The organism is Desulfitobacterium sp. THU1, from assembly GCF_038181555.1.
Classification (GTDB): Bacteria; Bacillota; Desulfitobacteriia; order Desulfitobacteriales; family Desulfitobacteriaceae; genus Desulfitobacterium.
This window is the reverse complement of the sequence record NZ_JBBWUA010000007.1, coordinates 57672-114547: the sequence shown is the minus strand read 5'-3', so window position 1 is coordinate 114547 and position 56876 is coordinate 57672. Positions and strand designations below refer to the sequence as shown.

Annotated in this window: 69 protein-coding genes (2 of these 69 cut by a window edge); 1 reads left to right on the top strand and 68 read right to left on the bottom strand. The window is 45.2% G+C overall.

Annotated elements, in window-relative coordinates; translation table 11 throughout:
- From AAC978_RS08395 to AAC978_RS08180, 44 genes are all read right to left on the bottom strand, one after another.
- Positions 1 to 32: the 5' portion of a divergent PAP2 family protein gene (locus AAC978_RS08395; RefSeq protein ID WP_341547596.1), read on the bottom strand. 412 nt of this gene lie to the left of the window's left edge; only the first 32 of its 444 coding nucleotides appear in the window; the start codon lies at positions 30 to 32; its stop codon lies off the left edge, out of view.
- 8 nt (positions 33 to 40) lie between these two features.
- Positions 41 to 910, bottom strand: coding sequence for a polyprenyl synthetase family protein (locus AAC978_RS08390; RefSeq protein WP_341547595.1), 870 nt, complete (start codon positions 908 to 910; stop codon positions 41 to 43).
- Positions 911 to 917: 7 nt separating this feature from the next.
- Positions 918 to 1163, bottom strand: a complete 246-nt coding sequence (gene xseB / locus AAC978_RS08385; RefSeq protein ID WP_341547594.1) for an exodeoxyribonuclease VII small subunit — start codon at positions 1161 to 1163, stop codon at positions 918 to 920.
- Between the two features lie 26 nt (positions 1164 to 1189).
- Positions 1190 to 2401, bottom strand: coding sequence for an exodeoxyribonuclease VII large subunit (xseA, locus tag AAC978_RS08380; protein ID WP_341547593.1), 1212 nt, complete (start codon positions 2399 to 2401; stop codon positions 1190 to 1192).
- Between the two features lie 81 nt (positions 2402 to 2482).
- Positions 2483 to 3433: a magnesium transporter CorA family protein gene (locus AAC978_RS08375; RefSeq protein ID WP_341547592.1), complete on the bottom strand. Its 951-nt coding sequence runs from the start codon at positions 3431 to 3433 to the stop codon at positions 2483 to 2485.
- Positions 3434 to 3761: 328 nt separating this feature from the next.
- A complete protein-coding gene (locus AAC978_RS08370; RefSeq protein ID WP_341547591.1) occupies positions 3762 to 4397 on the bottom strand; it encodes a cyclodeaminase/cyclohydrolase family protein in 636 nt (211 codons plus the stop codon).
- Positions 4397 to 5251, bottom strand: coding sequence for a bifunctional 5,10-methylenetetrahydrofolate dehydrogenase/5,10-methenyltetrahydrofolate cyclohydrolase (locus tag AAC978_RS08365; protein ID WP_341547590.1), 855 nt, complete (start codon positions 5249 to 5251; stop codon positions 4397 to 4399). The genes AAC978_RS08370 and AAC978_RS08365 overlap by 1 nt, the downstream gene beginning before the upstream one ends.
- Positions 5252 to 5473: 222 nt before the next feature.
- The gene (gene gltA, locus AAC978_RS08360) at positions 5474 to 6865 is read right to left on the bottom strand and encodes an NADPH-dependent glutamate synthase (protein ID WP_341547589.1); all 1392 of its coding nucleotides are present in this window, start codon (positions 6863 to 6865) and stop codon (positions 5474 to 5476) included.
- Positions 6865 to 7716, bottom strand: a complete 852-nt coding sequence (locus tag AAC978_RS08355) for a sulfide/dihydroorotate dehydrogenase-like FAD/NAD-binding protein (RefSeq protein WP_341547588.1) — start codon at positions 7714 to 7716, stop codon at positions 6865 to 6867. Before AAC978_RS08355 ends, gltA begins: the two co-directional genes overlap by 1 nt.
- Positions 7717 to 7777: 61 nt before the next feature.
- Complete coding sequence (locus AAC978_RS08350) at positions 7778 to 8773, bottom strand: Kae1-like domain-containing protein (protein ID WP_341547587.1); 996 nt, start codon at positions 8771 to 8773, stop codon at positions 7778 to 7780.
- Positions 8739 to 9185, bottom strand: coding sequence for a transcription antitermination factor NusB (gene nusB, locus AAC978_RS08345; protein ID WP_341547586.1), 447 nt, complete (start codon positions 9183 to 9185; stop codon positions 8739 to 8741). Before nusB ends, AAC978_RS08350 begins: the two co-directional genes overlap by 35 nt.
- Positions 9186 to 9250: 65 nt before the next feature.
- Entirely contained in the window at positions 9251 to 9496 is a 246-nt protein-coding gene (locus AAC978_RS08340) for a DUF2273 domain-containing protein (protein WP_341547585.1), read from the bottom strand.
- Positions 9493 to 10020, bottom strand: a complete 528-nt coding sequence (amaP, locus tag AAC978_RS08335; protein WP_341547584.1) for an alkaline shock response membrane anchor protein AmaP — start codon at positions 10018 to 10020, stop codon at positions 9493 to 9495. Before amaP ends, AAC978_RS08340 begins: the two co-directional genes overlap by 4 nt.
- A gap of 61 nt (positions 10021 to 10081) precedes the next feature.
- The gene (locus tag AAC978_RS08330) at positions 10082 to 10480 is read right to left on the bottom strand and encodes an Asp23/Gls24 family envelope stress response protein (RefSeq protein ID WP_341547583.1); all 399 of its coding nucleotides are present in this window, start codon (positions 10478 to 10480) and stop codon (positions 10082 to 10084) included.
- A gap of 109 nt (positions 10481 to 10589) precedes the next feature.
- Positions 10590 to 11936, bottom strand: a complete 1347-nt coding sequence (gene accC / locus AAC978_RS08325; protein WP_341547582.1) for an acetyl-CoA carboxylase biotin carboxylase subunit — start codon at positions 11934 to 11936, stop codon at positions 10590 to 10592.
- Positions 11937 to 11946: 10 nt separating this feature from the next.
- Positions 11947 to 13818, bottom strand: coding sequence for an acetyl-CoA carboxylase biotin carboxyl carrier protein (gene accB, locus AAC978_RS08320; protein ID WP_341547581.1), 1872 nt, complete (start codon positions 13816 to 13818; stop codon positions 11947 to 11949).
- A 211-nt stretch (positions 13819 to 14029) separates the two neighbouring features.
- Positions 14030 to 14599, bottom strand: coding sequence for a SpoIIIAH-like family protein (locus tag AAC978_RS08315; protein ID WP_341547580.1), 570 nt, complete (start codon positions 14597 to 14599; stop codon positions 14030 to 14032).
- The gene (locus AAC978_RS08310; protein WP_341547579.1) at positions 14600 to 15151 is read right to left on the bottom strand and encodes a stage III sporulation protein AH; all 552 of its coding nucleotides are present in this window, start codon (positions 15149 to 15151) and stop codon (positions 14600 to 14602) included.
- 40 nt (positions 15152 to 15191) lie between these two features.
- Positions 15192 to 15791, bottom strand: a complete 600-nt coding sequence (locus AAC978_RS08305) for a stage III sporulation protein AF (RefSeq protein WP_341547578.1) — start codon at positions 15789 to 15791, stop codon at positions 15192 to 15194.
- A gap of 4 nt (positions 15792 to 15795) precedes the next feature.
- Positions 15796 to 17046 (bottom strand): stage III sporulation protein AE, encoded by a 1251-nt coding sequence (spoIIIAE, locus tag AAC978_RS08300; RefSeq protein WP_445900293.1) that lies wholly within the window; start codon positions 17044 to 17046, stop codon positions 15796 to 15798.
- Positions 17047 to 17064: 18 nt separating this feature from the next.
- Entirely contained in the window at positions 17065 to 17451 is a 387-nt protein-coding gene (gene spoIIIAD, locus AAC978_RS08295; RefSeq protein WP_341547576.1) for a stage III sporulation protein AD, read from the bottom strand.
- A 12-nt stretch (positions 17452 to 17463) separates the two neighbouring features.
- Positions 17464 to 17661, bottom strand: coding sequence for a stage III sporulation protein AC (gene spoIIIAC / locus AAC978_RS08290; RefSeq protein WP_014794732.1), 198 nt, complete (start codon positions 17659 to 17661; stop codon positions 17464 to 17466).
- An 18-nt stretch (positions 17662 to 17679) separates the two neighbouring features.
- Positions 17680 to 18189 carry a stage III sporulation protein AB gene (locus AAC978_RS08285; RefSeq protein ID WP_341547575.1) on the bottom strand — a complete coding sequence of 170 codons (510 nt, stop codon included), beginning with the start codon at positions 18187 to 18189 and terminating at the stop codon, positions 17680 to 17682.
- Positions 18190 to 18192: 3 nt separating this feature from the next.
- A complete protein-coding gene (gene spoIIIAA, locus AAC978_RS08280) occupies positions 18193 to 19242 on the bottom strand; it encodes a stage III sporulation protein AA (RefSeq protein ID WP_341547574.1) in 1050 nt (349 codons plus the stop codon).
- A gap of 158 nt (positions 19243 to 19400) precedes the next feature.
- The gene (locus tag AAC978_RS08275; protein WP_341547573.1) at positions 19401 to 21059 is read right to left on the bottom strand and encodes a ribonuclease J; all 1659 of its coding nucleotides are present in this window, start codon (positions 21057 to 21059) and stop codon (positions 19401 to 19403) included.
- 78 nt (positions 21060 to 21137) lie between these two features.
- Complete coding sequence (gene efp / locus AAC978_RS08270) at positions 21138 to 21695, bottom strand: elongation factor P (protein WP_015262838.1); 558 nt, start codon at positions 21693 to 21695, stop codon at positions 21138 to 21140.
- Positions 21696 to 21869: 174 nt separating this feature from the next.
- The gene (aroQ, locus tag AAC978_RS08265) at positions 21870 to 22310 is read right to left on the bottom strand and encodes a type II 3-dehydroquinate dehydratase (RefSeq protein ID WP_341547572.1); all 441 of its coding nucleotides are present in this window, start codon (positions 22308 to 22310) and stop codon (positions 21870 to 21872) included.
- Between the two features lie 279 nt (positions 22311 to 22589).
- Entirely contained in the window at positions 22590 to 23153 is a 564-nt protein-coding gene (locus tag AAC978_RS08260; protein ID WP_341547571.1) for a LysM peptidoglycan-binding domain-containing protein, read from the bottom strand.
- Positions 23154 to 23176: 23 nt separating this feature from the next.
- On the bottom strand, positions 23177 to 23689 hold the full coding sequence (locus tag AAC978_RS08255; RefSeq protein ID WP_341547570.1) for a hypothetical protein: 513 nt from the start codon (positions 23687 to 23689) through the stop codon (positions 23177 to 23179).
- Entirely contained in the window at positions 23682 to 25145 is a 1464-nt protein-coding gene (locus AAC978_RS08250; RefSeq protein WP_341547569.1) for a hypothetical protein, read from the bottom strand. The genes AAC978_RS08255 and AAC978_RS08250 overlap by 8 nt, the downstream gene beginning before the upstream one ends.
- Positions 25146 to 25171: 26 nt before the next feature.
- Complete coding sequence (locus AAC978_RS08245) at positions 25172 to 25936, bottom strand: prepilin peptidase (RefSeq protein ID WP_341547621.1); 765 nt, start codon at positions 25934 to 25936, stop codon at positions 25172 to 25174.
- Between the two features lie 27 nt (positions 25937 to 25963).
- Positions 25964 to 26455, bottom strand: coding sequence for a type II secretion system protein (locus AAC978_RS08240; protein WP_341547568.1), 492 nt, complete (start codon positions 26453 to 26455; stop codon positions 25964 to 25966).
- 35 nt (positions 26456 to 26490) lie between these two features.
- Positions 26491 to 27717, bottom strand: a complete 1227-nt coding sequence (locus AAC978_RS08235) for a type II secretion system F family protein (RefSeq protein ID WP_341547567.1) — start codon at positions 27715 to 27717, stop codon at positions 26491 to 26493.
- Positions 27718 to 27752: 35 nt separating this feature from the next.
- Positions 27753 to 29516, bottom strand: a complete 1764-nt coding sequence (locus AAC978_RS08230; RefSeq protein WP_341547566.1) for a GspE/PulE family protein — start codon at positions 29514 to 29516, stop codon at positions 27753 to 27755.
- Entirely contained in the window at positions 29509 to 29919 is a 411-nt protein-coding gene (locus AAC978_RS08225) for a hypothetical protein (protein WP_341547565.1), read from the bottom strand. The genes AAC978_RS08230 and AAC978_RS08225 overlap by 8 nt, the downstream gene beginning before the upstream one ends.
- Entirely contained in the window at positions 29880 to 30371 is a 492-nt protein-coding gene (locus AAC978_RS08220) for a type II secretion system protein (protein WP_341547564.1), read from the bottom strand. Before AAC978_RS08220 ends, AAC978_RS08225 begins: the two co-directional genes overlap by 40 nt.
- Positions 30372 to 30394: 23 nt before the next feature.
- A complete protein-coding gene (locus tag AAC978_RS08215; protein WP_341547563.1) occupies positions 30395 to 30778 on the bottom strand; it encodes a hypothetical protein in 384 nt (127 codons plus the stop codon).
- On the bottom strand, positions 30775 to 31110 hold the full coding sequence (locus AAC978_RS08210; protein WP_341547562.1) for a prepilin-type N-terminal cleavage/methylation domain-containing protein: 336 nt from the start codon (positions 31108 to 31110) through the stop codon (positions 30775 to 30777). Before AAC978_RS08210 ends, AAC978_RS08215 begins: the two co-directional genes overlap by 4 nt.
- Positions 31111 to 31388: 278 nt before the next feature.
- Complete coding sequence (gene aroB / locus AAC978_RS08205) at positions 31389 to 32471, bottom strand: 3-dehydroquinate synthase (RefSeq protein ID WP_341547561.1); 1083 nt, start codon at positions 32469 to 32471, stop codon at positions 31389 to 31391.
- On the bottom strand, positions 32452 to 33027 hold the full coding sequence (locus AAC978_RS08200; RefSeq protein ID WP_341547620.1) for a shikimate kinase: 576 nt from the start codon (positions 33025 to 33027) through the stop codon (positions 32452 to 32454). Before AAC978_RS08200 ends, aroB begins: the two co-directional genes overlap by 20 nt.
- 13 nt (positions 33028 to 33040) lie before the next feature.
- Positions 33041 to 34189, bottom strand: coding sequence for a chorismate synthase (gene aroC, locus AAC978_RS08195; protein ID WP_341547560.1), 1149 nt, complete (start codon positions 34187 to 34189; stop codon positions 33041 to 33043).
- A 12-nt stretch (positions 34190 to 34201) separates the two neighbouring features.
- Positions 34202 to 34666, bottom strand: a complete 465-nt coding sequence (locus AAC978_RS08190; RefSeq protein ID WP_341547559.1) for a GspH/FimT family pseudopilin — start codon at positions 34664 to 34666, stop codon at positions 34202 to 34204.
- Positions 34667 to 34694: 28 nt separating this feature from the next.
- Positions 34695 to 35522, bottom strand: a complete 828-nt coding sequence (locus AAC978_RS08185) for a shikimate dehydrogenase (protein ID WP_341547558.1) — start codon at positions 35520 to 35522, stop codon at positions 34695 to 34697.
- Positions 35523 to 35642: 120 nt separating this feature from the next.
- Complete coding sequence (locus AAC978_RS08180; protein ID WP_341547557.1) at positions 35643 to 36173, bottom strand: YqeG family HAD IIIA-type phosphatase; 531 nt, start codon at positions 36171 to 36173, stop codon at positions 35643 to 35645.
- Positions 36174 to 36353: 180 nt separating this feature from the next.
- On the opposite strand from AAC978_RS08180, the gene AAC978_RS08175 reads away from it, so the two are divergent.
- Positions 36354 to 37265, top strand: a complete 912-nt coding sequence (locus tag AAC978_RS08175) for a phosphatidylserine decarboxylase (RefSeq protein ID WP_341547555.1) — start codon at positions 36354 to 36356, stop codon at positions 37263 to 37265.
- Here the strand turns inward: AAC978_RS08175 and AAC978_RS08170 are convergent.
- The 24 genes from AAC978_RS08170 to alaS all read right to left on the bottom strand — a co-directional run.
- Positions 37232 to 37567, bottom strand: a complete 336-nt coding sequence (locus AAC978_RS08170; RefSeq protein WP_341547553.1) for a branched-chain amino acid transporter permease — start codon at positions 37565 to 37567, stop codon at positions 37232 to 37234. The genes AAC978_RS08175 and AAC978_RS08170 overlap by 34 nt on opposite strands.
- A gap of 27 nt (positions 37568 to 37594) precedes the next feature.
- A complete protein-coding gene (locus AAC978_RS08165) occupies positions 37595 to 38323 on the bottom strand; it encodes an AzlC family ABC transporter permease (RefSeq protein ID WP_341547552.1) in 729 nt (242 codons plus the stop codon).
- A gap of 46 nt (positions 38324 to 38369) precedes the next feature.
- Positions 38370 to 38852, bottom strand: a complete 483-nt coding sequence (locus AAC978_RS08160) for an Lrp/AsnC family transcriptional regulator (RefSeq protein ID WP_341547551.1) — start codon at positions 38850 to 38852, stop codon at positions 38370 to 38372.
- Positions 38853 to 39036: 184 nt separating this feature from the next.
- The gene (gene sigK, locus AAC978_RS08155) at positions 39037 to 39789 is read right to left on the bottom strand and encodes an RNA polymerase sporulation sigma factor SigK (protein ID WP_341547550.1); all 753 of its coding nucleotides are present in this window, start codon (positions 39787 to 39789) and stop codon (positions 39037 to 39039) included.
- A 138-nt stretch (positions 39790 to 39927) separates the two neighbouring features.
- Entirely contained in the window at positions 39928 to 40494 is a 567-nt protein-coding gene (locus tag AAC978_RS08150; protein WP_341547549.1) for a hypothetical protein, read from the bottom strand.
- Positions 40495 to 40534: 40 nt separating this feature from the next.
- Positions 40535 to 41080, bottom strand: coding sequence for a fimbrial assembly protein (locus AAC978_RS08145; protein ID WP_341547548.1), 546 nt, complete (start codon positions 41078 to 41080; stop codon positions 40535 to 40537).
- On the bottom strand, positions 41081 to 42229 hold the full coding sequence (gene pilM / locus AAC978_RS08140; RefSeq protein ID WP_341547547.1) for a pilus assembly protein PilM: 1149 nt from the start codon (positions 42227 to 42229) through the stop codon (positions 41081 to 41083).
- Positions 42230 to 42250: 21 nt separating this feature from the next.
- Positions 42251 to 43312 carry an Ig-like domain-containing protein gene (locus AAC978_RS08135; RefSeq protein ID WP_341547546.1) on the bottom strand — a complete coding sequence of 354 codons (1062 nt, stop codon included), beginning with the start codon at positions 43310 to 43312 and terminating at the stop codon, positions 42251 to 42253.
- Between the two features lie 22 nt (positions 43313 to 43334).
- Complete coding sequence (locus tag AAC978_RS08130; protein WP_341547545.1) at positions 43335 to 44207, bottom strand: carbohydrate-binding protein; 873 nt, start codon at positions 44205 to 44207, stop codon at positions 43335 to 43337.
- Between the two features lie 13 nt (positions 44208 to 44220).
- Positions 44221 to 44757 carry a PilW family protein gene (locus AAC978_RS08125; RefSeq protein ID WP_341547544.1) on the bottom strand — a complete coding sequence of 179 codons (537 nt, stop codon included), beginning with the start codon at positions 44755 to 44757 and terminating at the stop codon, positions 44221 to 44223.
- Positions 44747 to 45133 carry a type IV pilus modification PilV family protein gene (locus AAC978_RS08120; RefSeq protein ID WP_341547543.1) on the bottom strand — a complete coding sequence of 129 codons (387 nt, stop codon included), beginning with the start codon at positions 45131 to 45133 and terminating at the stop codon, positions 44747 to 44749. The genes AAC978_RS08125 and AAC978_RS08120 overlap by 11 nt, the downstream gene beginning before the upstream one ends.
- A 17-nt stretch (positions 45134 to 45150) precedes the next feature.
- Positions 45151 to 45672, bottom strand: coding sequence for a pilus assembly FimT family protein (locus AAC978_RS08115; protein ID WP_341547542.1), 522 nt, complete (start codon positions 45670 to 45672; stop codon positions 45151 to 45153).
- Between the two features lie 17 nt (positions 45673 to 45689).
- Entirely contained in the window at positions 45690 to 46895 is a 1206-nt protein-coding gene (locus tag AAC978_RS08110) for a type II secretion system F family protein (protein ID WP_341547541.1), read from the bottom strand.
- Positions 46896 to 46983: 88 nt separating this feature from the next.
- Positions 46984 to 48705 (bottom strand): GspE/PulE family protein, encoded by a 1722-nt coding sequence (locus tag AAC978_RS08105; RefSeq protein ID WP_341547540.1) that lies wholly within the window; start codon positions 48703 to 48705, stop codon positions 46984 to 46986.
- 162 nt (positions 48706 to 48867) lie between these two features.
- Positions 48868 to 49296 carry a type II secretion system protein gene (locus AAC978_RS08100; protein ID WP_341547539.1) on the bottom strand — a complete coding sequence of 143 codons (429 nt, stop codon included), beginning with the start codon at positions 49294 to 49296 and terminating at the stop codon, positions 48868 to 48870.
- 279 nt (positions 49297 to 49575) lie between these two features.
- The gene (locus tag AAC978_RS08095; RefSeq protein ID WP_341547618.1) at positions 49576 to 49806 is read right to left on the bottom strand and encodes a DUF4911 domain-containing protein; all 231 of its coding nucleotides are present in this window, start codon (positions 49804 to 49806) and stop codon (positions 49576 to 49578) included.
- 108 nt (positions 49807 to 49914) lie between these two features.
- Positions 49915 to 51204 carry a peptidase U32 family protein gene (locus AAC978_RS08090; protein ID WP_341547538.1) on the bottom strand — a complete coding sequence of 430 codons (1290 nt, stop codon included), beginning with the start codon at positions 51202 to 51204 and terminating at the stop codon, positions 49915 to 49917.
- 104 nt (positions 51205 to 51308) lie between these two features.
- Positions 51309 to 52334, bottom strand: a complete 1026-nt coding sequence (mltG, locus tag AAC978_RS08085; RefSeq protein ID WP_341547537.1) for an endolytic transglycosylase MltG — start codon at positions 52332 to 52334, stop codon at positions 51309 to 51311.
- Positions 52335 to 52366: 32 nt separating this feature from the next.
- On the bottom strand, positions 52367 to 53674 hold the full coding sequence (locus tag AAC978_RS08080; protein ID WP_341547536.1) for a VanW family protein: 1308 nt from the start codon (positions 53672 to 53674) through the stop codon (positions 52367 to 52369).
- Positions 53675 to 53814: 140 nt separating this feature from the next.
- Positions 53815 to 54123 (bottom strand): DUF1292 domain-containing protein, encoded by a 309-nt coding sequence (locus tag AAC978_RS08075; protein ID WP_341547535.1) that lies wholly within the window; start codon positions 54121 to 54123, stop codon positions 53815 to 53817.
- A gap of 105 nt (positions 54124 to 54228) precedes the next feature.
- Positions 54229 to 54657 carry a Holliday junction resolvase RuvX gene (ruvX, locus tag AAC978_RS08070; protein WP_341547534.1) on the bottom strand — a complete coding sequence of 143 codons (429 nt, stop codon included), beginning with the start codon at positions 54655 to 54657 and terminating at the stop codon, positions 54229 to 54231.
- A gap of 23 nt (positions 54658 to 54680) precedes the next feature.
- A complete protein-coding gene (locus AAC978_RS08065) occupies positions 54681 to 55667 on the bottom strand; it encodes an aldo/keto reductase (RefSeq protein ID WP_341547617.1) in 987 nt (328 codons plus the stop codon).
- 109 nt (positions 55668 to 55776) lie between these two features.
- Positions 55777 to 56040 (bottom strand): IreB family regulatory phosphoprotein, encoded by a 264-nt coding sequence (locus AAC978_RS08060; RefSeq protein ID WP_341547533.1) that lies wholly within the window; start codon positions 56038 to 56040, stop codon positions 55777 to 55779.
- A gap of 115 nt (positions 56041 to 56155) precedes the next feature.
- On the bottom strand, positions 56156 to 56876 hold the end of the coding sequence (gene alaS, locus AAC978_RS08055) for an alanine--tRNA ligase (RefSeq protein ID WP_341547532.1). The gene runs 1919 nt beyond the window's last position; only the last 721 of its 2640 coding nucleotides appear in the window; its start codon lies off the right edge, out of view — the gene reads right to left on this strand; the stop codon is at positions 56156 to 56158.

The window sequence follows — 56876 nt, the reverse complement described above, 5'->3', positions numbered from 1 at the left end:
GCGTTATCAAGGATTCCAGAAAAAATGCTCATGCTTCACCTCAAAACTTACGTTGAGCAATAAAATCTGCTAAATCATGCAAGAAGCTCGATCGCTCCCCTAAGGTCTCCAAAGCAGCATGAGCTTCATCTATCTTATTCATAAGCTCAGATTTAGCACCCTCTATGCCCATTAGCGATGGATAGGTAGCTTTATGTTGGCGAATATCGCTTTGTGCCGGCTTCCCAAGACTCTCACTATCACCTTCTATATCGAGGATATCGTCTCTGATCTGGAAGGCAAGTCCGATCGCTTGTGCATAACTAGTCAAAGCCTCAATCTTTTCTTCTGTTCCCCCGGCAAGTATTGCGCCTAAGCGAGCAGCGACCACGAGCATGGCCCCCGTTTTTAAACGATGTATCCGTTCAAGCTCAGCTAGTGCTAGTACTTTTTCTTCAGCCTCCAAATCCAATACCTGTCCACCCACCATGCCTTGCGGTCCAGCGGCCTGAGCAACTTCCCTGATGACCCGAAGCTGGCGTTCCGGCGTCACGCTGTTAATGGATTGGGCTAGCAGCTCAAAGGCATAGGTCAATAGAGCATCCCCGGCAAGAATCGCTTGTCCGACTCCAAAAACCTTATGGTTAGACAAACGACCTCGGCGATAATCATCATCATCCATGGCTGGAAGATCATCATGGATTAAAGAATAGGTATGTATCAATTCTAATGCACAGGCTGCAGGAAGAATGGATTCCTCGTCTCCCCCCACTGCTTTGGCAGCTGCCAGAGCTAAAACGGGTCGGATTCTTTTGCCTCCTGCTGCAAGAGAATAATTCATGCTTTCGCTGAGAATCCCATTTCCACTGAAGAGTTGTAACAAATGTGAATCCACCTGTCGTACATGCGCTTCTAAATCCTTTTGAAACATCAACGAATCATCCTTCCACAGGAAAATCTGCTGGCCGAATCTCCAACTCTCCGTTGGGATTCTCTAAGAGAATCTGCATTTGTTTTTCCGCGTGATCAAGTAGACTATTGGAATTTTGAACAAGCTCAATGCCTTGTCTAAAGAGATTCAAGGCCTGTTCTAAAGGGACTTCCTTTTGTTCCAGCTCTCGAACAATGCGCTCTAATTGTTCGATTCCCTCTTCAAAAGTTAACTCCTTATTCTCAACTTCCATCTTATATTCCCCTTTAATTTCTATACTTATTTGGGATCAGAGCTCTTGGCCAGTACAGCGCAAGTTAATGCACCTTGCTGTAGCCGTACTTGAACCTGCTGCCCCACATTGATTTCATCAGAATGGCGAAGAACGTTTCCTTTTGGGCCATAGGTCAGGGAATAGCCTCTCCCGAGAATGGCTAAGGGACTCAACAAATCTAACTTGGCAGCCAATAGCCTTAGTATACCATTTTTGTCAGAAACAAATCTAGTCATCCCCTGCTCTAGGCGCTCACTCAGGGCATCAAGGCGCTGGCGGTTCTGATCCACTCTCCAGAAAGGATTGGAAAGCGGTCCAATACTTTTTAAACTGTCTACTCTCTGCCGCTTTTGATGAATTTGTAAGGCCATGCTATTACGCAGCCGTGATTCCAATTGCGCTATATTGGCTTTCAATTCCATCCAAAGCGGAACAGCCAATTCCGCAGCTGCAGAAGGGGTCGGCGCACGCAAATCGGCAACCATATCTGCAATCGTGACATCCGTCTCATGTCCTACCGCCGAAATCACTGGAATGCCTGAGGCGGCAATAGCTCGAGCGACTTCGACCGTATTGAACGCCCAAAGCTCTTCCAGTGATCCACCCCCACGACCCACGATAATTACATCCACTTGAGCCTGGCGATTGAGCCGAGCAATAGCTTGTGCCACTTCACCGGGGGCGAGTTCCCCCTGAACTGCGGCAGGGGCAAGGATCCAAGAGATTTGTGGATTACGTCGTTCCATAACTTTGATGATGTCCCTAAGAGCAGCCCCGGTCGGGCTTGTGACAATTCCGATGCGGCGGGGAAATCTTGGAATGGGCTTTTTGCGTTCCGGGTCAAATAGTCCTTCTTGGGCTAAACGCTCCTTAAGCTGCTCAAAAGCCAAATAAAGTGCGCCCACACCGCTGGGCTGCATTTCTTCCGCATAAAGCTGGATATTTCCATCCCGCTCATAGATCCGTATACTTCCCTGAATGAGCACCTTCATACCATCCTGAGGAGTGAAACGTACCCGTTCAGCACGACTACGAAACATAACTCCCTTGATACTCGAGGATTCATCCTTTAAGGTAAAGTACCAATGTCCAGAAGGGCGATGATTTTTATAATTAGATATTTCTCCACTAACCCAGCACTTAATAAAATCTGGATTTTCACTTAGAGTCTGACTTATTTCACGAGTTAGTTCGGTAACCGTCCAAATCTTCGGCACATATTTCACCTCTTCCCCATAATACAAAGTAGCGTGAGTATTTTCAAGGATGTATAGCAAAAAGGGAGGTTTCCCTCCCTACTAGAACATTTTCTTTTTCCATAAGATAATGGCACTAACCATAGCAATCACAAAGGCTATACCGAGCACGAAGCTAAATCCGTAAGGATTATCGCGGAAAGGTACCACAACATTCATTCCCCAAAAGCTGGCCAACATCGTCGGTACAGCCAGAATAATGGTCATCGAAGCAAGAAATTTCATCACCATATTCAAATTGTTCGAAATAATCGAAGCGAAGGCATCGGTCAAGCTTCCCAAAATATTGGTGTACATCTCAACCATTTGGATAGCCTGATTATTTTCGATGATAACATCTTCTAACAAATCTTCATCTTCTTCATACATTTTGATCAAATGCTGGCTTTGGCTATTGGAGCGTAAACGCAACAAGCGGTCCATAACCACACCGTTAGAACGAAGAGAGACCGTAAAGAACGTCAAGCCTTTTTGCAAGTCCATCAGCTGAAAAATCTCTTGATTCTTCATGGAGGTGCGCAGGTCAAGCTCAATTTGATCGGTGCGCTTATTGATTTGGCGCAAGTATTTAAGGTAATAAGAAGCAGATTTATAGAGAATCTGGAATAAGAAACGTGTGCGCTTCCCTGTGTTAAAGCTTCGGCAGCTATCGGCATTGAATTCGTTAAACACTGGATTATCCTCTAAAGACACCGTAATAATGTGATCTTCAGTAATAATCATACCCAGTGGCAACGTATCATAATTCGTTTCATTGATCATTAATGGGATATTGGTAATAATCAAGATACAATGATCTTCCAACTCAATCCGTGAACGTTCTTCTTCGTCCAGTGCCGCTTTGAGCAAATCCAGTGGCACTTCAGTGGCTTCTGCCACTGCATTGAGCTCCCTTGGGGTTGGATTCACCATCTGAATCCAGGATCCTTTCACCAAGGTATCTAAAGTTAGTTCTTGATAATTACCAGCATCATTTTTGCAAATTTTGAGCATCCGGCTCCCCCCTTTAGGTGGCCGGCTGAATCAACAATTCCCCTTCTAAACCGGACACACCCCAATTTTCGAATAAAATATTCAATTTTGGTCGACTAGGCCCTCCTGCGTCCAGTTTACTCACCATCCCGCCATTTTTTTAATGATTACATTAGAACTATACTCCTTCAGTCCAGAGGTGTCAATTCTACGACTCGAAAATTTAAAATAAAATTGATACTAACCTACACAAAACCAAAGACCAACTGTCAATAAAAAATCCGCACTCAGCAAAGGATGCGGATTTTTACGGTGGGTCCTTAATATGGCGTTATATGTCAATAATATCTTATAATCTGCTTTGAACGACTGCCACAATCTCATTTTTAAGCTTTTCTGCTTGAGCAAAGAGTCGTTGACGTTCAGCTTTAACTTTGTCTTGATAGTCAATATCTTTAACTTGAGGCAAATTGATATCCACACTAAACATAGCGGCCTTAAGAGCACTTTCGGCTAAATAGGCGGCTACACCCACATCACTAATCGCCCCTTTATTGCCGATGGGAGCAAGCTCTTGGGCCAGCTCAAGGACCAGATAACAGTTTTGGGCAATTCCTAAGGGAGTATCTGTCGCAGAGACCAACACTTCCTGCATCTTAGTCGAACGGGCTTGTTTTTGCTCTTCGGTATCTTTAGGAAACTTCAATACAGCCATGAAATTCGAAAATTCCTCAATATCTTGGGTTAAGCCAGTTTTTAAGTCAGCCAACGCCTTTTGGCCTTTATCCAAAATAGCTTGAGCTTGAGGCTCAACATCCTTATATTTTTCTTTACCTATCGTCAAATTCGCGACCATACATACCATAGAAGCAGCCAGCGCCCCCACATAAGCAGATACGCTTCCTCCACCAGGGGTAGGAGCGGAGCTGGCGGATTGGGCTAAAAATTCCGCAGTAGTCCACTGCCATACAGTGTTGTCAGTCATTATTTTGCCTCCTTACCCTGAAGAGCAATCCCCTTCAAGACATTTCTCATGACTAATGCTGTGGTTAAGGAGCCGACCCCGCCCGGTACCGGTGAAATAAGGGATGCAACCTCTTTAACCTCGTCGAAATCCACGTCCCCGCAGATCCCACCGGGAATCTCGTTTATTCCAGCATCCACTACCACAGCACCGGGTTTTACCATATCTTTTTTCAGGAGCTTCGCTTTACCTACAGCAGCAATAACAATATCCGCTTGACGGGTAAACGCCCCTAGATCCGGAGTTTTCGAGTGGCAGATGGTTACTGTGGCGTTATGCTTAAGAATGAGAAAAACCAAGGGCTTGCCTACTGTTTCTCCTCGGCCAAGGATAACGACATGCTTACCGGCGATCTCAACTCCTGAACGAAGCAGTATTTCAATACAGCTTTGGGGCGTTGCGGGGAAGAGGCCCTCTTCGCCACTGAGTATATAACCCCGATTGATGGGATGAACTCCGTCCACATCTTTATCGGGACGGACTGCTGCCATAACACGTTCTTTTGAGATGTGTTTTGGTAGAGGTAGCTCGATCATAATGCCATGTACTGCGGTGTTGGTGTTAAGGGAATCAATTAGACTCAAAATCTCTTCTTCCGCACTGTCAGCAGCAAGAACGAAGAGTTCGAAATCAATCCCTAAGCCTTCACTTACTTTCTGTTTAGACTTAGCATACACAACAGATGCAGGGTCATCCCCTACAAGCACCACTGCCAGCTTGGGATTAATCCCTTGTTCCTTCCACCCTTTTACTTCTTCCTTGATTTCTTCCTTTAAGACTTTGGAAATCTCTTTTCCGTCTAATAATTGAGCCAAAAAACACACTCCTCTCATTTACACCTCTGAAACTTCCGGAGATTGCTTAGCTTGTCCTATATAGTTCTCCATACAGATTGCGATTTCCTTTCTTTGGGAGCAATTTTTCCTCCTAAAATAGTGGTGCAGATTCAGCTTCACAAAAATCTATACTACAAGAAAACAAGCCAAGGAGTGTTGACTCACAAGGCTTGCTATAAACATAGGAAATCCTAGATTTAGTTAGTTCTTCTTTTTAAGATACTCGTTGATTCCAGCAGCTGCTTTCTTACCGGCTCCCATCGCCAGGATAACGGTAGCGGCACCGGTAACAATATCTCCACCGGCGAATACGCCTGGGATAGAAGTTTCCAAGGTCTCTTCGTTAACCACAATATTGCCCCACTTATTGAGGTCTAACCCTTCAGTGGATTTTGTTACCAATGGATTCGACCCCTGACCAATCGCTACAACGACGGTATCTACGGGGATTTCGAATTCAGAACCAGGAATAGCGACCGGTGAGCGACGACCGGATGCATCTGGTTCACCTAACTCATAACGGAGACAAGTAAGGGATTTGACAGCGCCCTTTTCATCTCCTTGGATCGATACGGGGTTAGTCAAAAGTTGGAACTTGACGCCTTCTTCTTCAGCATGCTCCAGCTCTTCATGTCGAGCAGGCATTTCCGCCCGTGAACGACGGTAGACAATGCTGACTTCCTCTGCCCCTAAGCGAAGGGCAGTACGTGCAGCATCCATAGCTACGTTACCGGCGCCAAATACGGCGACTTTCTTGCCAATCTTAACTGGGGTCTTGTATTCGGGGAAACGGTAGCCCTTCATAAGGTTGGTACGTGTTAAGAATTCATTCGCTGAGTATACGCCATTTAAATTCTCGCCGGGGATGCCTAAGAAGTTAGGAAGCCCTGCACCCGTCCCGATAAATACTGCGTCATAACCCTGACTTAGAAGCTCATGAACAGAGGTTACTTTGCCAACAACTTGGTTCACGAGAATCTCTACGCCCAGAGGTTCTAAATTACAAATCTCCATTTGCACAACATCTTTAGGAAGACGGAACTCAGGGATACCGTACATAAGCACCCCGCCAGCAACATGAAGCGCCTCAAAAACGGTTACTTTATGGCCGGCCTTCGCTAAATCTCCTGCACAAGCCAGTCCTGCAGGACCAGCACCGATTACCGCAACTTTCTTACCCGTGGGAGCCGGAATCTCAGGAACCTTACAGCCTTGGCTGATTTCATAGTCAGCGACAAAACGCTCTAAACGACCAATGGCAACTGGTTCACCTTTGATTCCTAAGATACATTTCGCTTCACATTGAGACTCTTGGGGGCAGACCCGTCCGCATACTGCGGGTAAACTGCTGCTCTTCTTGATGATTTCAGCAGCTGCCATGTAATCTTCTTCAGTGATTTTTTGGATAAATTCGGGTATGGAAATGTTAACAGGGCAACCCTGGACACACTTGGGGTTTTTACATTGTAAACAGCGTTGCGCCTCTTCAATTGCGGTTTCTGAGGCATATCCTAAAGCAACTTCATTAAAATTATGTGCACGCTCATGTGGATCTTGACAAGGCATTTCATGGCGGGGTACTTTTAAAGCCATTAGTGTTGCCCCCCCTTTCCGCAATCACAGTCTTTGGAAATTTTAGCACGCTCTTCTTCATCTTTATAGAAACTCAGACGTTTCATGGCCAAATCAAAATCCACTAAATGACCATCAAACTCAGGACCATCAACGCAAGCAAACTTGGTCTCATTGCCCACACTTAAACGGCATGCTCCGCACATTCCTGTGCCATCGACCATGATCGGGTTCATGCTTACGATGGTTTTGATGCCCAAAGGACGAGTAAAGTTCGCAACCGAGCGCATCATAACGACTGGTCCAATCGCCCAGATAGCGTCAATTTTTGTTCCTTGGGCAAGGATTTGCTCCAAGCCATTGGTTACAAAGCCTTTAACTCCTTTGGTGCCATCATCTGTTGCTATCACCAGTTCATCACTAATAGCTCTCATCTCATCCTCAAGGATAAGAATATCCTCACTTCTAGCGCCAATCACCGAAATAAGTGTGTTGCCAGCTTCCTTTAAGGCGCGAGCGATAGGATAAACCGGGGCAACGCCTAGTCCGCCACCGATACACACTACGGTACCATAATTCTCGATCTCCGTAGGAACTCCCAATGGACCAACAAAATCAAGGAAAAAGCTTCCTTCTTCCATGGAGTTAATCATTGCTGAAGAATACCCCACATCTTGAATGACGATAGTAATTGTACCTTTTTCCCGATCAAAATCCGCTACTGTAAGCGGAATCCGTTCGGATTGTTCATCCATGCGTACCATTACAAATTGTCCTGGTTCGACCTTTGCCGCGACTGCAGGAGCTTCGACCTCCAACAAGACGATGCAGGGTGCCGAAACAAGCTGCTTCTTTTTTACTACCCGATACACGTGCATACCTCCTAAATCTTATCCCATGATTTCTTTTTTAAAAAAGTACATAACTTTCTAATTATTCGATATGATTCGTAAGATTTCCTGCCTTTATGAAATTTCCTTTTGTTTTTTCTAAAGTGAGCACAGCAACGCCGATGGCATTATCCCGGCTCCAATTCGGTAATGCCCAGTGAAAATTGCCGACCTTAGCTAGTCTTCTTTCCAATTCCTGACGGATATAACGGTTGGAAGCGACACCACCGACAATGAGGATTTCCTTTATGCCGGTTTTCTCCGTTCCCGCCTTTAACAATTTGGTTAAGGTTCTGACAATACACCCTTCAACTGCTCGGGCCACGTCTGCCGGTTCCTTTCCCTGATCAATTAAACGTTGGGCTGCAGACTCCACGCCTGAGAAGCTTACTTCAAACCCTTTGACAGCTGAAGGGAGCCAGGTTGCAGCTTCAGGATTAGCTTGGGAAGCCAGCGCCTCTAGGCTACTACCCGCCGGAAAAGGCAATCCCAAACGCACTCCTACTCGGTCAATGAATTGACCGGCATGCAAGTCCGTTGTCCCTCCTAAAATTCGAATATCCATTTGGCCCGGCAACTGGCGTTGGACCTCTAAAAGCTCTGTAGTTCCTCCAGATATGTGCACCGCCAAAAAGCGAGTTCCGCTCAACTTACTAGAAATCAGACCAGCAGCCAAATGTCCCTCTTGATGGCTCGTAAGCACCAAAGGAATACAGCGAGCCGCAGCCATGGCTGAGGCTACTCCAAACCCTGGGGTAAAGACCGGCATATAGGATTCCTTGAGAGGGCGCGGTGCCGTGCTTACCCCAATTGCTGCGATTTCTCCCCAATATTCTTGAGGTACAGCAGTCGCCAGTTGAGGGAGGTTCTGAACATGCTGAAAAAGGGCTGCTGACTGAGCGAGCCCTCTTTCACCTTGTGGTACAGCCAAGACTTTCCTATTCTCATATACTAGTGCAGCCTGATCATCCACAATCGCCAAGGAAGTGGTATATGCACTTGTGTCAATTCCCAGGTAGAGTGCCATTCTCTTTTTCATCCCTTTTATTGACGCTTTCGACAACCTTGTCTAAAATGCCATTGATAAACTTCCCCGATTCATCACTGCCATAGCGTTTGGCGATTTCAATCGCTTCATTAAGTGTCACCCGTCCAGGAATATCCTCCCGATGGAGAATTTCATAACAAGCGAGACGCAAAAGGTTGCGATCCACATTGGCCATTCGAGATACGGGCCAACCTTCGGAGAATTTATCCAGTAATTCGTCTATCGCTTTCTGGTGGGTAAGTGTTCCTTCTACCAGCTCTTGCGCAAAAGGAATGCTTCCTTCCGGAACAGCAAATTCTTCTGCCCATTTGCAAACCACAGGTTTCAGCTCCAAGGTCTCTTTTGTCATATCAAGCTGAAACAAGACTTGCAGCGCGGTTTCCCGTGCTAATCTACGGCTCATAGGTTCCTCCTAGCTACTTTCTAATCCATACTTCAAGTCAATTTATTCATCCTTAGCATCCGGCTTTAATTTCCGAAAAACCGATTCATCCAGTCAAATAGACCTTTATGATCATCATGACGCTTCCCTAAGGTGAGGCCCACGAAAACAAATAAAGACAATGCCAATGCTTTCCAAAAACCTAAAACAACTACTAGCAGTCCTAGTCCAAAGCCGGCGAGGGTTCCCAAAAGCTTCCCAGGATGCTCTTCTAGTGCCCAAAGAAAAAAACTTGATATCTTGTTTCCCAACTCTGTCCAGAAACTCTTCATCGGACTCGCGCTGGGCGATTGGACGGATCAGCATCCATGCGACGCACCAGCACTTTCACCTCGGCAACTTTAATCCCTGTATAGCGCTCAATATCCTCTTTCACTTGCGCTTGCAATTGCTCTGAAACTTCTGGAATAGCTGCTTCGGGACTAAACTGACAGTCCAAGAAAATTTCTAAGCCATCTTCTCTCTGTTTGATTAAGGGCTTGACTAAACGGACCCCATTCTTGTTTAGGGCGCTGCGCACGATAATATCTCCGAGAGCATCCACTGTTATACGGACTTCACCCAGTTGTGATACGGTCCGGAAAGTATGATCCGGCATCTTCCTCCGCGGCCTTAGGAAAGGTAGTATTCCCAAAATGATAATGAAGGTAGCAACAATCAAACCTTCCCAAGTATTGGACCTCAACCATATCATCCCATCCATAAAAATATCATAAGGAAGACTCCACCCGGTACTAAGAGCAAGAATATAGACGCCGATGACCACCAAAAGAGCGCCAACACTATACCCTAACAACCTGTCCACCTCCTTACATTTAGTTACCCCCCCTAGTCGTCCAGGGGGGGTAACCAAAAGCTTATTTTAAACGCGGAAGTTCTTCATCTTTAATTTCAGGAGCTGGACGAAAGTTAACTCCTTGAATATGAACATTAGTTTCCATAACCTTAAGCCCGGTCATGCTTTCAATAGCCTCTTTGACAGCTTCTTGAACCTTCGAAGACACCTCAGGTATTGATACGCCATATTCCACAACGAGGTAAAGATTCACTGCCGCTTCTTGCTCACCGACTTCAACCTTAACCCCCTTCGAGAGGTTCTTGCCGCGAACGAGCATCTGAGCGATATCTCCAACTAAGCCTCCGCTCATACCAGCTACACCTTCCACCTGGGATGCTGCTAAGCCTGCGATAATCTCCACGACTTCATCGGCGATCTTGATTGTCCCCAGTGTATTCTCTATATCTGACTTTTCCATAGTTTCACCTCATATCCACATATTAAAATCATATGTATCTTTTGCCATACGTTATACTTTCTAATAGTATAACAAAAGAATACCCTACTGGCAAAGGTGAATGTATCCGCTATTCCCCTAAAATCCGCCGTTGAATAAAGTTGGTATAGACTTCTCCCCTACGGAAGAAGGCATTATCCAGCACTCGGAGGTGGAAAGGGATAGTGGTGTGGATTCCTTCAATATAAAATTCTTCTAGAGACCGCTTCATGCGTTGGATAGCCTCTTCGCGGTCCGCTCCCCAAACGATGAGCTTTCCCACCATGGAGTCATAGTAGGGCGGGATGGTATATCCTTGGTATACTGCACTGTCCACCCGAACTCCTGGCCCACCCGGTGGATGATAAAACTCGATGGTTCCTGGGGAGGGCATAAAGTTCTTATCCGGGTTTTCGGCATTGATCCGACATTCCATAGCCCAGCCGCGGATTTGGACATCCTCCTGCTGAATACCTAAGGGCTCTCCAGCCGCGACACGAATCTGAGCCTTCAGTAGATCGATTCCTGTCACCAATTCTGTAACGGGATGCTCTACCTGAATTCGCGTATTCATTTCAATGAAATAGTAATCTCCATGTTTATCTAAAAGGAATTCGATGGTTCCAGCGCTTGAATAATTAGCCGCCTTAGCAGCTTTAATTGCTGCATCCCCCATGGCTTGCCGTAGCTCGGGAGTTAGGGCACTGGAGGGTGCCTCTTCCAGCAGTTTTTGATTTCGTCTTTGTAGGGAGCAATCCCTTTCCCCAAGATGGATGACATGGCCGTGTTTGTCGGCAAGGATTTGAAATTCTATATGTCGAGGCTCCTCCACATATTTTTCCAGATAGATTTCTGAATTACCAAAGGCGGCATGAGCTTCATTTTGAGCAGCTTGAATAGACTTGCCTAGCTCCTTAGCATTCTGAGCAATACGCATACCCTTGCCCCCGCCTCCCGCCGAGGCTTTGATCATGACCGGATAACCAATCTCCTTGGCGATCGTGGAGGCAGATTCCACATCGGTGATGACATCTTTGGAGCCGGGAACCACAGGTACTCCTGCTTCAATCATGGTCTTTCTGGCTGTCGCTTTATCCCCCATGGTCTCAATAGCCTTAGGAGATGGTCCAATGAAGGTTATACCACAGGACTCGCAGATTTCCGCAAAACGAGCATTCTCGGATAAGAAACCATAACCGGGATGAATGGCATCCACACCGGTGAGTTCGGCCGCGCTGATAATATTCGGGATATTTAAATAACTTTTCGCTGAAGGATGGGGACCGATACATATGGCTTGGTCCGCTTCACGGACATGCATAGCATCGCGATCCGCTTCTGAAAAAACTGCCACGGTCTCAATGTCCATCTCACGGCAAGCGCGGATGATCCGCAAGGCAATTTCTCCCCGATTCGCAATTAATATTTTCTTAAACATGCTTATCTCCTCATGCTTCAACGGCAAACAGTGGCTGCCCAAATTCTACAGGTTGACCATTATCTACAAGAATTTCGACTATTTTACCGCTGATTTCTGCCTCGATCTCATTCATTAGCTTCATGGCTTCAATAATACAAACAGTATCTTCTGCCTTAACGATCTGCCCTAACTCGACAAAGACCGAGGCATCAGGCGACGGTGAACGATAGAAGGTGCCGACCATGGGCGACTTGATATATTGAACATTTTTCGCAGAAGCAACAACTGCCTCCTGAGCCCCTTGAGAGGCTTTTCCTGCTGTAGCGCTAACCAAAGCTGGCGCAGGTTGAGCATTCACTTCCGCAACAGAAGCCATGACCGGAAGAGCACCTACTGGCAGTGGAGCATTTCCCTTTTTAATAGAAACCTTAACTCCTTCGCTTTCTAGGTTCAGCTCAGTAATATCGGTGTCCCCAATGAGCTTTATAAGCTCTTTTATTTCTTTTAAATCCAATTTGGAATCCTCCTTCGGAGCAAGGATGACCGGATTCTTATCAGAAGCCGTTATTCCTTTCTCTCTTTCTACAAAGAACTTTTTTGCCACCTGCGGAAACAAGGCATAGCTCAGGACATCTTCTCGAGAACGGGCAAAATTCTTGCATTCCTGCTCTGCTTTTTCAAGACCTGGTGCTAATTTATCTGCAGGTCGGACTGTGATAACTTCACCATCACCGATAATCAATTGTTGAATATCAGGATCTATCGGAGCGGGAGGTTTTCCATAGAGCCCGCCAACATAAGCCTTAACCTCTGCAGGTATTAGTTTATATCTTGTCCCGCTTAACACATTTAAAACAGCCTGAGTCCCAACAATTTGGCTGGTTGGTGTTACCAAAGGTGGATAACCCAATTCTGCCCTAACTTGAGGTATCTCGTCAAGCACTTCATTAATACGATTGAGAGCTTTTTGTTCTTCTAATTGTGAGACAAGATTAGAAATCATTCCTCCTGGTACCTGGTGCTCAAATACGCGCATATCCGAGATGCGGGTGATTCCCCGTTCAAAGCCACGGCTCTTGCGCAAATCCTCAAAATAATTGGCAATCCTAAACAGCTGTGGGATATCCAATTGTGGTGCAAATTCAAATTCCTGCAAAGCTCGGACGACAAGCTCCACTGGGGGTTGACTGGCCCCGAAAGCTAAGGGAACACTGGCTGTATCGATAACATCGACACCTGCTTCGGCCGCCTTAACATAGGCAATGGTTCCCATTCCGCCAATATAATGGGTATGGAGTTGGACCATAACCCCCAACTCTTTCTTGATTAGACTCACTAATTTATAAGCTCGTATAGGAGTGAGTAGTCCAGCCATATCTTTGATGCAAATAGAATCCGCTCCCAAGTCCACAAGAGCCTTAGCCGTCTCTAAATAATGCTCTAGGGTATGCACAGGACTGATTGTATACACCACAGAAGCTTGAACATGGGCCCCGGCTTTTTTAGCGGCTTCCATGGGGACAATCATATTGCGCACATCATTGAGCGCATCGAAAATCCGAATGATATCGATTCCATTCTTGACACTGAGTTGAACGAATTCACGAACCACATCATCCGGATAATGTTGATAACCGACTAACGATTGCCCTCTAAGCAACATTTGCAGAGGGGTGTTTTTTACATGCTTTTTGATCGTGCGTAACCTCTCCCAAGGGTCTTCCCCAAGAAAACGCAGGCATACATCGAAAGTCGCCCCTCCCCACACCTCGAGGGAGTGATATCCCACCTGATCCAATTCAGCAAGAATAGGGACTAGGTCTTCTGTTTTCATCCGGGTTGCCCAAAGGCTTTGATGCGCATCGCGCAGTGTCGTATCTGTAATTCTGACCGGTTTCATCCAACATAACCCCTCTCTATTCTCTAAATACATTATCTTTTCCAGATTATGTTTTATTATATGAAACTGGTACTTCTTTTTCAATGAAACAACGTGAAGTATACAATATCACAGAAAAGAATACTGTATTTTTTATTAGAAAAGATATGAATATCGAGAGGAGCCTGAGTTTTCTTGCGAAGAATAATCATGCAGAGAAGAATTAACTGGATTAATAACGATAAGAAATTCGGATGTATTCCCTAGGCATATCGGTTACCCTCAAAACCACATCTTGGATTAATTTGATTTCTTCAGAATTTAGCTGGGGAGCAAAAACGATGACTGCAACTTCATTATTCCCTAAATCAGCAACTGCATCCTGGATTCCAGTTATTTTGAGGAGATTTTCAATCTGCTCTTCCTTTTCAATTTTGTGCGTGAGCTGCAACCATTTTTCTTGGGTTTCTGCTTTTGTCTTCTCGACGTTGGAATTGAGGAGTGGGGCTAACATATCCTTAGCTTCTTGGCGAGAGGCTTCCCGCTGAAGCCGGTAATTAACAAAATAATCTTCCCCTTGAGGCAACACCTTAAGCTTCTCTGTTGAAAAATCAATAACCTGCGCTTCAGGGTGTGCATTGACAGGCAAACTTTCTTGACTGGGGAGGCTAGAAGGCTCATTACCTCGCGTTACACCCCAGAGTGTCCCTATGACCAGACAAGCTAAGAGAACCCCACCCATCAATCCCACCTTTTGTCTTTTTGTAAAATTGCCCCAACGTTTGAGGGTGACGATTCTCATTTATACCCCTCCCATCGGCTGGACATTGATTTTGTCTGAAGGAATATCTAATAAGGTTCGAACTGCGTTATGAATATTTTCGCGTATTTTAGGGTCGCTAGCTCCTTGGGCAATAATTAGAACACCGGCTACATTAGGTCGTTCCTCCATAACAATAACCGGTTGAGCAGCTCCATTGGGCATAACCAGTTGATTATTTTCAATGACCTCCGTGGATTCTCTCGTACCGCCATTTTTATCTGACTCTTTCGTGGTCTTCTTGGTGACACTGCCATTGGTGGCATAATCTGACCGTAGACTAGAGGCTAGGGTCACAGAAACCTGAACACTTCCTACGCCTGTCATCTGCTGAAGATTTTGCACTAGCTTTTTCTCCATTTCTTTTTCCAAAGTCGTAATTCGTGTGACTTCCGGAGTATCGGTCTCTACGACCTGGTTCATAGGCTGTACCGGGTTACTGCCACTCTTCGCGTAAAAGATCATGAATACTGCAAGCACCACGATTACGGCCGGTATCAAGATTTTAGGTTGGATATCTTTAAAAAGATCCATACAATATTCCTCCTTTGTATAACCTAGAGTTTGGAAAAATCTATTCCTCTGTGATGTGAACTTGTTCAACAGGAATCTGCATAAAAGTAGCTACTTTAGCTCGATACTCCTGTGCTGCATCTGAGAGCATCGGCTCCCGATCACTCTTTGATTCATTCATTTCTATAACAACTTCTTCAATGGGACGAACCCCCTGCTCCTCACGGTAAATATGAATAAAAATCTGCTCAATTCGGGGTATGTCAGTCAGCCCCCCTGTCCCGGACGCTAATTCTACGTTGACCTGAATGCTCTTTATTTCCTCCATCCCCACTGCTAAAGCTTTAATTTGATTGACAATGATGGTTTTATACTGTTCTTGTACCGCATTGGTTCCAATCACTTCACCATCTTCACCTGAGGCGAGGACTGGCAATTCTTGGGCGGCGTTCTCCGTCCAGGCAGGAATTCCTGTTTCCATTGTCATCCCCATAAGCGAGGTAAGCGGAGTTAGGATAGCGGATATGACAAACAAGCCCATCACTAGTTTGACGAAGCCTTTCATGGATTTAGAAGGAAGTAGCATCTCCAAAAAGCTCGCCAAAAGCAGAATAATTGCTAAGTTACGTACCACAGTTTGTATACTCTCCAATAACTTCACCTCCTTAGCGAAGCATGACGGTTAGATTGCCGGAGCCAACCACCACAACTATGGCCATAAAGAACATGATTGCTACTGACGCTACGGAAGCGAAGATGAAAATTAGGCTCTTCGACATTTCTTGGAGGGTATCCGCTAATTCCGTCTGTCCAAGGGGCTCAATGAGGGCAGACGATATTTTGAACACAAGAATCATCGCCACCAATTTAACCACAGGGCCCAAGCAGATTAAGGCAAGAGCGATAATACCTACGATTCCTAGAGCATTCTTAAGCAAGAGCCCAGAGGTGACCACTAATTCCACAGCGTCTTTAAAGAATTTACCAACGACAGGAATCAAATCTGCCGAATACTTAGCCGTGCGTAGGACGACTCCGTCAGCAACCCCACCGGTAACCCCTTGAACTGTCATCACGCCAATGAAAACAGTTAAGATCAATCCCAAACTCAATTTACCGGTGAACTCTAGCAACCCCGCTAGCTTGCTGAGTTTGAATTCGCTGGAAATATGATTAAAGAGCTTGAGAACCGCTGCCAAAAAGAAGAGGGGTAGCGCTACTGTTTTAATTAAGGTTGCTAGGAAGGCTAGGCTCCCCAAAACTATCGGTTTAAACAAGGCCGCTGTCGTCAGGTTACCCATGGCCGCCAACATGGTCATCATCACCGGTAGAAGGGTCTGCATGAATCCCGTCATCGATTGGATGGCCGTGTACGCTACGTCCATGGCCATCTGGAAGGTAGCAAGGGCTATTCCCATAAGCATCAAAAAGGCAAGGGCTTGCGCCATCTTCCCCACTCCACCGTTGAAGGCGGATTGAAGCTGCTGGAGAACTGCCGTTAATACGGCCAAGATCAGGAGCTTAGCAATGAGGGGGGCACTCACCAGGATTTCCTTTCCCAACAAGGTCAATAAGGACTTACCTAGCTCCACAGGATTAAGACTGATCTTTCCTTGACGCAAATCATCAAACATCTTTGATAAGGAAAAGTTAGGTATAGCCTGTTGGACATCCCGATCGATTTGGTTTAAGAATCCTCGGATCTCGGTCAAATCCACTTGTTGAGTAAGGTCTGGTGGAGAGACAGCTTCCTCCTGATCACCGTTCCCATTCACCTTAACTTCAATAGGATTGATCTGAATGGAGTTAATCTCGATACTATCTTGACTATCTTGCCCTACGGCCTCAACTCTCAGAGAAGTTGTCCCACTGCCGATTAAAAAAAAGAGAAGAACGATAAATAAAACTCGCTTAATTCGCTGCATTTTTTCACCTCACGGCAAGAGTCGCATAATAGACTCCAGTATCGCTACGATAATCGGAATGGCCAGAACTAAAACCCCCACTTTAGCGGCGATCTCAATTTTTGTCGCCAGAGCTTTTTCATCCGCATCCCGGCAAATATCGGCACCGAATTCAGCTAGGTAGGCGACCCCGACAATCTTCAGGACAATTATTAAGTAATAGGAGCTGATATTTGCCTGATCAGCCAAGTTCTGTAGCAAGTCGATGATAATTTTTATTTTGTCTAGGATCAGGGTGAAGATGATGACTCCAGTTAATATGGATAGCTGGAGGGCAATTTCTCGTCGCACCTGTTTGAGTACAACCCCGAGAATGGCGGCTACTAAAGCAATTCCTACGATTTGCCATATTTCCACATTCAGACCTCCCTAATAGATCTGAAATACACTGCGTACAAGGTTAAACAGATCGGCCACGGCCTGAACAACGATATAAAGGACGACAACGACCCCTGCCAAAACTGTGAGTTGAGCGATGTCTTTGCGATTGGCCTGCTCGAGGACCATAACAAGAACTCCCACGAGGAGCCCGATTCCCGCGATTTTCATGACCATATAAAAATCCATACTATCCACTCCATCTGCTCAAATTAAGAAGAGAACACCAGCGATTCCACCCAAGAATCCGAGATAGGACCACATGTGGGCTTGTTTCTCAGAGCTTTGGGTTGCCTGTTCCTTAACTAAGGAAATCTGCTGTTTCACAAGCTCAATATGCTTATGCTGCTCTTGGCGATCCGATCGTCCCAGACCTTTGCCGACATCTTTGATCACCTGCCAATCTCCGAACTTAAGGCAAAAGTGAGGCAACTGATGGTCGATAGTAGCATTCCATGCGGAGTTGGCTCCCTCACCCTTTTGCAGCCGCTCAGAGAGTTCTGCAAAAAAAACCGACCATACCCCATCCGTTCGTTCCCTTAAAATCGCAAAGGCCTCTGGCAAAGGCGTACTTCCCCAATAAATTTCAGTATCGAGAAGGGCAAGGGCGGTCAGACACTCCCTTAACTCCGCCGGTCGCTTGCGAATGCGTGCAGCTCGGTAGAGTCCAAGACATCCGCAGCCTATAATCAATAAGAAGGCTCCAGCCCAAATCACAGATTATCCCTCCCTTACTTTACCCCGATGGCATTCCTGCTCTTGATGTAAAACGATAACCTCTTCCACCGTTCCAGGTCCATGGCGGCGACTGAGGACCACGACCCGCTCGAAGACTCCTGCTTCAAACAAGACCCTTAAGGTAGGACGGCTTAACGCTTCTTCTAAATTTGAAGCGTGAGCGGTACTTAAAATTTTCACACCTGTTCGCAAAGCGTCCAGCACCGCCTCCACATCTTCCGGATGTCCCAATTCATCGACAGCAATCACTTGGGGAGACATCGAGCGAATCAGCATATTGATTCCCATGCGTTTGGGGCAGCCATCGAGAATATCGGTGCGATAGCCTAGATCATAAGCAGGAATACCCTGCCACATACCAGCAAGCTCTCTTCGCTCATCCACCACTCCCACCGTCTGTCCCCGAGTATGGAGAGCGGGACTACCGTCGCTAATCTTTCGGATTAGATCTCTGAGAAGGGTGGTTTTGCCTGCCCTTGGGGGTGAAAGAATTAAGGTATGGTACAGTGATCCGTCTCTACTGAGAAGCTTCGGTAGAATATGTTCCGCCTTTCCTTCGACGGCCTTAGCTACTCGAATATTTAAGGCTGAAATATGCTTTAAGGTTTGGACTTGGCCTTGCTTTAGAATAGCCTCACCTGTGATTCCGACTCGATGACCTCCGGGTAAGGTAATAAATCCCTGTTTCATCTCTTCTTCGGCAGCATAGAGAGAGCTTTGAGTCATGCGCTCTAAGGCCTGTAAAATATCTTCCCGCCGAATTCGATATCCCTTTTCCGGCGGAACCGCGCTTCCCTGTTCATCAATGAAAACTTCTTTATGGTTACCCAGGAGTAAAAAAGGTCTATCTATGCGCAGCCGGATTTCTTCAATGTCCTTGAACGTTATTCCTTGAACCTGCAACAGAATATTAGCCAGCTTTTCACCAAGCCAGTGGCTGAGGTTATCCTGAGTCTGACTCACAGTCCCTTTCCCTTGGCGCTTTGGCTCTGGATTAGAGTTGATGGGATGAAAAGTATAATGCAGCGACACGGTGTTGTCCCCCTTTGTAAAAAGGTATGTCCGAAGGCAGGTTTTTAGACATGCGCAGCCAAGTTTTTCAAAGAACTTAACCAGCCTAAAATTAGACAATAAAAAAGAGATTAGATGACCTCCTTTCAGGACAATCCAATCTCTTTGGTATGCAGATGTTAAAACTGAAGCAGAACAGGCAAAATCATCGGTCTCCTGCGGGTTCTATCCCAGAGGTATTGACTAAGGGATTCATGGATACCCCCTCGAAGCACTCCCCACTCCCAGCGCTCTCTGCCAATCTGTGTCTCAATACTGGCTACCACAATTTTCTTCGCCCCCTCCACTAACTCTTCGGCTTCCTTCATAAAGGTAAAGCCACGAGAGATAATATCAGGCCCCGATACCAAGGTGGTCGGCGATCCTTTGCTGAGTGCTGCCACCACGACAACCACCCCATCTTGAGAGAGCTGTTGACGATCTCTCAAGACAATCTGCCCAACATCGCCGATGCCCAGCCCATCCACAAAAACACTTCCCGATTCGACACGATCTGCCAGCTCCATCGTCCCTTTATCAAGCAATACTCGAGATCCAATCTGAGTCAAGGCAATCTTTTTGTCATCATAGCCCATTAGATTGCCGATCTTACGAAATGCCGCCTGATGACGCACTTCACCGTGATGAGGAATTAAGAATTTGGGTCGTGTTAAGCGGATAACTAGTTTAATTTCCTCTTGGTTGGCATGACCTGAAACATGTACCAAACCCATATCCTTTGTGATCACATCCGCACCAATTTGGAAAAGGTGATTGATGGTCCTGCCAATAAGTTTTTCATTTCCCGGAACAGGTGTTGCCGAAATCACCACAGTATCTCCTTGTGAAACATTCACCTGACGATGACTTCCAGTGGCCATCCGCGTCAGTGCTGCTAGCGGTTCACCCTGACTGCCTGTGGTTAAGATGAGTAAACGGGAAGGAGCAATCTCATTAACATCGCTGGCATCAATCAATATTTCCGGATCAGGAAGATGCAGATAGCCTAAATCTCGCGCCGTGGCTACCACCGCCTCCATGCTCCGACCAACCACACATATTTTTCGTTTCAAAATGGCTGCGGCTTCAATGGCTTGCTGGATCCGGTGAACGTTGGAAGCAAAGGTAGCCATGATAATTTTCCCTTCTGCTCTGGAGAATGCGTCCATGAGAGTCTTTCCGACGACCTTCTCCGAAAGGGTCGAGCCGCTGCGCTCAGCATTCGTGGAATCACAGAGCAAGGCTAGCACACCTTCTTGGCCCCAGGCAGATAGCTTCCCTAGATCCATTTCTTGACCATCAATAGGGGTGTAGTCCACTTTAAAGTCCCCCGTATAAATGACACGGCCGATAGGAGTCAATATACCATAACCCACAGCATCCGGGATACTATGAGTGACCCGAAAGGCCTCTACTTCGAAGTCGCCGGCTTTAATCGGTTCACCGGGATTGATGACTCTAAATTTATCTTCGGGATACCCTCCCCGTTCTCTTAGCTTCGCCTTCACCAAGCCTAGGGTTAGCTTCGTGCCATAGACCGGAACCTGTAATTTGGGCAGGATAAACGGCAGTCCACCAATATGATCTTCATGTCCGTGGGTAATAAATATTCCAAGAATTTTATGCTTGCGTTTTTCCAGATAGGTAATATCCGGTATCACTAGGTCAATGCCCAGTAACTCATCATCAGGGAACTTAACTCCACCATCAATGACGATTATGGAATCACCATACTCAAAAACCAAGAGATTCTTACCGATCTCACCAGTTCCCCCTAGGGGAATGACACTTAATTTCATAAAATAAAAAACCTCCTCCGGTAGACCTTTTCTAACAAAAGGTTTCCCGAAAGGAGGAGTTATGATTCTAAATACTATTTATGCCCTTTGAACATAGTTACCGGTTCGAGTATCGATAATCAGCTTTTCGCCTTCGTTAACAAAGAAAGGCACTTGAACCACTGCACCTGTCTCTAATGTAGCAGGCTTAGATCCGCCAGTTGCCGTATCGCCGCGAACACCGGGCTCCGTATGAGCGACTTCAAGCACAACCGTATTAGGAAGATCAACGCCGATGACAGCACCATTAAAGAAAAGCACACCCAGATTCATATTCTCTTTCAGGTATTTTACCCCGTCACCTATTTGAGCATCAGTTAAGGAGGTTTGCTCATAGCTTTCATTATCCATTACCGCATAAAAGTCGCCATCTTTATACAAGTATTGCATCTCCCGACGCTCCACATGTGCCTTAGGCACTTTTTCACCCGCATTAAACTTCCGCTCTACGATTCCGCCCGTCTTCACATTCTTTAACTTTGTTCTTACAAAAGCTGCGCCTTTTCCGGGCTTAACATGTTGGAATTCAACAATTGTATACACATCATTATCCACTTCAATTGTAACGCCAGTCTTGAACTCATTGGATGAAATCATAAAATATCCCCCTAATTTATCAATTATATTTATTATTAGCTTGTCCCGGTTGATAGGATTTTACTTGGATAAGACAAAAACTCTGACGAATTAAGTATGCAAGTCTCCTATGTCCACGCAGTGGATAACTCGACTTGGCTTGTGAACAAGCAAGTCTCCTATATAATGAACCAGCTAAGCCTGCTGTGTCAAGAGGTCAAGCGCATATTGCATAGCTAAACTGTAGCTTTTTCCTCCCAGGCCCGAGATTTGTCCTCGACAGACCGGAGCGATGACAGAGGTTTTCCGAAACTCTTCACGAGCATGAATATTTGACAGGTGAACCTCGATCGTAGGTACCTGAACGCTAGCAATCGCATCGCGAATTGCGTAGCTATAATGTGTCCATGCCCCAGGATTAATAATTAAGAAATCTTCAGGACCCATGCTATGGATCCATTGGATGATTTCCCCTTCAAAGTTGGTTTGAGCTACTTGAATCGGAATACCGGCAGTTTCCGCCCTCTGGATCAAGTCCTGATTTATATCCTCTAATGTTTGCGTCCCATACTTGTCTGGTTCTCGACTGCCTAACAAATTCATATTGGGGCCATGTAGCACCCAAAGCTTTCCCATGACCTTCACTTCCTTAAATCACGCCATTTACCCCAAAATCTTACCATAATTTTATTCATTCGACTAGTAGAATGAATAAAAAGTTATCGAAAACTTGGCTAGTGTCCGAAGACACTGTCTTTGCACTTCTTAGCCTCAGGCGAAGACAACAGCCTAGTTGCACTTATGCAGGAGGAAAGTATACAACGTAGTTATACTTTCGGACAACGCAAAAAGAATAGAGCCGCGGCTCTAATCTTCGAGGATTTCCTGAAATTTGGCTTATTTGGCTTGCTCTCATCACAGGCCAGACTGCTCTGGGCGGATATCTGAGCGAAGTTCGCTGATTTGAGAGAGTTCAGGAGTAGCATTGCCTGGACGATTATTCACCTGGCTCCCTTGGTTTATTCCACCATCATTTGAGGACATCGTCCGAGGTGGATCGCTCATTAAGCGTGGCGAGTGAATGATATTCACATTGCTAAGCATAATCTGGACTTCACAAGGCCCATTAACACCGTAAGGCTGAACCTTGCGAATTTCTGTTCTTGGTATCATAAGATGTATTTCATGAGGGATTTTACTTTCGCCGATCCGTTTTACCCTGAATTTTACTCCTTCGATCTCCATTTCAACATCATCTAAATGATCCCCCGCATATTCGATCCCTTGCTGTGGAGTAATCATGGCATATTGTTCGTTACCTCTGGGATTCGTCATTCTAGGCAGGTATACTTTTTGACCAGTTTGCAGGTAGTCTGGATTTAAACCCGGATTGGCTACCTGCCATTCTGCACAGGTCCCTCCCCATCTCTGCGCAAGTCGGTAAAAGGTATCTCCCGGTTGAATCACATACTCTTCCACGGATACACCCCCTCTTTCCCATCTTATGGTGAAGAGAAGTTGTCAGGTTCTACAAAATAAATCTTTAGGAGAACTTCTCCTCCTCCCTTACCTAAACTGGCCTCCTCCACCCAAATGACTTGGTCCCTAATACTTTCAACTCGAATTAACCCCTTCTCTATTCCCTGCCAGGTACCTTGGAGCTTAAAGCGAATTAATGCGGAATGGAGAAGGGATGAGTTGGTCCCTTCTTCAAGAATATCCTCTAAATTATAGGAGCGGACACTCACATTCTCTGTTCTGAACATCTCCACGCATTCATCGATAGTCATCAATAAATCCTCCAGACGTGGGGTATCTTCAGCTAATCTCTCGACAGAACTCTGAACAGAAGCTAAGGACTCACCTGGAGCTGATTCTTCAAGAACACTCTTATATTCAAGCCAATTAAGCAAGAGCCTGCCACTAATTAGGCAAAGCACAACCAATAGGCAGATAAGGGCTATTTCAAGTATCCTTCTCGCCGGTTTCATGCTTCTTGCCCAAGGTTTAATCATGGCGCACGGCCTTTAAAGTGAATTGAATAGGCATGTGCTCCACTTGGATTTGCTCTGCTACATGATAGCTGCTCAACACGACACTTCCCCATCCGCCAGCATCTAGATATTGAAATACCTTTTGCACTTCTAACGATTCTGCAGCCACTCCCTGCATCAGTAGGGTATCTCCTTTGATTTCCATCCGCTCAAGCCGAATTCCCACTGGATTAAAAGATGATAATTCTTGCATTGCCTGACCGATAGAGGTCGATTTGTTTTTAACCCTTAGCCAAGCTTCCACTTGCTCTCTCTGTTGTTCTTCTGCTAAAGCTACGGATGCCTTCATTTCACTTAGTTGGGTAGCTTTATTATGCATGCTGTTTAAGGCGTATTGTGAGGATACCAGCATGCCCAAGCCGGCTATATTGACGAGCAAGAGTAGCCCTACAGCTATTGACTTCACTCGATAGGATTTTCTCTTAATCCTTTCCCCTCGCCAAAAATTATTGAGAGTGTTTTTCTCTTGATCAAGAGCTATTCCCAATGCAGTTAGAAGTCTTTCCGGCTCAGGGCAAGGTATGGCTTGAAGCAGTTCCTTGTCAAATACTGCATAGAACGCTTCATCCACCTCTTGCATAATCGGCTCTTGTCCATGAACACGACGCAGATATTCCCCGATTCGTTTGCCCACTTTGGCGGTCTCATTACCTTGACCCCAGAGGATTCTTTGCAGCACTACTTGCTCGTCATATAAGGAAAGATGAAGCAGTATCCGATGAAGCTCACTATCCCATTCTTCCTCCCCATAGCTATAAGTAGCTGCAGATAGGCTCCGGATCATCTCTGGAGTACTCCCCCTATAGTAAATGACAAGCATCTGACCAGCTACTTGACGGAGAATAAGGGTATTGTCCTGGGGGTTGAATTTGAGAGCATTTCCCCAGGCTGATTGAGAAAAGCTAACTTGCTCAATTTCGAGACCTTCAGCTTGAAAACAGGATATAAGAGAAAAAAAGTCTGACTTCCTTATACCCGCTAAAGTCACGTTTAAGCGAGGGGGAGAACTTCTTTGTTCACGAATCAAATAATCAAAAATCAATTCTTCTTTGGGTATCGGGATTTCTTCTTCAGCTAAATAATTGACGAGTCCCTTCCGATCACCTTTTTTTACCCAAGGGAGGGAATACTCACGAATAAATTGGTTCTGAAGGGGCATACCGATCCGTAGTTGTAGTTGGTGTGGCAATCTGAACTCAGCTCTTCGTTCCTCTAGGTACCTCTTCACGATCAAATGGAGCACCTCTGGTTGCTTAACCTTACCTCGCACGGCCACCCCCGGAGGGAGAAGGACCGTCTCAAACTTTTCAACCGAAATTGCCGTGCTCCCGTCTCTACCCTTATAAGAGCACCAAAGCCAACGTAACTCTTCCTCAGTTATCTCTACACATACTTTCCAACGAACCCTTGAGATCATAAGCCGGTCCTCCAGCAAAAATACTACTAACTAACAATTGTGGTATACACAGCTATCAATTTCTCTCCCCAAAAGAAGGCAATCCACGCCCCTAAAACGAGATAAGGACCAAAGGGAATCTGATCACGGAAGGTTTTCATCTGAAATGATATCATAATTAACCCAACGATTGATCCGACAAAGCTGGCGATGAAGAGCGCAATAAATATCTCTGGCACTCCTAAAAAAGCCCCTAACCCAGCGATGAGCTTTACGTCCCCAAGGCCCATACCTTCGGGATAGTACCAGGCAATCAGCCAAAATACCCCGCCAACGCCTAAGGCCGTTCCGAGACTTTCCCACCCTAAAGGGCCATGCGGCAAAACAAAACCTGTGACAATACCGATAACCAGTAATGGGAGAGTGAACATATCCGGTAAACGATAAGTATCCCAATCAATTCCGGCTAGGACTAGAAGAGTAGAAAGAAAATAGAGGTTAATTACTAACTGAAGTATAGATCCTGTGTCGTTTAGCCAGGTGGCGTAGAAGTACAGCACACCATTAAGAAGCTCCAATAAAGGATAACGCCAGGAAATCTTTGTCTTGCACATCGAGCATCGCCCTCTTAGAAACAGAAAACTTAAGATAGGTATCAATTCCCAAGGGCGGAGATGATGTCCACAGGTAGTGCAGTGAGACCCAGGGAAGACTATAGACTCTCCCTTAGGCAGACGGTAAATTACCACATTTAGAAAGCTACCAATAATAAGTCCAAGTAGTCCAAAAATCAAAGAGACTTCAATTCCCACGCGCTTCGTCCTTTCCATTGTTAACAGTTAATTTGCTGAGCTCCATAGTACCTTGTTCAGTCCTGAGTCGTAAACTCGTACTTCCGCAGCGGAACCATCCGTTGTTAGATATAACATGATGAGATTGCTCTCAGCATCGTTTGGTATCGACCCATCCACTAAAAGCAAGGCGACTCCAAAACCTTTTTCATCTGTAGCAGCATCCTGTTGGGTATTATCTTGGGTGAGTTTGCTAATATACTTAGGAATAAGTGGGGCTGCTGTAATATTCCCCCGAGTGTCACTGATGATTTCAGTTTTTTTGGGGTATATACCGTTTTCTACCTGATAGCGGTCCAAAGCAGACTTCACCTGATGACCAGTCGAAATATCGGCATTCCTTCGTGCTATCTCTGAGCTCTCACCCAATCTGGGAATAACAATTGCAGATAGCATAGCTAGAATAAAGACCACCATCAAGACTTCTATTAAGGTAAAGCCCTGTTGTGCTTCTTTGCCTCTTTTCTGCCTATACTGCATCTTCCATTCACTCCTCAAAAGCAATAGTATAACGCTTACTGAATGTGTGTCCCAATATCAAAAACGGGTAACAGTACCCCAACAGCTACAAGGCCTATTATTCCCGCTAAAACCATCACTAGCAGCGGCCCAACAATGTTTGGAACCCTATTCATTTGATCTTCAAGTTCCATCCTGAACACCTTGCTTAAATGGTGTAGCATAGGACTTAGTTGCCCAGACTCTTCTCCTACCTCTATCATCTGCGCAGCATCCTTGGGAAAACTTGTTGTGTGCAGAAGGACGGGGGCCAATCTTCGACCCGTTCGGGCCGCTTCCTCAAGCTCGAGGACAAGGTTCTTCATTGTAAAGGTCTGTACTGTATCTCGGGTAAGACTTAATGCTTCCAAGAGGGGGATTCCAGCCCCCAACAGCGTCCCTAACACCTGGGAAAATTGCAGATGATCATTTAATTGATATACTTTGCCAAAAAGAGGTATATGGCATAATTTGTCCCTGAGTTTCTCTTGCCAATAATCCGGATTACGAATACGTAGCGCTAGTAAAGATGAAAATACCCCCAGTACAATAAAAAAGATCAATGCAGGCGAGCCATGGGAAACTCGAAAAATGATCTGGGTAAGTATTGGGAGTTCAGCACCCATGCTCAGGAAGATTCTCTCATAGACCGGTAATACCATGAGACTTAGTGTATAGATAATTCCCAAAGTCAGTATTAAAAGCAAGAGAGGATACGCTAGAATTCCCCTTAACTTGCTCCGATAGGTATGCTCTTCCATTAATTCTCCGGATAATGTGGCAAGAATCTCCGGCATTTTACCTGCGCGCTCCCCCGCTTGAAGCATCGCCTTTATATAGGGTGTAGGGGGAAGAACCGTCGCCTCCAAAGCATTAGAAAACTCCGCCCCCGTTTCCAGCTCTTCTATCACCCGTTCCCATCCGTAACGCTTGAATCTAGACACCTTATGTTGCTTTGCCAAGATTTCAATAGCAAGAAGTAGAGGAATTCCCGCTTTGAGAAGGAGTGCTAAACGGTGGGTGATACTTGCCCAGATTCTAAGCAGGTCATTTTTCATATTTAGATAATTAATATAATCCATCAATAATGATAGCTTACGCCCCCGAGGCACAATAGCTAAAGGATAGTATCCTTTGGCATATAAACGTTTTCTAACCTCTGTATCATGCTGTACGTCCCATATTCCTTTGAAGGTATTTCCTTCTTGATCCATGGCTTTCCAGGAAAAACTGCACTTGCTCATCCCAATCCCTCTTTATGTCCTCATTATTTAATCTCCTAGCTCGTTATTCGACTGGTGGAATACCATATTTCCTCAAGGCTCGTAAGTCCTTCTTGAACTTTCCGATAGCCATCTAAACGCAAGGACACCATCCCTCTGGCAATAGCTCTTTCCTCTATCCAGTGTGAACTCTTACCTCCTAAGACCAACTCTTTTATGTCCTGATGGTAAAGAAGCAGTTCATGGATACCAATTCTTCCTGAATACCCCGTCTCTCGGCATAAAGGGCATCCTTGAGCTTTATAGACCTGATGGATGCTCTCTGGCAGATCCATAACCCCCCTCTCTAAAGAGTCCAGATCCCAGGGCTCCTTGCAATGATTGCAAAGACGGCGAACTAACCGTTGGGATAAAACTCCCCTCACTACAGCAGCAACAAGATAGGGTTCGATTCCCATATCGAGAAGACGGGTGAAGGCTTCAGCTGCAGTGTTAGTATGTAAGGTGGATAAAACAAGATGTCCAGTCAAGGCCGCTGCTATGGCAATACGCGCAGTCTCTTCATCACGAATTTCTCCAATCATAATTACATCGGGATCCTGTCTCAAAATCGAACGCAGTCCTTGGGCAAAAGTTAATCCGATCTTTGGCTGAACCTGTACGGATACAACTCCAGCCAACTGATACTCTACCGGATCTTCAATAGACACTATATTCAGTGCATCAGAGATCAGCTCCTGTAACAAAGCATAGAGTGTTGTTGTTTTCCCACTGCCTGTGGGTCCGACTACCAGAATTATGCCGTGAGGTTCCTTGATCAATGTCCTCAGCCTGTTTTCATTTTCTTGACTCATGCCTAAAGATGGCAAGGTGCGTTTTGTAGCATCCACATCGAGTATACGCACCACAATTTTCTCCCCATAGATACTAGGAAGGCTAGAGACTCGAAGATCAATCGTTTTGCCATTGACAGCTAACGTACTTCTTCCATCTTGGGGTAGCCTACGTTCTGACACATCCATTCCTGACATAATCTTTATTCTCGCGAGAAGATTCCGCGCCACCCTTAAAGGGAAAGAGCGTTTGGTTTCCAGCTTGCCATCGATTCGAAACCGCACTCGTAATATGGCTTCTCCAGGCTCCCAATGAATATCGCTAGCTCCCAGCATGATGGCCTCCCGAAGGAGAAAATCCACCAGTTGAATGGTAGGAGCGTCATGCCCTTCCTCAGAATCCAAACCTTTAATCCGTTCCATCCCGCGGGCTCTAAATTCTTCCTGACCCAAAGCCAGTTCAGCAATACTTCTCTCAACGGTGAGAAACTTTCTAATGGCCGACACCACTTGGTCCTCAGCGGCGAGCAAGGGTTCCACATCAAATCCAGTTAGTATGCGAATATTTTCCACGGAACGATGATTTCCTGGATCGATCATGGCTACCTGTAACATCCGATCTTGTATTCCTACGGGAATAGCTCCGTTGCGCATTGCTCCTTCTTCATCTAATAAGGAGGCAACTTTTGGGTCAATAATGACTTGATTCAGATCAATTTGAGTAACACCTAAGTACTTGCTGAGTTTATTAAGCATTTGTTCCTTAGTGAGCACCTTCTGCTTCGTAAGAATCTCGCCAAGTCGCGCACCTGTTTCCTTTTGTGCGCGTAAAGCCTCTTCCAGTTGACTGGAGTCAATACTATTCTCGGCAATGAGAAATTGACCAAATCCCCCAGCCAGCGATGGAGAGTTCTTGAATTCCTCTTTTAAGCTCGCTTGGTAATCATTTTTCTGGCGGCGATTGCCCCATAGAGTTATCTTATTCATCACCATGTATCTCCTGGTACTTTTCAATTTTCCATTCTTCATCCACTTTTAAAAGTGTCACCCTAATTTTGCGCTTAATCTGTCCATAGTGGGCTGCTGAAGTCAGGGTATATTTCCCTTCGTCCGCTATAACCCGAACATGCACATAGCCATCCCCGATTTGAAGATCTCCCTCGCTAAAGCTCGGATCCTCTTTTAGCTTGACCTTAACCCACTCGAGCCCACCCTCCGCTCCATATATCGCTTGGCGTGAGCTGACTTCCTTACGAGCAATTTTATTTTCCCCATGAGCTTGAACGTACATTTCCAATCCATAAGCAGAAATAGTGGCAAAGAGAACGAGTATGAGCAGGGTAATGTAGCCTAATTCACGGTGTCTCGCGCCCTGATTTTCCCTTGCCAAAGCACAGTCTGTTCTCTTATTAGCCCTTGGAAGCTTATAGTCCATAGCCCCGACTCTCCTTGTTGGCAATTCCAATCCATAATTCCACTGACTACTGGGTTATCAGCTCCTTTATGGGTTCTGTAAAAATCTTTAACACCATCATTGTTTTTATCCTCGAGATAATAATGATCACTATAAACCTCTCCACTAGGGGTTACTGATAACGTCCATTTTCCGTTCTTGGACGCCCATTGAACGGATTCCGCTTCACGTATAGCATCACTGATTAATCTCCCAGCGGTGGCAGCTGCATAATGAGCCTCCATCTTATCTTTGCAAACTTGGCTATTGCCCCATTGGTCAAGGAACAAGGGTAAGGATACCACCATGAGTATTCCCGTAATGAGTAAAGCAAACAATACCTCAACCATGGTAAAGCCTAACTCACCATAGCGGACCTGGCCATCCATATAGGTCATCCTCTCCTACGTGGTCATTGAACAGCATAAAGACTCTCCAAGGTATACTTCCGTTCACTTCCTTGCTCCAGCCAAGCAATTTCCACCCTCACTCGTAATAGCTCCTCGGGTAGTTCCCAATCAGTATATATCGTCCAATGAAAGATTCCCTCCCGTCCTCTTACTTCCCCTCCAGGAAGGCAATGGCCGGTATCAATATTATCCCGCCAAGACTCATTGGCAAGGGATTCCAAAATGCTTTGGGCATGATTGGCTGCTTCCGTAATCCGGAGTGCTTGTTCAGCTTCTTTCATAGCACTTTCGCTCAAACCATATAAAGCTGCAAAGCCCAGTGTAAAAAGAAATAAAGCTAGGACCACATCCAATAATGCAAAGCCTTGATTACGGTAAATCTTCACGGGTTAACCTTCCCTCTTCCATCCAGTTCATAGGGCTCTCCACCCTTTGTTGGCCTAACGAATTCCTCGTCCAGATAGGGTCCTCGCCAGCCTTTGACCGTAAGAGGAGATGAATAGAGATCTTCCAGCCGTTGTGGCAATACTCCCGTATCCATTTTATATAGCTCAGCTGCCCCTTCAATGCGTACCCGATTCGCTGTATCGACCCGTGTACGAGTAACACTATCGACAGAACTGAATCGAGGTGCGGCAATTGTAATGACTGCCATGATGAGAAAAAGGATTAACAGCATTTCAAGTAAAGTAAAACCTTCTTGGCTTCTCTTTTCCATAAAACAGCTCTATTCTCCTATATCTTATAGTAAATTAGTCCTATTCTGATTAAGCAATACTATTCTACTAATTCCATGAAGAATTCCTTCTTCTTTATAGTCATTAGACATTCTTTCTGCAATTCGGCGAAATGTTTTCTTGTTGCATGAAATTAATCCTTTTTTTGGTATTTTACGACAAGTAGAGAATTAAAAAGGGTGGATAGATATAAAAATATCTTCCACCCTGTCAATAAGGCTTTTATTGTCATACAGAACTCTTTGCAATATAAAGGATTCTACCTAATGACTTTCTTCCAAGCCCTCATGATCTCTTCATCCTTAGCATCGCGAACCACAATTGCTTGACCAATCCCTTTCGGTAAAACCAAGACCTTTTGTCCTTGATAGTTTTTCTTATCCGCTCCCATGAGATCAATCAGGATCTGGGGATCTTTCCCTTCGATGCTTACAGGCAACCCAAAACCCTTAAGAAGGTTTATCAACCGTTCCACCTCGGGATTGGACATCAATCCCCGTTCTTGTGCTAGATGAGCTGCTGCCACCATACCAATACTCACACCCTGTCCATGGGTAATTCCTTGATAGGCCATCTCAGCTTCAAGCGCGTGGCCAAAACTATGTCCGAAGTTAAGGAACATCCTCTTACCCTGCTCTGTCTCGTCCTCAGAAACTAGCTTGACTTTAATTGCTGAAGAGCGAGAGGCGAGCTCTTTGTATAGTTCTGGCTTCCGCGCCTTAATATCCTCCGTATGTCTTTCAATGAAAGAAAGAAGCTCAGCATCAGCGATAACTGCGTGCTTCACTGTCTCGGCAAGACCGTTGAGCATCTCCTCCCAAGCCAAGGTTTCTAAGGTGTTGAAATCGGTCCAAACTGCCAGAGGAGGATAAAAATCTCCCAAGAGATTCTTCCCGGCCGGATGATTCACGGCCACCTTCCCGCCAATACTGCTATCGACCATGGCCAGAAGTGTCGTGGGAATCTGCACATAGCGCATTCCCCGCATAAACATGCTGGCAAAAAAGCCAGCTAAATCTCCAATCACTCCGCCGCCTAAGGCTAAGACCACCGTCTTCCGGTCAGCGCCATAAGCGATTGCCGCGGAAGTTAATTCACTAATCCGTTCTAAGGATTTTTCCTCCTCACCTTGGGGTACGATCAAGGTATCCACACGAAAAGATTGGAGTCCCTTTTGCAACGAATCTAGATAAAGCTCAGCGATATTGGGATGAGTAATCACTAAAAGGTGTTCCCCAACCCCTACGCGGGTAGTCAAGTACTCACCCAGACCCTCTAGTCTTGCTCCCAGAAAAACGGGATAAGGCTTCTCTGATGCTACATCAATCCTCTGTCCCTGCATATAGCGAACCTCCTTCATAACGGTCAAATATTTCCCGAACAACTTCGTCGATCCCTTTATCTGTTGTATCAACAGTCCAATCTGCTTGATTATAGATGGGTTGCCTCTTTGCCCACAGCTCCTCAACGATTTGCCGGTCGCCCCTAAGCAGTGGACGATCATTCCGATAGCCAATCCGCTCATATATCTCATCTAGAGGGGCATATAAACCAATGATCACACCGCTCTGAGCCAAGTCCTGCCAATTCTCAGGATTTAAGACTGTCCCTCCACCTGTTGCAATGACATAGCCTTTTTGATCGGCTAGGCGCTTTACTAAAAGCCGTTCTTCAGATCGAAAACGGGTTTCGCCATGTCTGCGAAAAATCTCCGAGACAGTCATTTCAGTTAGCCTTTCAATTTCCACATCTGTATCAATAAATTCCCGACCTAAAAGTTTAGCTAGCCTCCGACCCACTGTACTTTTACCTGTTCCCATAAATCCAACAAGAACAACATTATCCTTAGGAGAATCGAGACTAGTACAATCTATACCGTTACTCATATTATTGCCCATATTATTGCCCATACTATTGCTCACTCACATATTGAAAATAATCCCGCCATGCCTTTTGCAACTCTTCCCAAGTATCTGAAGGGAACTTATCTACAACCGCCTGAAGAATCTCCCACGCCACCACATGCTGAAGAACAATCAGGGCTGCCGGAACCGCGCAGACATCACTACGCTCTACGCTAGCTTCCATTATCTCTTTACTCTCCATATTTACCGTCTGGAGAGGATTATAAAGGGTAGGAATAGGCTTCATGACCGCTTGAAGCACAATGGGCTCGCCATTGGTCATACCCCCTTCAATTCCCCCCGCATTATTGCTATAACGGAAATAACCACGACCGCCAGCATAGCCGATGGGGTCATGTACCTCTGACCCAAAGTGCTCTCCCGCTGCAAAGCCCATACCGAAGGAAACACCCTTCATAGCCTGCACGGATAACACAGCCTGAGCTAAACGCCCATCTAGCTTTCTGTCCCACTGTACATAAGAACCCAACCCAGGTGGTAGATGGTCCACCTGAACTTGTATGATACCCCCGAGGGATTCACCGTTTTTCTGTGCTTCTTTGAGCTGGGCATATAGGGCTTCCTCACTTTGAGCGTCCCCAACCTTCCATTCCGAAGCACTAACCCTTTCCCAGTGCTCAGGTGAATCCTCCACCTGAATTTGGATTTTCCCCACCCTAAGAACCTGCCCACGAATCTTCACCCCAAGTGCGGCCAAGATTTGCATGGCGACATTACCTACAGCCACTCGCATGGCTGTCTCCCGGGCACTGGCTCGCTCTAAGACGTTGCGGACTTCGGTTCGGTACTTCAGATGACCCGTCAAATCCGCGTGTCCCGGTCGAGGGGTCGTGACTTTGCGGCTTTCCAAGTCAGCGTCACTGTCCCAAGCCATCACTTTTTCCCAATTGGTCCAATCGCGATTAAGGATTTCCAGAGCAATAGGAGCACCCGTCGTGACACCACCCCGAATTCCCGAGAGAATAACGACCTGATCCTTTTCTATGCTCATCCGACCCCCGCGACCGGGGCCTTTTTGTCTCTCTTCTAAAGCCTTATCGATTAATTTCTTATCTATCTTTGCACCTGCCGGAACCCCTTCAAGGATAGCTACAAGCTTAGGTCCGTGGGATTCTCCAGCTGTTAAATAACGCATTTCTTGCCCTCCTCATTCTACTTCCTCCCGAACTCTGCCTGTAATCAAAGCCGTAATGACATTTCTCGTGCTTTTACCATTGGTCAGGGAAATCGTACCTGTCAAAGGAGGGCTGCCCACAAAACTGGTAGTACCCTCAGCAGAGAAACGAACCGTACTGGGACGATTGGCAAAGCTAATTTTCTCAGGAAGTGAACTATTCTTCACTAAGGATCCTTCTCGGTAAATTCTATAGGTGTTGTTACTTTCATAAAAACGGATTTCATACCAGGTATTTTCTGATAAGGCGCTGGTCCTTGCCTCCCGTAAATCTTGGATGATCTGAGTGCTAGCTAATGATAAATTGCGATTCTCCATCTGCACCGGTAGTTTCACCAATAAAACAAATCCTGCCCCCGCCAAAAGAGTCAGGACCAGAAGGACCTCCAGCAAGGTAAACCCTTTGGAGAGCATTTTGCTCCCCTCCATTACCTTCATCTCGACTCTCTCCTTCAGTCACAAGGCTTTATCTGATTGGCTTGCAGGCTGCATACAAAGCCCTTCTCATGGCTTCCACTGGCGCCTGATCCTCAAACCAAAACTCCCATGCATTCACCCCTTGATAAAGCAGCATATCGATTCCGTTGAGAACCTGGCAGTCCATGGTTTTAGCCGACTTCAAAAAGGGAGTTTCCCAAGGATTAAAGATAATATCCACCACTAGGCAACCTGGGCGTATGCCCTCAAGAGAAAAGGGGTAGGGTTCATTTTTCAAGCCAATACTGGTCGTTTGGATAAGGCAATCGGCTTGGGCTATCCACTCTCCCCATCCCCAAGCTTCTTGAGTGGCCTGTCCACCTTGTTCACAGACTCTTTGTGCCAGTTCCGCTGCCCGCTCTGGGGTGCGATTAAGGATCATTAGTTGAACGTTAAAAGGGGTCAGAGCCATAGCAATCCCTTTGGCTGCCCCACCGGCTCCCAAGATTGCAATCTTCTTACCTTTATCTAATTCCAGATGATCCTTAAGAGAACGGATAAAGCCCGACCCATCCGTGTTATGACCCAAGAGTCGATTATGCATCAGCTTCACCGTGTTCACGGCACCTGCCCGCTGAGCCTCCACAGTTAATTCATCCAGATAAGGGATGATAGCTTCTTTATGGGGAACAGTCACATTCCAGCCTGTAAATCCCAGAGCTTTAAGACCTCGTACAGCTTCTCCTAGGGCCTCAGGCTTTACTTCAAACTTTTGATAATCTGCCTCATACCCCGCTGCCTTATATCCTGCTTGATGCATGATGGGAGATAGAGAATGGGCAATGGGGTCCCCGATCACTGCGAAATGTTTCTCCAAGTCTATCCCCCCAATATTCGTACTTATAGAAAACCTAATTCCTCATGGTCACTAGTATGGATAAGCACAACGGAATGGTGTTCCCATTCCGTCATCGTTCATTCGTCATATAATTCCTTTTCAAGGCACTTTTGGACTATGAGGCTCTGATGAATCCCAACGTTTCATGAACCAGATCAACACTCGTTCCATCCTGCGTAATACTTTGGTACCCACAAATTCATGATCGCTAATGGGCAGAACCAATATGGTGTAAAGCCCCATCCGATTTCCGCCGAGGATATCTGTAAACAGTTGATCTCCGATAACAGCCGTATCAGTCGTGCCGGTACCCAAGATATTCATTCCCGCGCGAAAAGCCTTACGACGTGGTTTGGTGGCCCGATACACAAAAGGAATTCCTAAGCGATCGGCAACAACCGCTACGCGTTGTTTACGCTTATTATTAGAAACCACGCACGCCTTGATTCCAGCTTCATGAAGTTTTTTAAACCATGCTTCCACCTTGGGTCCAACTTCCAAGTCATTCCAGGGGGTCATCGTGTTGTCAAGATCTAAGATTAGTCCGCGAATACCATCCCTTTTTAGTACATCCATAGATATGCTGTCTAATGAATCCGCTTGAAAAGTCGGCCTGAAGAGATCAAACATACTTTCCTCCCCGACATGACATTTTTTACTTATTATATCCTAGTGTCGGATTCTGGGCAAGTCAATTAGGGCTTGCCCTGTGAAACGCGAAAAGATTATCTTTCGCCTAAGTAAAAGATTTGGCTCTGGTGGAATGGAAAAAAATATTATAAAATAGCCATTATAGGAGTTGAAAAATAGTTGATAAAATACTACGATCGCAAAACAAAAAACTATCAGATAGAGAAAGTAGCAGGAGAAAAAATGATCCGGTGGACCTATTCGTCCCCTGTAGGAATGAAGCTACTTGAAGCTGTTGTTAAGAAAAAGATGTGTTCCAGCTTTTATGGTTGGTATCTGGACCGCCGCATCAGCCGACGCAAAATTAATCCTTTCGTCAACAAATTTGATATGGATTTATCAATTGCCGAGAAAAATCTTAGGGAGTTCTCCTCATTCAATGATTTCTTTTACCGAAAACTAAAGCCCTCTGCGCGAAACATCGATCCTCAGGTGGACTCTCTGATCTCTTTAGGAGACGGCAAGCTCCTAGCTTATGAGCATATCGATTTAGATAATTTGGTTCAAGTCAAAGGCATCACCTATAGTCTAAAGGAGCTCATCAAAAACCCAGCTATTGCCTCGAAATATCGGAAGGGCACTTGCTTAATTCTGCGCCTATGCCCCACAGATTATCACCGCTTTCATTTTATCGATAGTGGCTCCTGTGAACCTTCCCACCGCATCAAAGGAGCTTATTACTCTGTGAATCCGATGGCTTTGCAAAGAGTACAAAAACTCTTCTGCGAGAATAAAAGAGAATGGAGCATTTTCCATTCCGATCATTTTGGCGATATTCTCCATATCGAAGTCGGTGCTACTTTTGTCGGGTCCATTATCCAAACTTATACCCCTCAACATAAGGTGACCCGTGGCGCAGAAAAGGGGTACTTTAAATTCGGCGGTTCAACAGTTCTTCTTTTCTTTGAAGAAAATAAAATCAAAATCGATGCCGATATCATCGAACAAACAAAGTTAGGCATCGAGACTTATGTTGTCTTCGGCGAGAAAATTGGCAATCAGGCAAACACGAATTGCACTAGCGCCATATAAAGCACTGTTCCTCCCCCGATACTCAGAAGTACATTCTTTTTCCATAAATGAATGACAACGATAAAAGCAATTGCTATCCCTTCGGGAAGCCCATAAGGGGCAGCCAGGAGGGATACATTTTTTAAACAGTACACAATCAACATGGCAATAGCCGCAAATGGAATCACATTCCCCAAATAGAGGATAAACGGCGGGGTTGCTCGGTTCGACGGGAAAAGTAGAAAGGGTAGCGCTCGAGTTAGAAAAGTCCCTAAAGCGATGATAGCGATAATAATCAATGATTGTTGCGCAGACAAAATCATGCCTTCTCCTCCATTCGTTGGTTATGTTCAACTTACCTCTTCGAGTTTATCGATAGTTTCCAGGTTAGTTAAGTTTTCTATAGGTCTCCTCAATAGGGTAAACACCAAAATGATCAGGATCATGGACGGGATAATAAAATTCACCGGGCCAAACACTAATAAGCAAAATACAGACGCGCCAAGACCAATCAGCGCAGGCGCATGCTGCTTCTGGGATTTCCACTGTTCAAGAAAGATAACCACAAATAAGGCTGTCATGACAAAATCAATTCCTTTAGTATTAAAGGAAACTAAAGAACCCAAAATCCCACCCAGTGCACAGGCCATAACCCAGTAACTCTGATTGAGTAGGGTAATGAAGAACATAAACCAGCCTCGATCCACACCCGGGGGAGGATTCGTTGCACAGAGTATGGAAAAGGTCTCATCCGTAAGGCCAAACATCAGGTAGGGTTTCTTACTGCCGCCCTCCCCGAATTTTCCTAAAAGAGAAAGTCCATAAAATAGATGTCTGGCATTAACCATCAAAGTCATGATAAATGCATTCAAGGGATTAAAGGCGATGGTGAGTAAATTAATAGCAACATATTGCATGGACCCGGCATAGATAAAAACACTCATGAGTAAGGCCCAGCCAAAATGATAACCCTTACTGTTGAGAAGTATACCAAAGGCCATGCCAAGAAACAGATAGCCTGTCATCACAGGCAAAGTATAGGGAAATGCCGCTTTCAGGGCTTTTGTTTTTTCCTGCATATAGATTATTCTCCTCATCTTCTCTGTTCTTTTCGTGCACTTGTCATTAACTTCCTTGATCGAGGTCTAGGGGTATGGTCAAAGTACGTTTATCGGTATTCATGACAATATTCGTTTCTACCTTGTCGACACCCGGTATCGCCATAATCGTGTCGATAATAAAGTCTCGAAAGGATGAAATATCCTTAGCGACGACTTTTAAGAGAAAATCACGGCTACCTGTCACAGTATAACACTCCAAAACATTCGGTATTTCGTTGATGGTTGCCAAGAAATTATTAGCTATTTCCCGATTTAACGGCGAAAGATTTACCATGGTAAAGGCAATTAATTCAATGCCTATTCTCTTCTCATCAACAAATACTGTGTAGTGCTGAATAACCCCTTGTTCTTTCAGATTCTTTGTCCGGGCTAAACAGGCTGAGGGTGATAAGCCAATCATCTTTGATAATTCTAAATTGGAAATCGACGAGTCCTCCTGCAAAGCATTAATAATCGCTTTATCAAAAGCATCCAGGGTAATATCCATCAAAAATTCTCCTTTTAGCAAATTTAACAAAATTAAATATCGTGATTTATTACATTACTATATAATATTCACATACATCTGGCAAGTACATCGTGATTCACTTATAATATTCATTAAAACTACGCAGCATAAAGCACAGCTCACAGAAGATATCTTCTATGGGCTGTGCTTTAGCATCTACACCTTATGATTTTCTCGGATCATGATCTTCCATCTGTTCCATTAGCTTTTGGATTGCCTTCTTCTCAATACGCGAGACATAGGAACGTGATATTCCCAAGGTCTTCGCAATTTCCCTCTGTGTTCGTCGTGGGCTGTTCATCAAGCCATAGCGTAATTGCAGAACGAGCCGTTCTCTTCGGGTTAAGTTCTTTACTTTATCTAAAAGCACCCGTTGCTCAAATTCACTTTCAATACGGTCCGAGATTGCTTCACCCTCGAAGGCCAGAACATCCATCAAGGAAATTTCATTACCTTCTTTATCCACCCCGATAGGATCATAAATGGAGACTTCTCCTCGGGACTTCTTCAGCGAACGCAAATGCATAAGAATCTCATTTTCGATGCAGCGAGCTGCATAGGTGGCTAGCTTTGTTCCTTTCCCCGAATCAAAGGTGTCTATTCCTTTAATCAGCCCAATAGTGCCAATGGAGATCAGGTCATCGCTATCTTCCCCTGTCCCATCAAATTTTTTCACTAAATGAGCTACCAAGCGCAGATTATGCTCCACAAGCTTATTACGAGCATACTCTGCTTTTGTTAGGTCCTTTGTGGTAACCTCTGGGTTTTTGCTTGCCCTTAGTATCTGTAAATAATGGGCTTCATCCTTCTCATTGAGAGGTTGCGGGAAAGCATTATTGTTAATATAAGAGACAAGAAGGGTAACACCCTTCAAGACCGTTAAGGCAACACTAACAACAAGGATTTCGGTCAACATATTTAAGCCACTCCTTTCGCGCCCTGTTTTAATACCTATGCAAAAGAAGGCCAATTTCTGCTTGACCCATCAATTCCATTGTGTTTTTAGCGAAAAAAACCTCAGCATTGCTGAGGTTAAATAGTATTCACTACCTTGTTATCTGCTCTGGGCATTTTTTGCTTGAGGCTCTTCACCGACCCTACTAGCATAAGCAATCAAGTGAATCTCGCCATGAAGTATCCCCTTGTCGTTGGTAAAATTCAATCTCTCCAAATTGAAGCGTTGCCCTTCCGAACGTTGGATATCATTTATCATGTTGATTATACCTTGTTGGGTGCCTAGACAAGTAAATGTCAGGGACTGGGTAACATAGGTATCCATGGTTTCAAGACTTTCAAAGGTTACAGTTTGGGGCTGAACCTGATTGATCTTGGCAAAAGTATATAGATCGACCACTAACTCCGGCTTATCTATCATTTGCGGAATCTGATCTCTTAGATTATTATACTCTTTCTCACGTTGGGCAACTTCCCATTCAAGAGAGGAGCTTTTCTCCCTATATCCCAGCAAGGTAGTATACCGGCTTTGCCTTTCGTCTACAAATCGTTGCAGCTCTTGAATCTCCGTCCATTTAGGTGCAAACAGATACGAATAATACCCATAGGCCAGACCTATAGTAATTAGGATCAAGAGTAAAATAAGCTGTCTAGTCTCTTTGCTCATGCTTTTCTCACTTCCAGGGTTTCTTTGCGTACTTTAGCGCCTATTGCTTAAATTTAAATTCCATATCAATGGTCTGTTCTTTATCTTCCAGAGATAGAGTATCAAGATCTTTCGTCTCGAAATAATCGGAACCCATCATTCCCGACCAAAAATTTGCTGCATCCACCGGTGAAGAAAAGGTTATGGATGCCTTGAAGGAATCATCCTTATCCATCGTAAAACTTACCAAGGTAGCACCGGTGGGTAGCTGTTGTTGGAGTCGATTCAGTACCTCACTAGGATTCTTGCGGCCCTCGGTGATCAGCCCAAGGATCTGTTCTTGAGCGTCTAACCGATTCTTAAGGGCTTCTAGCTTATAGACTTGTGTATCGATATCTTGTAAGGAAGCAATTTTTTGATTCAGAAGATCTGCTTCCAACGCTATGCGATACTCATAGAGCCAAGGCATACTGCCAAGAGCTGCTACAACCATCCCCACCCCTAATCCAGCCATGATACGCCTAGATTTTCGTCTGGCTGCCTTGAGGGGTTCCTTCTGCTTCTCTCGCCATCTCTGAGCGAAATTTAATTGTCGTCTGTCCTGCATTTAATCCTCCCGAGTTGCCAGTCCAAATAAACTTCCGTATTTCATCCATCGATCCGCAAAATTACTAGATTTCGACGTAAATTTCGGTTTCCAATCCTCGGGGAATCCCACTTTGGACTGAATGCCCATATTCTTTTCAAAAAGCTCTTCCAGGTTCTTATAATCCGCGCATTCGCCTGTGATATAAATCTTGTCCACGGATTTTCCATAGTGGCGGGATGCGAAGAAATTCAAGAAATCGGTGAGAGTATTGAATACCGGTGATAATCTTTCCTCTAATTCATTTTGAGCTACCGTCTCAGATGCGTCTATTGACTCGTTTGGTTCAATTGAATCAATTGATTCGTTCGATATTCCTAGTTCGTTTAGCTCAGCAGTCTCGCTTAACTCGCTAACTAATGCCAACTCCTCTGATTCGTCTGGCTCATTCACGCCACCGAGGGAAATCTCCATATCGGAATAAAGAAAAAAGACACCGTGCTCCATGAGCACAAACTCCACCCGGTCTGTTCCGAGATCAACAATCGCTAAATCCAATACCGGTGCTTGATTTTTCTTTTCTTCCCATCCGGACAAGTACCGATACAAACGACCTAGGCACTCCGCCGAAAAATCAGTGACCTTAGGAGCAAAGCCAATACTATCCCATAGCTTCCATTGTTTTTCCCATTCAAGTAGGGGAATGGCTACGAGAAGAACCCGCAGTCGTTTTTGCCCTTCTTCCTGAACTTTCTCCAAAATGCGGTAATCAACAATGTAATCGGAAATATTCACTGTAAAATATTGATCGACTTGCTCGGTTAATAACTTTTCCAAATCCTTATTGGACAAATCAGGGAGCGTTACCATCCGGGTAATAACCCCTGAGCAAGAAAACGTAATTCCCAGTTTTTTCAGCTGGACCTTATTGCACTTTAGCCAGCTCTTTAGAGCCTGAGCCTGCAAATCCCCAAGAGCTTTCTCGACCACCGCGGTGCCATCCTGATTCTCCACAATTGCGACAGGCTTATCCTCAGCTGGTATAAGCTCGCTTCTGTTTAACTCTGCCATGTGATAAACAGTTAGCTTCTTTTTATGACGAGAAATCTTGGCAACGATCCAGCGATTCTCGTTAATGACTGCAACCCACTTCTTTTTAATAAACACCATCTATCTCCTTCTTGAGATTCCTTAATTGACAACCTCTTTTTCCCAGATTAACCTTTGATCATCCGGTATAAGAACCGGTGGTTCTTTGACTGTGAGGCTCGTGCTGGCCGACTTACCCTGCAATGTAGCTGCAATCGTGGTCATTCCTGCGCCCTTACCCGTTGCAACTCCACTTGAAGCAATAGTGGCAATGTCGGTAGCAGTACTGGACCAAGTGACTTCGCTGGTGATATTGATTCTTTGATTGTTGGCATATATTCCGTAGGCATAGAAAGGCTTGTCTTGGCCAATCAAAACTTCGGCACCCGTTGGTGTTATCTCGATACGATTAAGAGACGCGGGTGCCATAACGACCAAGGTTGCCTCTGCGATTTTATCTTCAAGGGACGCAATGATTTTGGTTGTGCCAATGCCGACGCCTATGGCTTGGTTGCCTGTCATAGTCGCCTTGCTGGGAACCTCACTTAACCATCTTACTTGATCCGTGACATCAACTGCCGAGGACCTATTCTTATATTTTGCCGTAGCCCGATAGCTGACTGTTTCGCCAACCTTAATCGTTGTGCTGATCGGAGTCACACTGAGTGACTCGATGGTTGAAGCAGTGGGATCGCCGATATTAAATGAGTTAGAGCGAGCTTTGACATAGTACTGCTTGTTCTGCTTTTTTATTGTCCCCTCTACTGCGAGATGGACTCTTGCCTGTTCGCCATAGGAAAGATTGGAAAATGTAGTATAGCCATCTCTAGTGATATCTTTTTCACCGACTTCAATAGTAATACTACGCGTCTCATCAACCAAAAACAGCTTCACATCTTTAGCAGTGTGATTTTTAGCCCTACCGCCATTATTGATAATCGTTACATAAACTGTATACGATTTATTAACCTCTTTGTCTGAAATGACATCGTCATTCTTCTTCTCATAGGGTTCATCGTCAATAAGAAAGATAATCGGAGCGTGTTCATCATAGTCATCCTCATCGGGATCATAAGGCTGATAAGGTTTATAGCAACCGGAAAGAAATAATGAGATTACCATAAGAAGAGCTATAAGCCTTATCAGTTTAAAACTCTTATACATAACTGACCTCCCAATTGAAGAATTAATTGATGAGCTCCCATGGGTCACCTGACGCTGGTACTTTATTTATACTGTACCACTTAGCACGATACTGGTGTCCATTATAGGTAACCACATCGCCCGTATCGTAAACGTTGAAATTTCTCCATTCATTCGTAAGTTCCTGCCAAGGATTTCCCACGATTCCCGGTTCAGCATCTTGAGTCCAATATCTTGCTTCAAATTGCCTGCCGTTATGATAAACTATGGCATTTTCTTCATAAACGTTGAAATTTCTCCACTGATCTGTAACTTCTTGCCAAGGGGTGTATTGCCCGTTGTTATCTCTTGTACCGGGAATCGCCCCTGCATTGGCATAGTAACGATTATAAAAGGTTCTTCCATCATAGGTTATAAAGGTCATGCCGGGATAGGCAACACTAGGATTCCAAGCAGGATAACCAGGTACTGGTTCTTCGTCATCGTCATCGTCATCGTCATCGTCATCGTCATCATCACCATCATCGTCGTCATCTTCTTCGAATAGATATTCTGCTTCTTTTTTCCGAATCACATCATCATAGTTCGCTGTGCTCGAGATTAGGAACGAGTCTCCCTCAGGACTAACCTGCCAACTAATATCAATTACTCCACCTTGACCAAAGGGGTTATTTATCGTCTCAGGATTATGTTCCGGAAGTTCATTCTTCTTTTCAGAGTCCTGAGCTAAGATCACGGCTATTCCGTACTGGATTCCTGCTTCAGCCATATGATAGGCTATAATCCCTTTCTCCTCAGAGGTTGCTACCTTGGTATGGGACAGACCTGTTGTAAAAATAATTCCTGAAACCAAGAGCAAAACCATAATTGCAATGACTGCGGTTAATAATGCGGATCCTCGTTCTTTAACAGTCACACAGTCATCCCTCCTAATAAGCACGCGACCAAGTCAATAATTCATATTCTGAACCGGTGGAGTCGGTGGCTTTCACATAAATCCTTAATAGCCGACTAGTTTCTGGAAAAATCTCAATTATGTCAATATCATCGGCAATAAGATTCACTGAATTCGTAGCCTCGTCTCTGTACCACAGCTCCCTTTGCCCATGATTATAGTAAACCCGCGTTCCAGTCGGAAATGCACTATGATCACCGGCCAAGGCAGCCGGAGCTGGCTTTAAATTGATAAGACACTGTTGAGGATGATCGGGGGCTTGAGTATAGACACCATAGTTATATCCTTCTGCTCCCGTCGAGTAGTAGGTATAATCATTAAGCTTGATCTCATCAAGGATATGTACCATAGCTGTCCGAGCTTTTTGTTCAAGCTCGCTCTGATTGCGGGTAGCATTCATAAGGCTTAGCTCACCGTTAAAAATCTGCGCCACCATCATCATTAAAAAGCCAAAAATCACAATGGCCATCATTACTTCAAGAATTGTAAATCCCTTGTCTCTATTCATCATAGTTCACCCGATACGTCCTTAAGATCACAGGTTCAGGATCAATAGGTGAGCCATCAAGAAAAACCTTAACTTCAATCTGCTCAAGATAATCTTTAACATCAGGATTATCAGTAACCGGAACCGTTGTAATCTCATGTCTAAATCTCGTAAACGTCGGATATTCAGCGAATTCCCCTTCACTGAACTCTACACCCTCAGAGTATGCCTCCAGCAACCCCGCAGCATAGAATAGCATCTGTTGCCTCATCTGGCCCTTATTGAAGTACTTATGAGAGACCGCATCACTTTGCAAAACAAAGGTGATGCCGATCATAAAAATTGTGATAGCTATGACAACTTCTAATACGGTCATCCCCTGATCTTTAGGACCTCTCATAAAATCACCTCATTACCTCACGGCCAAATAACAGATATGCGACCGGTTTTCGCCTCAATACTCACCCCGACTTGTTGACTACTTGACTCGAGCCAAATCGTGCCCTGATTGGAAGCAAAACCTCGGTAGTTATAGGATAGCCCAAAGCCCAGCAGGGTGCCGCTTGCATCGTATACGGGCTGCAGCCAATCATCACGCTCCGGAGTATAGGCGAAACGTACATTCTGTTCGAAAGACCTTCTGTCTAACTCTTGATAATTCCCGCTTCCATCCGTGCCCTGTAGCACACGGCCCCCATCAGGAGTAACCACCAAGTAGGTGGTACGCCGATAATCCATTGCTAATTGCTTAGCATACTTTAATTCCGCGAAAATAACCTGTGCCGAATTCTCTAGCCGCAACTGTTCTCGTAACCCTTGGTACTTTGGCGCACCATAGGCCGCTAAGATGCCGATAATTGCTATGACGATCATTAGCTCAATCAGGGTAAAACCCCCAGTAGCATTTTTCCTGCTGCGTACTTGATTAAACAATTGCATAAAGCTTACTCTCCCTATCACTGTGCCCCAGTTGCCATACTAAAGATGGGTAAGGCTATAGCAATAATCATCCCTCCGGCAAAAATACCAATGATCACCGTAAAGATGGGTTCCACGAGAGCGATCATTCGGGAAAAACCAATCTCTACTTTTTTATCATATAAATTCGCCACTTCTTCCAGCATTTCTTCTAATCGTCCTGTTTCCTCCCCGATGGACATCATCTGAATAACTAAGGGATCAAAAAAAGCTTCTTGACCGAAGGCCAAGGACAGAGGTTCTCCTTTTACAATCTGTTCTCGAACGCGAAGAATGGCTAAGCGAGATACCTCATTGCCGACGATGGTTTCCATGGAATTAAGAATAGGAACGATGGGAATTGATGAGTGTAGAAATAAGGCAAAGGTCCGGCTAAATCGGGAAACAACCACATTGCGAATATTGCTGCCAAGTATAGGTAAGCGTAGCAAAAAAGCATCTAGATAGTAGCGATATTTAGGGATCTTAAATAACCGATACAAAGCCAAGGCTAACAGAATTACCCCAGTGAGCAGATAAATTCCATACTGGGTAATAAATTGTGAAGCATTGATGATCATCAAAGTGATTAATGGCAAACCTTGCTCATTCTCAGTCAACATGCCCATAATCTCCGGTAAAAGAAAGTTCATGAAGAATACTATGATACCAACGAGTACTGTTAAAAGGATTGCGGGATAGATCGACGCACTTTGGACCTTTTTGCGAATAAAGTTTTCCCGATGATAATACTCCGCCATGCTGTTCAACACCGACTCGAGGTTACCGCTTTCCTCCCCCACAGCCACTAGATTAATCAATAAATCTGGCAAGGCCCCTTTACAATCGCGCATAGATTGCGATAGGGACTCACCGCGATCTACCCCTTGAATGATGGTATCCAGCACGCTCTTCAGCTGTTTATCCTCCAACTGCAATTTAAGGACCTCTAGCCCCCGGACAAGGTTAGCACCGGAGCGGACCATCATGGCCATCTGACTGCAGAAAGCTGAAATCGATTCATATTTGACTTTAGTCACAATTTTGCGATTAAGTATAGCACTTAATCCCCGGGTCTCGACTAACTTAATGATCTGCCAGCCATTTTCCCGTAAATTACGTCTTGCGGCGTCATAATCAACAGCCTCAAAGGTACCTTCAATGATACTCAGCTGCTCATCAATGGCCTTATATTTATACTGCATTTTATACCCTCTTGTAAGGCGGATTCTCCAGCCTACCCTATTTTTAATAGTCCTTTGACTTCAAAGACAACTCTTGAAAGACAATCTTCTAATCATTGACATAGGTCACACGGAGCAGCTCCTCAATGGTGGTTATCCCTTGAATAACAAGACCGGCAGCTGATTGTCTTAAGGTTGTCATACCTTGTTCCACTGCATACCTTCTTAGTTCATCAGCTGTAGCACCTGTATCGATGAGATTACGATGGCCACTGGTCACTGGCATGATTTCAAAAATCGCTGTGCGGCCTTTAAATCCGGTGTTGTGACAATAAGGACAGCCTGTCCCTCGTTTTAGTTGCAAAGGAGCATCCTGAGAAAGCCCCAAAAGGGCATAGTCCTTAGGCTCCGCAGGATATTCATGGAGGCAATTTGGGCAAATCTTGCGCACTAACCTCTGGGAGATAATCCCGACCACCGATGCAGAGATTAAAAAGGGTTCAATTCCCATGTCGACCAGACGTGTTACAGCACTAGGCGCATCATTTGTATGGATTGTCGATAAGACAAGATGTCCGGTCAAGGCGGAACGAACAGCAATCTCTGCGGTTTCATTATCCCGCATCTCCCCGACCATGATGATATCCGGATCCTGGCGCAGAATGGAACGCAGACCCGTAGCAAAGGTCAAGCCCGCTTTCGGATTGACTTGCATCTGGTTAACTCCTTTGAAGTTAAACTCCACAGGATCTTCCAAGGTGATGATGTTCTTCTCAGGAGAATTAAGATAATTAAGAGCTGTATAGAGGGTGGTCGTTTTACCGCTTCCAGTGGGACCGGTGACCAAAACGATGCCATAGGGTTTCGAGATCAACTCATCAAAACGCTCCAAATCATCGCCATGGATACCTAAGGAGGATTTTTCTAAAATCACTGAACCCTTATCCAGAATCCGCAGAACCACTTTCTCTCCGTACATCGTCGGCGCCGTCGAAACCCGCAGGTCAATCATTTTTCTACCCACCAGATAGGTGATCCGACCATCCTGAGGTATTCGGCGTTCGGCAATATTTAGATCCGCCATAATCTTAACTCGGCTAACCACTGGGCCGGCCATCTCAATGGGTGTTCTCATAATTTCTCTGAGTACACCATCTATGCGAAAACGAACCCTGAGTTCATCGTCAACGGGTTCGATATGAATATCGCTGGCATAATTATTGACAGCATTCTCAATAATGGTGTTTAAGAACTTAATAATCGGGGTCGCTTCTTCATCCACCGATTCTCCCCCAGTGTGAACCGCTGTTAATACTGACGCTTGGGTAGTTGCTGTCACTTGATCATAGCCCGTTTGCTTGACGAAATCACTGACTGCCTTTACCGCTTCACTACGACCGTAAAAGCGGTCAATGGCCCAGAGGATGTCCACTTTCTTCGCCACACAAGGCTTAACCATCGTTCCGGACGCCAAGCGAATGTCATCAATAGCATAATAATCGGTAGGATCACTCGTAGCCACTAAAAGTTGCCCATTAGAAAACTCCACAGGCAAAATGGAATATTTTCGAGCTACCGTCTCAGGAATCATCTTAAGAATATTCTCTGTAACAACGATCCGATTAAGATCAACGGAGGGAAGCCCTAATTGCTTTTGAATAGTGCGGAGGATATCTTCTTCGGAAACGAAGTTTTGGCGGACAAGAACTTCACCCAAGCGCAAACCCAACGATTTCTGCAGTTTCAGCGCTTCAGTTAGTTGATCTTCAGTCAGTGCTCCGCCAGCGATTAAAATTTCGCCGAGGCGTTTGCGTTCTTGCCTGATGGCCATCGATATCCCTCCCCTTTAATCGCAAGTATGTATAGTTAATCCAACATCCGATTCTAGAAATTTTGGAGTCAAAAGAGGGTGTTTATCAAAACACCCTCTTACCAATAAAATTGACGTACGTGACTAAACAAGAATTCATAAAATACGCGCTTATATTGAATATCAATTAGTTCTAACCGTATTCTGGTATAAAATGTCGGTTGCTGAAGAGCCATATCCAGTAATTGTTATACCACTTGATGGGGTAGCTGCACCTGTCACTGCAACAACACCCTTAGCAGCAGCATCATCTGTTGGAGCACTAAAAATAATAGCTGTTCCTCCAAGTGGATTCGCTAATGCATTAGGAGCAGTAGTAAACTGACCAACAATAAGGTCTTCGGCATCAGTTGAATGCTTAGCCCATCTGTCAATATTTGCTATCACATAAGCTTCCACAGACTTGGCATTAGTTGTCACTCCCGCATATTTTGCACTATCCTTAACTCCGCCCATTTTTGGCACCAACACCACCGCTAAAATCCCGATAACCGCAATAACAATCATAAGTTCAATGAGTGTGAATCCGCCATCTTTTCTTCTCTTAATCATTCTTTTTCCTCCAGTTTGTAAAAAATGCAGAAGACCTGGACTTTGCATGTAAATGAATGTCCAAAAAGGAACATCTGGAGCAATAGCCCTATTTCACTAGGACCTTCGACCTATTACTTGCATTAACAATCTTATCTTACATTCCGCTAAATTCCATGTCAATAGCTTATACTTTTTTATCAAAAAAAAGTAAATTAAAAACAATTTTTTACATAATCCAAGTATTTACCTACTATTTCTCTTCAAATATGGTTAGGGCATACTGAACCATTATTTCGTTCAATCTCGCAAATCAATGGTGAAAGGCATGGCTGCAAGCGCCTTTTTCAAGTCAGGCCAAGTATATTTGGTCGTTTGAATCAGTACTTCACCAGCATGGCGATCTGTAGTGGTGACCACCCCTAAATGCCCTAATCCTTCAACGTATTTACATAGCATTTGGATTTCTGAACGTGGAATTTGCGCCTTGATAATGACATCGGAATCGGCAAAAGGTATCATATTTTTCATTTGTTTTTTTCCTTTCAAAATTCTAAAACCACCAAGAAAACCTGAAATTGCGGATAATTTCAGGTTTCAAGATACTTCGTTTAGCTTATTATTTGACAAATACTGCTCTTATTTTTTATCTTTCTTCGCTCTTCTTAAAATCGCGAAGGGCGGCAAGGGTTTAGGAAGCTCCAGCTTAACAATCTCTTTTGCATGGCGGGCTACATCGATTTCTTCCCCTTCGACTGTCCAGATTCCTTGGACCGTAAAAGACCATGGTTCGTCCTTGGGTGAGAAGACCTCGAGGATTTCCCCTTTTTTGAAGTTATAGCGTTGCTCTACCCAATAGCCCTGGCTGAATTCATTTCTGACTTCAGTCGGAATTTTTGAATGCTCGCGGTTATCCGAGGCTAAACCAAAAGCGACAAACTCATAATCACGGATATAATTGGAGCTCTCGATATTATGAGAGTCTGCACCGGGCTTACCAAAAAGGAATCCTGGAGAGTAATCCCGGTGGCTAACCTTATCCATCTCGTCCAGCCAGCCGGGGAGTTTAGCTTTAAACTCCTCCTCCCCCTGATCCCATAAGGTATCGATAGCTTCCCGATAAACCTTCACTGTGCTGGATACATAATGAAGGCTTTTCATGCGTCCTTCGATCTTGTAGCTATCAATATTCAGGGGTTTGAGCAGCGGCAAATGAGGCAGTAGACAAAGATCGTGAGAATTAAAGATATAGGCCCCCCGCTCATCCTCTTCAATAGGAAAGACCTGTCCGGGTCTCTTTTCTTCTACTAAGCCATAGTTCCAACGACAAGGCTGGGTGCACTCTCCACGGTTAGCGTCCCTTCCTGTTAGATAATTCGAGAGTAAGCAACGTCCCGAATAAGACATGCACATGGCACCATGAATGAACATCTCCAATTCCCCGGGAACATTCTCCCGAACAGCTTGAATCTCTTCACGACTCAATTCGCGAGCGAGTACAATGCGTTCGATTCCCTGCTTTAGCCAAAAACGCATGCTATAGGAATTGGTATTATTCATCTGGGTGCTTAGGTGCAGAGGAAGTCGTGGAGCGACCTCGCGAGCCAAGGCGATAACGCCCGGATCAGAAACGATGGCACCATCGGACTCTAATGCTTCCAGTTGCCTTAAATACTCAGCCATCCCTTCAAAATCTTGCTCGTGAGCAAATATATTCACAGTAACATAGAGTTTGCGGTTGGCTTGATGGGTATAACGGATGGCTTCTGCCATTTGCTCCATGGAAAAATTACCGGCATAGGCACGTAGTCCAAAGTCCGGTCCGCCCATATAAACAGCATCCGCACCAAAAGCGAGGGCAAATTTCAACTTTTCGTAATCACCCGCCGGAGCGAGGAGTTCAGGTTTTCTCAATTGAATATCTGGCATGGGTCTTTATTCAACCTTTCTATTTCAGACAACATCCCTACTGTCTTTATTTTAATTGTACTTCACTTTTGTTAGAGAATTGTGTACCTAGGGTCACAGAATTGTTAATTCATATACTTAGCCTGATTTTGCAAATGCTCCTGATGGGTTTTGGCATAAATCGTCTCTCCACTGGGAGTAGCTAAGAAATAAAGGTATTCGGATTCTGTGCTGTTAAGGACTGCATCAAGAGATGCATGCCCTGGACTGGCGATGGGGCTGGGAGGTAGTCCTGGATACTTATAGGTATTATAAGGTGACTCTATTTGGATATCCTCCAGGGAAAGGACATATTTTTGAGTACCCAAGACATATTGAATCGTGGCGCAGGATTGAAGTGCCATATCGATCTCAAGACGATTAAGGAAGATTCCCGCAATAATTGGACGGTCGGCATCCTTACCAGCTTCTTTTTCTACGATGGAAGCAAGATTCACCCAATCTTGAATACTCAAGTTCATTTCCGCTAATTTAGTCATGACTTCGGGGGTGACTTCTTGTTCAAAACGCTTGAGCATCCTGTTGATATTATCCTTAGGTCTGGCCTCCGGATCAAAGAAATAGGTATCTGGGAAAAGGAATCCATCCAGTCGAGCCCCACCTGTGGGGATATCTGCTAGAAAAGAATACTCAAAAGGCTCATTCTCAATCACCTTTTTATACTCTTCCTTAGTTCCCAGTCCCTTGCTGACTAAAGTATCGATAATCTGAGCCGTGGTATAACCTTCCGGAATGGTGACCTTCACGGTATGTACCACAGGGCCCTCCAGTAATTTATCCAGCAGTGCTTGTGGCGTCATGTCGGCAGAGACCTGATATTCTCCAGCCAACAGTTTTGCATCAGCATTTTGTAGACTGGCTAAAAGCCGGAAGGTTAAAGCATGACGAATCAGTTGCTCCTGCTCCAGGTCTTGCGCAATCTGAGCAGCGGTCATCCCAGGGGTAATCATGAGTTGTACTGCTGCCGGTTCGCTTCCTTCCTGACTATAGGGTTGATTAGCCCAATTCCACCATGCGGCAATCCCCACCCCAATCAGTATAAGGAGTATAAACAATCTACTGAGCAAACCATTAACCCAGCGTTTTCCCATTCTTTCACTCTCTCTTTCCCAGTAAGTCCAAATTAGTCAGCACCAATCTTCAGAATTCTGTGGGTTGGCGCGTACGTATCACGGCTAAGGAGTTGTTTTGTTTCTTTTCCTTCCTTATCAGTGACAACTTTCCAAGTTTTCATGATAAATCCCTTGCTCCCATTCTGCTGTTGAACCACAGCACCGGGAAGCAGGTCCGGATCAATTCTTCGCACTGTATGATAGTTCAGTTCCTTTTCAATCTGCTTCTCAAAGCGTACCTTGGCACCCGTCTTTTTACCATAGATTTTAATTGTCAATTTACCGGCTTCAACTTTGGTGCGCAGATAGAGATAGGATTGGGTATCATTGCGTAGCTTCAAATCGAGATTCGGGTAATTAACCGTCGCATCCTGTCCAAGGGGAATATAAGCAACCACAACCGCGTGAGGGTGCCTTTCCACAATGGTAAGGTTCGCTAGCAAAGCGGCATTATATAGTGTCGAGGATACTTGACAAATTCCTCCCCCGATTCCTTTCACATACTCGTTGTTGATAACGATGTAGGCATCCTTAAAACCAGTTTCCGCTGTCCGAGGTCCGATGGTATCATTAAAGGAAAAAGTATCTCCGGGCTTCAAAACAGTCTTGTCCATTTTCTTAGCGGCTTCCAAAAGATTTGCCGAGCGATTTTTGTCGTTGAGATTGTATTGGGTAGTATACTCGCCAATCACACCATTAAAAGCTAAAGCTTCCAGTGCTTCTGTGGTCATGGCAGCGGGCAGCTCGACCCTGGGCAAAAGAATTCTTTTGGGCAAGGATGCTAGAGAAGCATTCGTCAGTTCATCAAGAAAAGCGTCAATATCAACTGTTTCGCCGCTAATAGCTGGAGTAATCTTGAATTGATCGTTTTCAATCTTATAGGTCGCATCCACAGCAGAACGGGTAAAGTCGGAAAGCCTCTCTTGCAGCGTCTGATTAGCTTTTAAATAATCGAACGCAAGAATGCTGGTGCTTCTTTGACCAAGATTCTTCTGAACTTCTTCCCAAGTCCGCTCAAAATCGAGAGCAATTCCTAACTCTGAAGGTGTTAAGAGAATCTCCGTTTCATTGTACACCAAGTATAGATTTTCTTCCAGTTTGTCCTTTGACCAACTCCGAATCTCCTCCTGGGCTTTTTGGAGTTGTAGCCCCCCTAAATTCAAATCCTCCAAAAGGGTACCAGGGGGAAGCTGCTCAAGTGTCTCACGGGAGGAGGCTTCAGGAGCTAGGTTTAAAATGCGTGCTTCATTCGTCGTACAGCCTAAAAAGGCCATCATGGTTATTGCCAAGTAAAAAATCTGTTGCCAACGCCAGCGCATCCTCTTCTCCCCCTCATCACTTATTTTCTTTTTGTTTCCACCCTTATAGATTCTGCAATTTCCAGAAAAATATTGAACATAAAATAAAAAAGCAGTCAAATTCGATAATAAATCGAACTCGACTGCTTTCATTCTTTGTTTTAGTCTTCTTCTTCCATGCTTTCCCAAGCATCAGCGACTTTTTCCCACTCCTCGTCATCCTCGATGTCGAGAAGCATCTCATTGCCATCTGCATCTTTGCCTAGCTTAAGGATGATAGCCTCATCGGCTTCCTCATCTTCCTCTGCAGCGATGGGCATTAAGACAAAATATGTAGATCCTTCAACTTCTAACGTATCCAGGTGGAGAAATTCGTGATCATTTCCTTCATCATCCGTCAGAATGATTGTGTCAAATTCTTCGGTGTCATGATCGTGGTCACAATTTGGACCATGTTTATGTTCTGTCATATTGATTCACCTCTTATAAAAAGATATTGTCAAAGATATTGTCATTGTACTCCCCACGGGGGAGATTGTCAAATGGGATTAGGCTTAAGTTCTTGTAAAGAAGAGCTAACCCCTATCCCGTTCGCTTTTTATGCGCAGATGATCCAGATAGCCCTGCAGAATAAAGACCGCTGCCATTTTATCAATCACTTGCTTTCGTTTGGCCCGAGATAGATCCGCCACAAGCAAAGAACGCTCCGCCCCTATGGTGCTAAGACGCTCATCCCATAAAAGGACAGGAAGGCCATACTCTCTTTTGAGAATCTCCGCAAATTCCTCGGTAATTTGGGCACGGGGTCCCAGGGTTCCGTTCATATTCTTTGGATACCCTACAATTACCTCATCCACTTCATAATCATGAATGATTTGTCGCAGTTCCTCTAACTCGTTTTTGGAACGCCGGATTGTCTTGATCCCTTGGGCGGTAAACAGGAGTTCATCACTAACTGCCACCCCAATCGTACGTTCCCCATAATCCAAACCTAAAATCCGCATAGACACACCTCCCGCTCAGAATATTAGACAATTTTCAAACAGAAATGAGGACATACTCTACCACAATACCCACAGAGAACGCATTGGTTGGGATCGACCATAGCCTGAACTAACCCACTCTCATCCATCTCTTCAAGTGACAAAGCACTCTGGGGGCAAGTTTCACAGCATCGGCCACAGCCCTGGCACCAATCCGCTATATAGAGCTTCCGTTCCCTATAGGTTACCGATGCCTTTAGTTCTTGGGAAATCTCTTGGCCCGCCAAGTACCTTAGATTGAAATCCACTTCCTCCTTACTGGACATGCCTAAAGCCATGCCTTGGATGAAAGGGGTGCTGCGGATGAAGTCCAAGGCCGTATGAGGATCACCGGCTAAATGCCCTCCCCCAAAAACCTTCATAGCATAGATGCCGATACCGAGCTCGGAGGCGAAGCGGAGGGCGTCAAGCATCTCCTCTAGGCCTCCATCAATTATTCCCAAGCCTTGATAGTTGATAAGGGGATGGATGACATCCAAACCCGGTTGGAGAGCCCCGGCTCTCACCGCATCGATAGCATGGGTTGAGATGCCAATATAACGGACTCGCCCGTCGGCCTTGGCTTTTTGCAATTCCTCCCAAGCTCCTTGGTGCCCTTTGAGTGTCAGAGCACTTTCTTGCTCATGAAGAAGAAAAAAATCAATAACATCCCGATTCAAGCCACTTCTCGCTCGTTCAAGGCACTCTGCCATCTCCTCCGCGGTGACCGCATAGGACTTGCTCACCACTTTTACATCGGGATATCCCTCAAGAGCTTGAGCAAGCTGGGGGTAATTATCATAGATTTCTGCAGTATCGATCCAATTGATACCTTGCTCCAGAGCATACTTGAGGACCTGCACTCCTTCAGCAAAGGTTACTCTCCCCTGCAAAGGAGAAATAGCCAAGCTCCCGAAACATACTTCAGATACTTCAGGGCCCCGCCAGCCTAGTTTAATTTGCCTAACGATTGGCTTCACTTCCCTTAGCATTGTCATACCGGGAGAGGGTCAGGACCTTCTGTCCTTCTTCCCTCGGGATAACAAAAAAACTACATAGCCGCACAGAAACCCTCAGCTTGAAGTGAGGGTTTCAGAGTAATTACTTTGTGTTAACTTCCCTGTTTAAATACGAGCGTACAAGCTCTTCTAAGAGTTCATAGCGTTCCAGCTTTCGGATCAGGGTTCGCGCTTGATTATGGCTCGTAATATAGACCGGATCCCCCGACATCAAATACCCTACCAGCTGATTGATCGGGTCATACCCTTTTTCTTCTAAAGCCACATACACCTGTTGTAAAATTTCCTCGGGCGAGGCGTCTCCCCCTTGCGATTTAAACATCATAGTGTGTTCTGAATGATCCATTGGCGTTCCCCCTTGTGCAGTCCGAGTTCAGTAACAAATATAATTAAGGTATTAAGTGAATAATTCTCTCACCTTGAGCGATTTCCCTTTATTTTCGCAAAGAAATCTTTGCTGCTTATCCCTTCTGAGCTGCCAAAAAGCTCTTCAGGATATCCGGGACCTGATCGAGGGCTTCACCGAGTTTAGCGGGATCTTTGCCTCCGGCTTGTGCCATATCAGGACGACCACCACCACCGCCACCGGTGATTTTGGCCACTTCCTTAATAATCTGCCCCGCATGCAGCCCACTTAAACCTGTCGGGGTTACAACAGTTACCCAGTTGACCTTGCCTTCGGCCGCTGCCCCCAAGATGAGAACTCCCGACTTCATTTTATCCTTTAAGAGGTCAGCAGTATTGCGGAGCGCATCCATATCTTGAGCAGAGACTTTAGCGGCCAGAACCGGGACACCTTCAACCTCTTTCACTTGTTGTAGGAGGGACTCGACTTCAGATTTGGCCACCTTGGCATTGAGCTGCTGGACTTCCTTTTCCAAATCCTTCACTTGAGCTAGCATACCTTGGACACGCTTACTTAGATCGGCAGGCTGGGCTTTGAGAAGTTGAGCAATCTCCAAAAGTTGATCATTCATCGTGCGCATGGTATTGAGCGCTTCCACTCCGGCCACTGCCTCAATCCGTCTTAAGCCGGCACCGATACCGCCTTCCGAGACGATCTTGACTAAGCCGATATCTCCTGTCGCGTGGATATGAGTTCCTCCACAGAGCTCTTTAGAGAAATCCCCCATGGAAACCACCCGCACGGTATCGCCATATTTTTCGCCAAAGAGCGCCGTA

What these genes read in the sequence shown, in the direction of transcription:
- AAC978_RS08390 (WP_341547595.1), bottom strand. Translation starts at nt 910, where the DNA reads ATGTTTCAAAAGGATTTAGAAGCGCATGTACGACAGGTGGATTCACAT.
- xseB (WP_341547594.1), bottom strand. Translation starts at nt 1,163, where the DNA reads ATGGAAGTTGAGAATAAGGAGTTAACTTTTGAAGAGGGAATCGAACAA.
- AAC978_RS08375 (WP_341547592.1), bottom strand. Translation starts at nt 3,433, where the DNA reads ATGCTCAAAATTTGCAAAAATGATGCTGGTAATTATCAAGAACTAACT.
- AAC978_RS08370 (WP_341547591.1), bottom strand. Translation starts at nt 4,397, where the DNA reads ATGACTGACAACACTGTATGGCAGTGGACTACTGCGGAATTTTTAGCC.
- gltA (WP_341547589.1), bottom strand. Translation starts at nt 6,865, where the DNA reads ATGGCTTTAAAAGTACCCCGCCATGAAATGCCTTGTCAAGATCCACAT.
- AAC978_RS08350 (WP_341547587.1), bottom strand. Translation starts at nt 8,773, where the DNA reads ATGAAAAAGAGAATGGCACTCTACCTGGGAATTGACACAAGTGCATAT.
- nusB (WP_341547586.1), bottom strand. Translation starts at nt 9,185, where the DNA reads ATGAGCCGTAGATTAGCACGGGAAACCGCGCTGCAAGTCTTGTTTCAG.
- AAC978_RS08340 (WP_341547585.1), bottom strand. Translation starts at nt 9,496, where the DNA reads ATGAAGAGTTTCTGGACAGAGTTGGGAAACAAGATATCAAGTTTTTTT.
- AAC978_RS08330 (WP_341547583.1), bottom strand. Translation starts at nt 10,480, where the DNA reads ATGGAAAAGTCAGATATAGAGAATACACTGGGGACAATCAAGATCGCC.
- accC (WP_341547582.1), bottom strand. Translation starts at nt 11,936, where the DNA reads ATGTTTAAGAAAATATTAATTGCGAATCGGGGAGAAATTGCCTTGCGG.
- accB (WP_341547581.1), bottom strand. Translation starts at nt 13,818, where the DNA reads ATGAAACCGGTCAGAATTACAGATACGACACTGCGCGATGCGCATCAA.
- AAC978_RS08315 (WP_341547580.1), bottom strand. Translation starts at nt 14,599, where the DNA reads ATGAGAATCGTCACCCTCAAACGTTGGGGCAATTTTACAAAAAGACAA.
- AAC978_RS08310 (WP_341547579.1), bottom strand. Translation starts at nt 15,151, where the DNA reads ATGGATCTTTTTAAAGATATCCAACCTAAAATCTTGATACCGGCCGTA.
- spoIIIAC (WP_014794732.1), bottom strand. Translation starts at nt 17,661, where the DNA reads ATGGATTTTTATATGGTCATGAAAATCGCGGGAATCGGGCTCCTCGTG.
- AAC978_RS08275 (WP_341547573.1), bottom strand. Translation starts at nt 21,059, where the DNA reads ATGAAATTAAGTGTCATTCCCCTAGGGGGAACTGGTGAGATCGGTAAG.
- efp (WP_015262838.1), bottom strand. Translation starts at nt 21,695, where the DNA reads ATGATTTCATCCAATGAGTTCAAGACTGGCGTTACAATTGAAGTGGAT.
- aroQ (WP_341547572.1), bottom strand. Translation starts at nt 22,310, where the DNA reads ATGGGAAAGCTTTGGGTGCTACATGGCCCCAATATGAATTTGTTAGGC.
- AAC978_RS08255 (WP_341547570.1), bottom strand. Translation starts at nt 23,689, where the DNA reads ATGATTAAACCTTGGGCAAGAAGCATGAAACCGGCGAGAAGGATACTT.
- AAC978_RS08250 (WP_341547569.1), bottom strand. Translation starts at nt 25,145, where the DNA reads ATGATCTCAAGGGTTCGTTGGAAAGTATGTGTAGAGATAACTGAGGAA.
- AAC978_RS08240 (WP_341547568.1), bottom strand. Translation starts at nt 26,455, where the DNA reads ATGCAGTATAGGCAGAAAAGAGGCAAAGAAGCACAACAGGGCTTTACC.
- AAC978_RS08235 (WP_341547567.1), bottom strand. Translation starts at nt 27,717, where the DNA reads ATGAGCAAGTGCAGTTTTTCCTGGAAAGCCATGGATCAAGAAGGAAAT.
- AAC978_RS08230 (WP_341547566.1), bottom strand. Translation starts at nt 29,516, where the DNA reads ATGAATAAGATAACTCTATGGGGCAATCGCCGCCAGAAAAATGATTAC.
- AAC978_RS08220 (WP_341547564.1), bottom strand. Translation starts at nt 30,371, where the DNA reads ATGGATGGCCAGGTCCGCTATGGTGAGTTAGGCTTTACCATGGTTGAG.
- AAC978_RS08210 (WP_341547562.1), bottom strand. Translation starts at nt 31,110, where the DNA reads ATGGAAAAGAGAAGCCAAGAAGGTTTTACTTTACTTGAAATGCTGTTA.
- aroB (WP_341547561.1), bottom strand. Translation starts at nt 32,471, where the DNA reads ATGCAGGGACAGAGGATTGATGTAGCATCAGAGAAGCCTTATCCCGTT.
- AAC978_RS08200 (WP_341547620.1), bottom strand. Translation starts at nt 33,027, where the DNA reads ATGGGCAATAATATGAGTAACGGTATAGATTGTACTAGTCTCGATTCT.
- aroC (WP_341547560.1), bottom strand. Translation starts at nt 34,189, where the DNA reads ATGCGTTATTTAACAGCTGGAGAATCCCACGGACCTAAGCTTGTAGCT.
- AAC978_RS08190 (WP_341547559.1), bottom strand. Translation starts at nt 34,666, where the DNA reads ATGAAGGTAATGGAGGGGAGCAAAATGCTCTCCAAAGGGTTTACCTTG.
- AAC978_RS08180 (WP_341547557.1), bottom strand. Translation starts at nt 36,173, where the DNA reads ATGTTTGATCTCTTCAGGCCGACTTTTCAAGCGGATTCATTAGACAGC.
- AAC978_RS08170 (WP_341547553.1), bottom strand. Translation starts at nt 37,567, where the DNA reads ATGATTTTGTCTGCGCAACAATCATTGATTATTATCGCTATCATCGCT.
- AAC978_RS08165 (WP_341547552.1), bottom strand. Translation starts at nt 38,323, where the DNA reads ATGCAGGAAAAAACAAAAGCCCTGAAAGCGGCATTTCCCTATACTTTG.
- AAC978_RS08160 (WP_341547551.1), bottom strand. Translation starts at nt 38,852, where the DNA reads ATGGATATTACCCTGGATGCTTTTGATAAAGCGATTATTAATGCTTTG.
- sigK (WP_341547550.1), bottom strand. Translation starts at nt 39,789, where the DNA reads ATGTTGACCGAAATCCTTGTTGTTAGTGTTGCCTTAACGGTCTTGAAG.
- AAC978_RS08150 (WP_341547549.1), bottom strand. Translation starts at nt 40,494, where the DNA reads ATGAGCAAAGAGACTAGACAGCTTATTTTACTCTTGATCCTAATTACT.
- AAC978_RS08145 (WP_341547548.1), bottom strand. Translation starts at nt 41,080, where the DNA reads ATGCAGGACAGACGACAATTAAATTTCGCTCAGAGATGGCGAGAGAAG.
- pilM (WP_341547547.1), bottom strand. Translation starts at nt 42,229, where the DNA reads ATGGTGTTTATTAAAAAGAAGTGGGTTGCAGTCATTAACGAGAATCGC.
- AAC978_RS08135 (WP_341547546.1), bottom strand. Translation starts at nt 43,312, where the DNA reads ATGTATAAGAGTTTTAAACTGATAAGGCTTATAGCTCTTCTTATGGTA.
- AAC978_RS08125 (WP_341547544.1), bottom strand. Translation starts at nt 44,757, where the DNA reads ATGATGAATAGAGACAAGGGATTTACAATTCTTGAAGTAATGATGGCC.
- AAC978_RS08120 (WP_341547543.1), bottom strand. Translation starts at nt 45,133, where the DNA reads ATGAGAGGTCCTAAAGATCAGGGGATGACCGTATTAGAAGTTGTCATA.
- AAC978_RS08115 (WP_341547542.1), bottom strand. Translation starts at nt 45,672, where the DNA reads ATGCAATTGTTTAATCAAGTACGCAGCAGGAAAAATGCTACTGGGGGT.
- AAC978_RS08110 (WP_341547541.1), bottom strand. Translation starts at nt 46,895, where the DNA reads ATGCAGTATAAATATAAGGCCATTGATGAGCAGCTGAGTATCATTGAA.
- AAC978_RS08105 (WP_341547540.1), bottom strand. Translation starts at nt 48,705, where the DNA reads ATGGCCATCAGGCAAGAACGCAAACGCCTCGGCGAAATTTTAATCGCT.
- AAC978_RS08100 (WP_341547539.1), bottom strand. Translation starts at nt 49,296, where the DNA reads ATGATTAAGAGAAGAAAAGATGGCGGATTCACACTCATTGAACTTATG.
- AAC978_RS08095 (WP_341547618.1), bottom strand. Translation starts at nt 49,806, where the DNA reads ATGAAAAATATGATACCTTTTGCCGATTCCGATGTCATTATCAAGGCG.
- AAC978_RS08090 (WP_341547538.1), bottom strand. Translation starts at nt 51,204, where the DNA reads ATGCCAGATATTCAATTGAGAAAACCTGAACTCCTCGCTCCGGCGGGT.
- mltG (WP_341547537.1), bottom strand. Translation starts at nt 52,334, where the DNA reads ATGGGAAAACGCTGGGTTAATGGTTTGCTCAGTAGATTGTTTATACTC.
- AAC978_RS08080 (WP_341547536.1), bottom strand. Translation starts at nt 53,674, where the DNA reads ATGCGCTGGCGTTGGCAACAGATTTTTTACTTGGCAATAACCATGATG.
- AAC978_RS08075 (WP_341547535.1), bottom strand. Translation starts at nt 54,123, where the DNA reads ATGACAGAACATAAACATGGTCCAAATTGTGACCACGATCATGACACC.
- ruvX (WP_341547534.1), bottom strand. Translation starts at nt 54,657, where the DNA reads ATGCGGATTTTAGGTTTGGATTATGGGGAACGTACGATTGGGGTGGCA.
- AAC978_RS08065 (WP_341547617.1), bottom strand. Translation starts at nt 55,667, where the DNA reads ATGCTAAGGGAAGTGAAGCCAATCGTTAGGCAAATTAAACTAGGCTGG.
- AAC978_RS08060 (WP_341547533.1), bottom strand. Translation starts at nt 56,040, where the DNA reads ATGGATCATTCAGAACACACTATGATGTTTAAATCGCAAGGGGGAGAC.